The sequence below is a fragment of the Shewanella sp. SR44-4 genome (assembly GCF_014163715.1).
Taxonomy (GTDB): domain Bacteria; phylum Pseudomonadota; class Gammaproteobacteria; order Enterobacterales; family Shewanellaceae; genus Shewanella.
Map to the genome: position 1 here is coordinate 1 of NZ_JACJDU010000011.1, position 57,671 is coordinate 57,671.

Sequence of the window (57,671 nt, forward strand, 5' to 3'; positions counted from 1 at the left end):
TCTTCAACAGACTCATGAACTAATTCAAGCTCTTGCTCAAACATAAAAAATCCCCACCAGAATACTGGTAGGGATTATCTTTCATCTGCAAGATCGGTCAAGTGCCCTTAAACGATCGGCATTGGATATATTTATCGGCCTTTTTATTTATATTATTGATTTCGATAATTGATTTCGATAATTGATTTTTAACCATAAAACCAATAACACACACCGATGGCAGCACTAATACCTGCAAAATCTGCTGCTAAACCACACCCTAGTGCATGACGACCATTACGGATCCCCACTGAACCAAAGTACACAGCCAACACATAAAATGTTGTTTCGGTACTGCCTTGTAAAATAGCTGCTAGTCGGCCCGCAAAAGAATCAACTCCGTGATGACTCATGGTTTCTAACATCATCGCACGCGCACCAGAACCGCTAAAAGGTTTCATGAACGCGGTTGGCATCGCATCAATAAAGCGCGTATCGGCGCCTAATGCACTCACGCCACTTGCTAACAGCTGTAAGGCATAATCTAACGCCCCTGAAGCCCTAAGAAACCCAATGGCTAATAACATCGCCAGCAAATAAGGGATTAGCTGAATTGCTTGGCTAAAGCCCTGTTTAGCGCCATCAACAAACTCGTCATACACCGCAATTTTGCGATAACCTGCGACTAAAATAAAACTTAAAATCAGCAACAACAGTATACCGTTACCTAACACCATAGACACCTGGCCTATCGCATCGGCGGATAATGTCACCAAATAAGCAATCCCGGCCATGAATACACTCATAATGGTTGCAGCATAAGCCAAAATAACACTATTGATTAACGAGATACGCTGCACTAACGCGACAACCAATAGTCCCACAACGGTGGAAACACTTGTGGCCAATAAAATGGGTAAAAAGATATCAGCAGGATTAGCCGCACCTTGTTGGGCACGATAAAGAAAGACTGTTACAGGGACTAATGTTACTGATGAAGTATTTAATACTAAAAATAAAATTTGGGCGTTGGTTGCTACTGATTTTACAGGGTTAAGAGTTTGCAGATCATGCATCGCTTTTAAGCCTAAAGGCGTTGCTGCATTGTCCAGTCCCAGCATGTTAGCAGTAAGATTCATGCTAATGCTGCCATAGGCGACATGTCCACGAGGAACTTCTGGCATCAACTTAGACAGTAAAGGTTCAAATATGCGGGCAAACAAACCCACCACACCGGCCTTTTCACCGACTTGCATCAAGCCCATCCATAACGCTAACACACCAATTAAGCCAAGCGAGATGTCAGCGGCTAACTTAGCACTGGCAAACAATGCCGTCACCGACTCGCTTAATACATCGACATTGCCATTCACTAATTGAATCGAGATAGACAACGCAGCAATGATAAAAAATAATAACCACACTCTATTTAGCACACACCACTCCATTAGCCAGTCGGTTTTATTAACGTCAATATACAGTAATCATTGCCAAACAGGGTGTACAATTCCGTGATATGATCGCTTCAATTACTGCAACAATAATGTATCATTTCTTATTATGGCCCAATTAAATATAAACTTTATCAATCACATTGAGAAAGAGTTACCCGCTCACTTGGCTTTAGAAGAGTTTATCGCCTATTGTGATAAACCACTTCGTAAATCCATTCGAGTGAATACGCTTAAAATCAGTACTGCACAATTTGTCAGCATCATGACTAAAGCCGGCTGGCAACTGTCTCCAGTACCTTGGTGTGCTGACGGATTTTGGATTGATGGTAAAGATGATATCCAACTGGGTAATGCCATTGAACATATTCAAGGGCTATTTTATATCCAAGAAGCCAGCTCAATGCTGCCGCCGACCGCATTATTTTCCAATGAAACCGCCGCCGAAATAATCTTAGATGTCGCTTCTGCACCAGGTTCTAAGACAACGCAAATCGCAGCCTTAATGAATAACAGTGGCTTATTAGTCGCTAATGAATATTCTGCCAGTCGCGTTAAAGTATTACACGCTAATGTGTTACGTATGGGGGCCAGCCACACCGCCCTAACCCATTTTGATGGCCGAGTCTTTGGTGAATATTTATATGAATCGTTTGATGCAATTTTATTGGATGCTCCTTGTGGCGGCGAAGGCACCGTCCGTAAAGATCCCTTGGCATTAAAACACTGGGATATTGAAGATGTTACTGCGATTGCTGAAACCCAAAAAGATCTTATCGAATCAGCATTTTTAGCGTTAAAGCCAGGCGGAGTGTTAGTCTATTCGACTTGTACTCTAAGCCAGTTAGAAAACCAACATATCTGTTATCACTTACAGCAAACTTACCCTGATGCGGTTGAGTTTGTGTCACTGGCTGAGTTATTTGATGGTGCAAATAAAGCATGCACTAAAGAAGGTTTTTTACATGTTTGGCCACAAATTTACGACAGCGAAGGTTTTTTTGTCGCTAAAATTCGTAAAACCGCCTCAGTCGAGCGAGTAAAAAAACAGCCTAAATTACAAAAAAACTTTCCTTTTACTCCCGTAAACGAAAAGCAAAAAGTGGAATTAACACAATACTTTCAAAACAACTTCTGTCTCGAGTTACCCAGCGATGACGTGATCATGTTGCGTGACGATGAATATTGGTTGTTTCCAGCCCAATTTATTCCTTTTATAGGCAAGATGCGTTTTCAACGTATTGGCATTAAGCTCGCTGATGCGATGAAAAAAGGCTACAAAGCTAAACATGAAGCCGTTATTGCTTTATCGGCAGCAGCGCATAATCCAGCAAAAACCATGGAATTAAGTGCGGCGCAAGCACAAGGTTTTTTAATGGGTCGTGATATTGCTACAAGTACTTTTGATCAACCGACACAGCAGCAGTTAGCCATCATGCCACAAGGCGAAATGTTAGTGAGTTATCATAAAGTCGTGCTTGGGGTTGTAAAACATTTAGGCCATAGACTGAAAAACAATTTACCGCGTGATTTGGTCCGCGATAACGTTAACTTGAGCCTATAGCACGCTACACTATTTCGATGAGCAAGAATAAAGAATATAAAACATAATTATCAATGAATTACTATAAAACACAGTGATAAAACAGAGTGCTAAACCAACATTATTAATTAAATTTTATGCACAACACAATTTGAGTGCCTATAATTAATTCATGTTCGACTCAGTATTTGGCATTTTAAGCTATCTTAAGATGCCACAACAGTAGCGCAAGGCTCTTAATCGAGCCCTTTCCCTAGGCCCAAAACAATTGGATAGTTTTGGGCCTTTTTTTATTATTTCAACCAACGGTACGCCCTAAAATGTGCTTAACTCATAGGTTCATGGTGGTATTTGAGTAACGTTAGCGCAATTATTTAAGCAACTGCGCTAACGTTATTTTGTTTGCCTGCACAGCAGGCATATCAGAACTTTATTGCCGCGAAGTCTGAGGATTGAATTAGCTTCAATCTTGAACTAGCTGCAGATTTGAATTAGCGGCCAACTAACTTAGCGGCATCTTTAAATAAATTAAAAAAGTTATCCGTGGTGTATTGAGCTAACTCTTCGAATTTTTCACCGCGCAATTCTGCGACAAATTCGGCAACATCTCGAACATAAGCAGGCTGATTTTCTTGGCCACGATGCGGCACCGGAGCTAAATAAGGTGAATCGGTTTCGACCAGTAATCGGTCTTTTGGTACTTGGCGAATAACACTGCGCAATTCACCTGCATTTTTAAACGTTACAATTCCTGAAACAGAAATATAAAAGCCTAAATCAATAGCGGCTTTGGCCATTTCCCAGTTTTCAGTAAAGCAATGCAGCACACCACCCACTTTGTCGGCATGACCGGCTTTTAGCATATTAATGGTATCTTCACGGGCATCGCGAGTATGTACAATTAATGGTTTACTCACCTCAACAGCTAACGCAATTTGTTGTTCAAAGCACTGTTGTTGCAAGGTTTTTGTGTCATTTGAATAGAAATAATCTAAGCCTGTTTCGCCAATGGCAACCACTCTGGGATCTTGTGCAAAACGTTTAATGTCTTCAATATTCAACCCTTCTTGTACATCGAGAGGATGTACGCCAGAAGACAAAAACACATTATTAAAGGCAGACATTTTATCTCGCATGGCTTCAAAGCCTTGCTGACGAACGTTGACGCACAATAGATAGTCAACGCCTTGAGCTTTGGCATTGTCCATAATGAATTGTAAACTGGCTGAGTCTGGGGCCGCTTTTAAGCGGTCAAGGTGGCAATGTGAATCAATTAGCATGGGAATTCTTTCGCAACTACATTAACAAATAAAACAGATGCGCAAGAATACCTAGCTACATAGTGCAGGTCAAATCGCTAGAGGCAAGTTCGCTTGATAATAATTTTTCAATATGATGTTTATGACTTTCAACATCAGTTTTAATTTTAACCCCAATACCCGCTGGGCGCCCACCAGATGCACCTAATGGATTAATCCATACCACTGTGCCTTTAAACTCGTTTGTTTGGGTGGCATTAGGCAATCGATAAGAAATAGTAAGCTCTTGGCCTAAAAAATGACTTTCTGTAGTCGCAACGAATAAACCTGCAGGCTTAATAAAAGGCATATAAGCACGATAAAGTTTATGTAATGTATCGTAATTAACAACAAGATCGACCATAAATAATTATTTTCTTTCCATAAGCAGGTTAAAAATCAATATAAAAACGTTTTAATGGGTCAACTGTCTAAATGTGAGCACATATTGTTGACACAAGGCTGGCGCGTTCACACTCGGCATTGTTTCAAGTCTATGACACATGGTCATCACACGCCCAGCAAGTTCAATGACTTTTGATTGAACCAGTGGATTTAATGACTGACGACTTGTGTTTTCAGTTTTTAGCTTATTACTTTTTAACACATATTGGCGCAAGTACAAATACAAAACATTAAGTGCATCAACAATTTGTTGTTCAGACACCTTCAATAAACTGTTGCTTAAATGACCCGTTTGTAAACTTTGGGCCCAATCTTGGCGAAATGTCAGCAGTTGTTGATAATGCTGACTGGTTAAACTATTTGCTAACGCAAGAGGACCACCAACAACACTAAGACACCATGTAACATCATGGATTTTGCCATCGGCATTGGCTGGCGGTAACAACTGCTGCGCCGCTAACCACTGATGGATCTCGTTTTTAGTTGGCTCAACAAAATTAAGCGTTTGACAACGACTGGTAATGGTCGCTAGTAACTGGGCTGATGTATTGGTTTGCAAAATGAGTACAACATCATCGCCAGGTTCTTCAAGGGTTTTCAATAATGCATTAGCCGCTGCCAAATTTAAGCGTTCGGCATTAACGATTATAGCTACACGTGCGCCACCTTGCTGAGCCGTTTGGGTTAACGCTTGGCAGAGCTGACGAATTTGATCGACTTTAATTTGGTTGCCATCTGGTTCGATTATATATAAATCAGGATGATTACCTGCTGCCAATAACAAACAACTTTTACACTGGCCACAAGCACCAACCGGAGTGAGTTGCTGGCAAAGCACAGTTTGCGCTGCGGCCTTAGCAAGCTTATCGCCCCCTAATGCTTTATCGATGTTGAACAAATGCGCATGACTGCTTTTGCCTCGATAATGCTGGTCAACAAAACGCTGATGTGGATCGGCTAACCAAGGCAGCTGGTCAATCTGATAATCACTCATGTCGGCACATTATCCCTTTTAATATCAATCACTGTTCACTCATAAGAGTGGATAAATGGCGTTGTAATTGTATACCAATATCATTATGCACTTGTTCCATGGATTGACTGGCATCAATCACCACAATGCTGTCATCTTCATGGGCTAATTGTAAGTAGGTTCGTCTGGCTCGCTCAAAAAAATCAATCGCTTGTTGCTCTATTCTATCAAGCTCGCCACGACTGGCTGCACGGCTTAAGCCTAACGTAGGATCAATATCCAAATATAAAGTGAGATCGGGTTTAAAACCACGTAAGCAAGCATCACTGACCGCTTTCACTAATGGCATTAACCCTCGGCCACCACCTTGATAAGCTAATGATGACAGATTGTGTCTATCGCCAAGTACCCATTGACCCGCAGACAAAGCAGGCTTAATAACATTGGCAATTAATTGTGTTCGCGCTGCATAAATAAGTAAGCATTCTGCTTCATCGCATAATGGATCTGTCTCATCGGCAATTTTAACTAAATCGCGCATTTTTTCTGCCAAAGGAGTCCCGCCCGGCTCACGAGTACACACAGGAGCCTGACCGATATGCCGCTTAATAATATCGTTAACAAGGGCTATCGCGCTTGATTTACCCGCGCCTTCTAATCCTTCAATGACAATAAACTTGCCTTGCTGTTGAGTCATTTTCTTTTTCTCTGAAATTCGTTTACGGCATTATTATGGGCTTTCAACGTAGATGAAAACACATGACTGCCATCATTGCGTGAAACAAAGTACAAGTAATTTACTTTGGCTGGATTAGCGGCGGCAAATAATGATGCGCGACTTGGTGCAGCGATAGGCGTTGGCGGTAAACCATCAATCTTGTAGGTATTGAATGCCGTTGCTTCGCGTAAATCTTTACGAGTAATATTACCTTTATAACGTTCACCCATGCCATAAATTACCGTGGGGTCGGTCTGAAGACGCATACCTTTTTTAAGTCTATTATTAAACACTGCAGACACCCAATCACGCTCTTCAGGTTTGCCCGTTTCTTTTTCAATAATAGACGCAATAATTAATAATTCGTAAGGTGATGATAGGGCTAAATCAGGGTCGCGACCTTCCCATGCTTGCGCTAAGCTTAACTGCATCATGGTGTAGCTGCGGTTTAAAATCGTCTGTAAGTTATCATCTGCATGATAATGGAATGTTTCTGGATAGAACTTACCCTCAGGCAAACCAGAGGTATCGCCATTTTGTAATAGCACTTGGTTAAAGTCGTCGGTATTTTTTGCTAAATGCTCAGTCGTGGTCAGTGCTTGCTGCCACTCGGCAATGGTTTTACCTTCGATTAAGGTGATGCTGAAAACCACTTGTTGGCCTAAGTACAGCCGTTTTAATAACGCTTCTAATGTATCGCCTGGGATCAATTGATACAAACCGGTTTTAATATGGGCAAGCTTAGGTTCAAGTTTGACCAGATATTTAACTTTCCAGCTATCGGTAATCAATGATTGTTGCTCTAGTTGTTGCGCAAGCTTAATCAAACTAGTACCAGGTTCAACCGTTAATGTTTGAATTTCAGTTAACTGTAATGGCTGTTTTTGGTAAGCGATTAAGCCAGATACAAGCCAATATCCTCCAAGACAAAATACTGTAAATAGAGGAATAAGACTGGCTAAAAAAAAGGTTTTTATGGTTTTAATCATGATGATAAATTCACACTCAAAATGTGCCTGAATCGCGGTGTTTGCGTCCAATGGCTAAATTGAAAATCGTCAATGGCAGTTACATCAACAATGCCAAATAAACTGTTCGTTATAAATATATTGTCCGCGGCCTGAATATCACCAAGTGTTAATTGTGTAGCCATAACTGAGAAACCCTGACAGAGCAGAGTATCAATTAATGTCTCACGCATCACACCACTTACGCCCGCATGGGTTATTGCTGGGGTAAACACATGACCATTTTTGACTACAAAAATATTGGCCATGGATGACTCTATCACATTACCGTCACAGTCAAACACTAGCCAATCTTGATGAGTACTCGGTAGAGGTTGTGACTTTATGAGCACCTGTTCCAATCGGTTAAGGTGTTTCATTCCCGCTAGAAGTGGTTGCCTGCCAAGACATATCGGTGATGATGCTAGCGAGATACCAATTTGCTGCCAATCAAGGTAATGCTCAGGAATGGGATGCACTGACACAACTTCTGTAACGTCTGCGCTCAAAGGAGCCTGATAACCACGGCCACCGACTCCACGCGTCAGCAATAGCTTTATACAATGTTGTGGGTATTGTTGGGCGAGTAGGATTAATTGTTGTATTAATAAGTCGCTTGGATGCCACTGAATACTTAGGCGCTCGCAACTTTGCTGCAAACGAGAAATATGCCCGTCAAGGAATAGGATCCCTGCGGGCATATCAGCTGATGCTGTGCGCATGGTTGCGAACACACCATCACCATAAGCAACACCACGATCAAATGGATTTATGAGTCCGTTTTTAACGTGATTAACCCAAACTGGTGCCATTATTTATCCTGGCTGATCCGGCTTGCCACAGCCTCTTGTTGATCTTTGTACTTCGAGCTTTTACGCGTGTTATATGGACGAGCAACCGCAGAGCTTAAGCGCTCGAAATTAAGCGCACCAATCGTCATACCAGGGCGAAGAGCCAACGGCAATTTGCCACTGTTAAAAAACTCAAGTACGATTTTACCTTGCCAACCGGGATCAATACGATGTGCGGTCACATGTACCATCAACCCTAAACGGGCAAGTGATGAACGACCATCTAACCAACCTACAACATCTGCAGGTAAGGTCACACTTTCATAGGTTACCGCTAATGCTAATTCGCCAGGATGAAGGAAAAAAGCTTGATCATCAGCTATTTCAATTTTATCGCTCATGATCCGATCAAGTGCTATTTGCATTTCTGCACTAGGGCCACTTAAATCGATGTAAGGTGCAGTATGGTCTTTAAATACACGAAATTGGCTGCCTAAACGTACATCCACGCTCACTCCCGAAATGGCTTCAATACCAGGACGAGGATCGATAATAATGGTGCCATTATCTAAACATTGCTCAATCTCTATATCAGTTAAACGCATGCTGCACTCTCTTCTAGATAAGGCTACTTCGCCAATAAATGCTGAATTCTAGCTTTTAAAATATCAGTTGCGATACGGTTTTTACCGCCCCGTGGAACGATAATATCGGCATATTGTTTTGACGGCTCAATAAACTGTAAAAACATCGGGCGTACGGTTCGTTTATATTGTGAAATAACCGATTCCATTGTTCTGCCACGTTCAGCAACATCACGAGTTAACCGACGTAAAAAGCAAATATCTAATGGCGTATCCATAAACACACTGGCATCCATTAACTCACGTAATTTAGGATTGGTTAATAATAGAATGCCTTCTAAGATAATCACTTTTTTAGGCTGCATGGTCAACGTGTCGCTAATACGAGTATGCTCAGTATAGCTGTAACATGGAATGCTAACTGGCTCACCTTGTTTAAGCTGAGATAAATGAGACGCTAATAACTGATGGTCTAACGCTTTTGGATGGTCGTAATTAGTTTTGACACGATCTTCCATCGTCAAATGGCTTTGATCATGATAATAAGCATCCTCATTGATCACACCAATTTGATTTGTTCCTAAATCACGACACAATTCTTCAAAAATTGTTTTAGCAATTAAACTTTTACCTGAAGCCGACGCACCGGCAATCCCAATAATGACACACTGCTGAGAATTCATCTCTTAACCTTACTCGTCTTCTGATATGCTAATTTTTACGGTTGATTGTACTTGTTGAAGTGCTAATTCTGCCCCTAGTTTGCGGGCAATTTCGCGATATATCCCTGACACTTCACTTTCTGGTTCGCTCATCACGCTCGGCGTACCATTGTCCATTGATTCACGAATATTGATGTGTAATGGCAGTGAGCCTAATAATGGTACGTTATAACGTTCCGCTATTTGACTACCACCATGAGTACCAAATGGGTGTTCTTTATGGCCACATTCAGGACAAAGATGAAAACTCATGTTCTCGATAATCCCAAGTACTGGAATGTTGACCTTGTTGAACATGGTGATGCCTTTCTTGGCATCCGCTAAAGCAATATCTTGCGGCGTTGTCACTATCACCGCACCGCTAACCGGTACTTTTTGCGATAATGTCAGTTGAATATCACCAGTTCCTGGTGGCATATCGACGATTAAATAGTCTAATTCAGGCCACTGCGTTTCGTTAAGTAACTGTGCTAAAGCACCTGCGGCCATAGGACCACGCCAAACTGCAGCTTCATCACCACTTAGCATAAAGCCAATTGATTGCGCAGAAATGCCATGCACCAATGCAGGTGTCATGTGCTTTCCATCTGGCGATTGTGGACGAAAATTAGGAATGCCCAACATCAATGGAATAGACGGGCCATAAATGTCGGCATCTAAAATACCCACTTCGGCGCCTTCAGCTTTTAACGCTAATGCGAGGTTTACTGCGGTGGTTGATTTACCCACACCGCCTTTACCAGAAGCCACAGCAATAACTTGTTTTACATTAGGAATAGGTGCAATGGCTGGCAGCGCGGAATAAACCCGTGGTTGGAAATCAATTTCACATTCCACTTCATCAATGGCGTCAAGAACAGCCAATTTATTGGTTATTGCCATCACGGTGTCACGGTATTGTGTCATACACGGATAAGGATAAACTAAGCCTAATTGTAGGCGTTTTCCTTCTATCGACAATGCTGTAACACATCCTGCACTGACTAAGCCTTTATGCAAATAAGGATCTTCAAATGCTTCTAAAATATCTAACACTGGTGACAATAATTCATCACTTAATTGATAATTTGTATGCGTATTGACCAAAACGGCAACTCCGAACCAGAAATTTGCACAAGTGTATCAGAACTTGGTAAAAAAATAGCGACTAATAAGCCTTTTTAAGTCATGTTTTGGTGAAAAAAGTCTGCTAATCAGTTAGTATCAGGCAATATTTTTGGTGTAATTTGATATCGAGACAAAATGACAAAATCACAGCGTAAAATACTGGTCACAAGTGCCCTTCCTTATGCCAATGGCCCAATCCATCTAGGCCACATGCTTGAATATATCCAAACGGATATTTGGTCACGTTTTCAAAAGTTACGTGGACATGAATGCCACTACATTTGTGCCGACGATGCTCACGGCACGCCGATTATGCTTAAAGCACAGCAAATGGGCATTACGCCAGAAGAAATGATTGCCCAAGTGCAAAAAGAGCACCAGCAAGATTTCGCGGATTTCAATATCCAGTTTGATAACTTTCACAGTACTCACAGCGACGAAAACCGCATTTTGGCCAGTGATATTTATCTAAAGCTCCGTGATCGCGGTTACATCAAAACCAAAACCATTTCACAATTATATGACCCTGAAAAGTTAATGTTCTTGCCTGACCGTTTTGTTAAAGGCACCTGCCCAAAATGTAAATCTGAAGATCAATACGGTGATAACTGTGACAACTGTGGTGCAACTTATAGTACAACCGATCTGATAAATCCTAAATCGGCAGTCTCTGGTGCTACACCAATAATGAAAGATACCGAACACTTCTTTTTCGACCTGCCAGCATTTGAAGGCATGTTAAAAGAGTGGATTCAATCAGGTTCATTGCAACAAGAAATGGCCAACAAGCTTAACGAATGGTTTGAACAAGGCCTAAAGCAATGGGACATCTCTCGTGATGCACCCTACTTTGGTTTTGAAATCCCTGATGCTCCCGGCAAATTTTTCTATGTTTGGTTAGATGCACCTATCGGTTATATGGGCTCATTTAAAAACCTATGTGACAAGCGTGATGATTTAAACTTTGACGATTTTTGGAGTTTAGACTCTACCGCTGAGGTGTATCACTTCATCGGTAAAGACATTGTTTATTTCCACAGTTTATTCTGGCCAGCAATGCTTGAAGGCGCTGGTATTCGTAAACCGACCAGTGTTTATGCTCACGGCTATGTCACGGTAAACGGTTCAAAAATGTCTAAGTCTAAAGGCACGTTTATTAAAGCGCGTACTTATTTAGATAATTTAGATCCGGAATACCTACGTTATTATTACGCGGCTAAATTAAATAGTCGTATTGATGATTTGGATTTAAATTTAGAAGATTTCGCTCAACGAGTAAACTCAGATTTAGTCGGTAAATTAGTTAACCTTGCTTCACGAACGGCAGGTTTTATCGGCAAACGTTTTGACGGAAAGTTAGCCAAGGTAACCGACAGTAGCTTAACCGACATATTCTTAGCCAAAAGCGAAGTGATTGCCGAATTATATGAAACTCGCGAATTTGGCAAAGCGATGCGTGAAATCATGGCATTAGCTGATATTGCTAACGCCTATGTTGCAGACGCGGCACCTTGGCAATTAGTTAAGCAAGACGATAAACAAGATGAAGCACATCAAGTTTGCAGTAATGCATTAAACTTATTCAGAATCTTGGTCACTTACCTCAAGCCTGTATTACCAAAACTGGCCGGTGATGTTGAAGGTTTTTTACAGTTAACCTTAACGTGGGACAATTTGGGCCAAGATTTATCAGGTCATGAAATAGCGCCATTTAAAGCATTAATGCAGCGTATCGAACCCAAAAGCATTGAAGCTATCATCGATGCCTCTAAAGAGAACTTGCAAGCCAGTAATACGGACGCACCTAAAACCGATGCGCCGACACAAGCCGTTAATCAATTAGAGCAAGATCCTATCAGCCCAGAAATAAGCTTTGAAGATTTCGCAAAAATTGACTTACGGATTGCGCGTATCAGCAAAGCGGAACATATCGAGAAAGCCAATAAATTACTGCGTCTTGAATTAGATTTAGGCGGCGAAACCAAACAAGTATTTGCAGGTATTAAATCTGCTTATGCTCCTGAAGATTTGGTTGGCAAACTCACCGTGATGGTGGCAAACCTTGCCCCACGTACAATGAAGTTTGGTGATTCAGAAGGTATGGTATTAGCTGCAGGTCCTGGCGGTAAAGATCTGTTTATACTAGAACCCCATGAAGGTGCTCAACCTGGCATGCGCGTTAAGTAACTGTTAAATACATAGAAAAAAGACCGCCTCGGCGGTCTTTTCAACAGAAACACATCCAGAAAAACACTACCAGTGATTAAGTGATTAATCTACAAGTATAAAGTAGTGCATTAATGATTAGAATTAACATCAACATCTGATTTTGGCTTTGCATTAACTTCGTTCTGGATATCTACATCTTGTTGGTGAGTGGCATTATCTTCATCCATTGCCTGCTTTAATCGCTCTTCATATAACATAAACAGTTTAATAAAATCGTTACCAAAACGCTCACCCACTGATTCTTTCAACCACATATCGTATAAACGTTTAGAGGCTTCTTTTTCAACCCGCTTATAGGTTGCCTTTCGTCTCAACACATATTCTTCCGAATGACCTAATAACTGTAACGATGACAAGCTGAGTTCAAGAGCTGAATGATGCGTTTCCGACTCGACCGCGTCAGCGCCAGCCTCTTTTAATAAATGCCCATGACCACGGTCAAATGCTCTAGCAACAATCTTAAGTTTAGGGTAGGTATGATGTAAGTATTTAACTAACTCCACACTACTTTCTCTATTATCGATGGCCACCACAAAAAGCGAAGCTTGTTCAATGCCAGCAGTTTTTAATAAATCTGGACGAGTCGCATCACCGAAATAGGCCTTAGTATTAATACGCCTGATAGCGTCGACCTGTGAAACCTGATAATCGAGCACTACGGTTTTAATATTATTCGAAATTAAAAAGCGATTTACCACCTGGCCAAAACGGCCAATACCCGCAATAATCACCGTGCCCTCATCATCAATATTATCCTGTTCACGCTGATTTTTTTTCACTTGAAAGCGTGGATAAATCACTTTATCGAATAATATAAATAACCCTGGGGTTAAAAACATCGATAACGCGACTACGATAGATAAAGTCTGCGCCAGATCAGTTGGAATAACATGCTGTTGAACACTGAAACTCAGTAATACAAAACCAAACTCCCCCGCTTGAGCCAGACATAACGCAAACAACCAACGATCACTGCCCTTAATCCTAAAAATCAACGCTAATAAATACAGCACAAGTGCTTTAATCAGCATAACACTTAAGGTGATTGCAATTATTTCACCAAAATCAGCAAATAGAACCGTAAAGTCGATTCCAGCGCCAACAGTGATAAAAAACAATCCCAATAATAAGCCTTTAAACGGACCAATATTGGCTTCAAGCTCATGCTTAAATTCACTGTTTGCCAGTACAACGCCTGCTAAAAAGGTGCCTAATGCGGGTGATATACCCACTAAACTCATTAATGCCGCAATGCCGATGACCAACATAAGTGCTGCTGCGGTGGAGATTTCACGAGCACCTGATTCGGCGACCATTTTAAATAATGGTCTACTGAGATAGTGACCACCTAACACCACAGCCCCAATAGCTAATACCAGTACAATGGCATATGCCCAACCAGGTAATGAGGCCACTAGGCTTAACTGCTCGTGTTGTTCACTCATACTACTAACTGCAGCTTGGGCTTTCTCAACTAACTCAGGTAAGGCTAATAACGGAATAAAGGCCAACATGGGGATGACCGCGATGTCTTGAAACAACAATACCGAAAATGCGTTCTTTCCGGCGTGGGTTTTATTGAGGCGTTTTTCAGATAAGGTCTGCAACACAATTGCGGTAGAGGATAGTGAAAAAATTAATCCTATCGTTAATGCAATACTCAGTTGGTAGCCCGCATAAATTGCACAAGCCATTACCACCACAACCGAACCCACAACTTGTAAGCCACCAAGACCCAGTAAACGATTACGCATCGCCCACAACATTTTGGGTTCCAGTTCTAAGCCAACCAAAAATAGCATCATCACCACACCAAATTCGGCAAAGTGTTGAATGGTATTGGTTTCACTGCCCACTAAACCAACAATAGGACCAATGACCACACCCGCAATCAAATATCCCAACACGGAACCCAAGCCTAATTTATTCGCTAACGGAACAGCAATGACTGCAGCGGTGAGATAAATAAAAGCCTGTAAAAAGTACTCTGTCATTGGGGGTCCTTATCGGGTAAATAATTAATATCGACTTTTACACTGCAATTACAAGTGCAAGTGCAAGTACAAGTGCAAGTACAAGTGCGGGCCAATATTCAGCGATGTATTTTAATCCACTACACTGGGTTAACGATATCAATAAAATGATGGGTTAAATCAAACTTACTGGCTAAATGCTGCCCTAATGCCTGAATACCAAATTGTTCAGTAGCATGATGTCCTGCAGCAAAATAATGCAGCCCTTGCTCCATTGCTGCATGATAAGTACGTTCTGACACTTCACCGCTTATAAACGCATCTACCCCCATTTGGGCTGCATAATCAATATAGTCTTGAGCACCACCAGTACACCAAGCCAAGGTTGAAATAGGCTTGCTGTTATCACCAATATGTAATGGTGCACGTTTAAGTACCTTAGTCAGTAATTGACTCAATTCGCTGGCGCTTAAAGGATGCTCTAAATGACCATGCCAGAGTAAGTCTTGCCCTACTGGTTCATATACTCGAGGACTAATAATCCCTAACTGGTAAGCTAGTTGGGCATTATTTCCAATACCGTGATGGGCATCAAGCGGTAAATGGTAGCCGAATAAACTCATATCATGGTCCATTAATACCTTAATTCGGCGATACTTCATCCCAGTGATAATTTCTGGCTCGTTTTTCCAAAAAAAACCGTGATGAACAAGAATAGCATCAGCATTAACGGCCGCCGCTTGCTCAATTAATGCTTGGCATGCTGTTACGCCTGTCACAATAGTGCGGATATCAGACTTACCTTCAACTTGTAAGCCATTAGGAGCATAGTCTTTAAAGGCTGACACGTTTAAAAAACTGTCTAAATATGTCCCTAACGTTTGACGAGTAATGGTAGAGGAGCCTTGATGATGTGTTGACATAATATTTTCCTAACAAAATGAATAGAAGCCTCTGAAGCCAACTCAGAAGATAATGGGCCATTTATCACTTACTATCCGTTGTTAAATTGCAAGCGAATCAGCCACTGAGTTGTACGATTTTTTAGGGATTTAACTAATTAACCTCTGCTCAGAATAATAAACGGTATCGTGCTAATTTTAGCTTATTTATTCAATACCTTCACTAGAGATGAGTTTAATAATTCAATGTAACTCACTGTCGAATATTTCAACAACAGCAGTCATAAACGCTGATAAATCGGACTTTATGAGGGATAAACCGACAATTACAGCCACTAATTGGACTTTTGTAGCCTTCACACATTAAAATTAGTAACAACCTTCATTTAACATGATAACAAATAGGTTATTAACTATGACAACATTGACTAAAGAAGAGGTCATCGGCCAACTACAAATGGCTCTTGAAAAGCAGTCTGGACAAGCAGTTTCTATTGAACAAGCTGGCAGCTGGTACAAAATTGACGGCGGTAAATCAGTGCGCTTTAGCGAACTTGAATCCATGCATTCACAACTAACTGCATCGTCAGTAAAAAAAGCACCTACTGCGCGCCAAGCAGCTATTAAACCTGCTGCAAGGTTAACGACAAAAACTGCAGCGAAAAAACAACCGAGTAAAAAAGTGCAATCAAACTCAGGCGGATTAACGCCTAAGCAGTTGTGGCGTAAAAAACTCGAAAACACAACCGGTAATCAAACTTTGCCGCGTGGATTTTAATCTCTATTAGCAACAACAGATCAAACAGTATTGTTAGCAAATATTGACCACAGTGTGTAAACAAAAGGAGCCTAGGCTCCTTTTGTTTTAGTTGCATTTTCACATCGAGAATAATTACATCGAGAATAAATACATCGAGAATTACTACATCGAGAATATTTACATCGCTAGGTCGACCCTGACATAACCGGTTAAGTAAACCACCCTAACCTCATCTCCGGCAGTAAAACTCATACCCGGATCCGCATCTTGGATCACCATAACTTGGCTACCATCTTCTTGCTTTATCATTAGTTCAACTAACTTAGTTTCAAGATAATATTGTTGGTTACCGTGCTGACTGCCAATGCCACCGCCAATCAACGCCCCCAAAACAGTAGCAACATCTTTACCTGAACCGCCACCAAATTGATGACCGATGACACCACCGATTAATGCACCGCCAAAGGTTTTCCAACCGCTTCGACTATCTTCTACTAGCTGTTTCTCTGTCACATGCTTCACAGATTCAATGTGGCCGTATAACACTTTTTCAACTGGAACGGCTTGATTACGTTCGTAAGCAGCTTGGCTTTGACCACAAAACAAACAAATAGTCAGCAATACTGCAAAAATACTCTTCACACTTACAGTTATGATTTTAAACATGGCCATTTTCCGCTAAGTTAACGATAAGGTATTACAAATAATATACTCAATTGTGAACTCACTGTCTTATTTAAATCAATCCATCGGCTTCCCGCCGCCTGAGCAAGCTCTTACTGATCCGAATGGTCTATTAGCCATCGGAGGAGACTTGCGGCCAGACCGCCTAGCACAAGCCTATTACCAAGGTATTTTCCCTTGGTTTAACGCTAATGACCCCATTTTGTGGTGGTCTCCCGATCCTCGAGCGGTGTTCACACCAAGCCATCCTTTTGGCAGTAAAAGCTTAATTAAATTTCTTAAAAAGTCTTCATGGCGCTTTACCATCAATCATGCATTTTTAGATGTTGTTGCCGGTTGTGCTGGGCCCCGTAACACCCAAGATGGCACTTGGATTTCGGCCGAAATACAAATGGCCTACTATGAGCTGCATCTCCAAGGGCGTGCTCATTCTATTGAAGTATGGGATGGCGAACAGCTAGTGGGCGGATTGTATGGTATTCCGGTGGGCGGTATTTTTTGCGGTGAATCGATGTTTCATCGTCAAACAAATGCATCAAAAGCAGCCTTTGCTATACTGAATCAACACTTGGTGAAACACGATTTCCAATTGATTGATGCGCAAGTTATGAATCCTCACTTAGTTAGCCTTGGGGCTAAAGCCTTACCTAGAAGCGAGTTTTTAACGGTGCTTCATCAGTACAGAGATCGTACAACTTCAGCGTCAATGTGGAACAAACAAGAGGTGTTTATTGAATTCTAAATCTGTCAGCGTTGGAATAAGCCAGCCTTTTGATTGCAATTATATTGAAGGTAATAAAGAGCAATTGCTGGTGATCCAAGAACCGCAAATAGACGCAGCGCTGTTTGAACAACTGCTGACGATGGGCTTTCGTCGTAACGGCAATGCTATTTACAAACCTCGTTGTCCCTCCTGCCAAGCTTGTCAGTCTATTAGATTGAATGTTAATGATTTTATATTATCTAAACGCCAAAAAAGAACCTTAAAAAACAACCAAGATTTGCATTGGAAAGTCACTCATACCTCACGGCCAGAGCACTATGATTTGTATCAACGTTATATCAATGAACGTCACAACGATGGGCCAATGTTTCCTGCATCGCCAAGCCAATATGATGATTTTTTATTATCAGATTGGTTACCGCCGATGTTTATTGAGGTGTTTGATCAAGAGCGATTAATTGGGGTGGCCGTAACCGATGAAATGATGAGCAGCTTCTCAGCAATTTACAGTTATTTTGATCCTGATTATGCCGACCGTTCATTAGGTTCGCTGATGATTTTAATCCAATGCCAATTAGCAAAATCATTGGGTAAACGTTTTTTATATTTAGGCTATCAAATTGATCAAAATCGGAAAATGAGCTACAAACGTCAATACCGTCCGTATCAAATTTTAACAGCACTCGGTTGGCAAGTTGGTGAAAATCTTACGGCTCTTTCTCGTTAACGCCCTTTACAGTTCAGTGTTTTTGGGGCATGATACGCCCGATTTTTTCATATTTGAAGGCTAATGGGATAACTAATTAATGGCGAAAGAAGACAACATTGAAATGCAGGGCACTATCCTTGAGACCTTGCCAAATACAATGTTCCGCGTAGAGCTTGAAAATGGACATGTGGTGATAGCCCACATCTCTGGCAAAATGCGCAAAAACTACATCCGTATTTTAACGGGTGACAAAGTCACTGTACAGTTGACTCCTTATGACCTATCAAAAGGTCGTATCGTCTTCCGCGCACGTTAATCGCTAGCCTCAACAATGTAAAAACCGACTGCCTGTCGGTTTTTTTGTTGTTATACCAAACTGCATAAATAAAGTGTATTCAACGTAAAGCAACACGCATCAAACAAGACGAATGTTCAACGTAATGGGTATCCCTTTATCAGAGCATTCAACCAGGCATCGCGATGGTTGTAATCCGTTTTGCAGAAGCACCTCATACGATCCACTACTATGTTTATTGATTTAAAAAGGGAATACCCATTTTGCTATCAATACCCATTGAATTGAACAGTAAGAAATGCTTTGAGTTGAAGGCTTATTTATAAGTAACGGTATTGGGCGCAATTAACATACATAAAAAAAGATGACCCATGGGTCATCTTTTTTAATGGCATATTTTCAAGTATATGGATTGATTCCTACGAGACTTTTTCTAACGACTCGCAATCGATATTGATCTCACCTTCTTTAACGTCAATATGCGCAATACCACCTCTTTCAAGCACACCAAACAGAATCTCATCCGCTAACGGACGTTTAATCAATTCAGTGACGACACGTGACATTGGGCGTGCGCCCATCGACTTGTCATAACCTTTCTCTGCAAGCAAGGTTCGCGCTTCATCACTAACATCTAGCGTGACACGCTTATCATCTAGCTGTGCCTGAAGCTCAACTAAGAACTTATCAACCACTTTGGCGATAACGGTCATATCCAAATGATTAAACCATACAATTGAATCTAAGCGATTACGGAACTCAGGTGAAAAGACTTTATTGATTTCAGCTAAGGCATCTTGAGTGTGATCTTGCTGTCTAAAACCAATCGATTTACGAATAGTTTCTTGTACGCCAGCGTTGGTGGTCATCACTAAGGTGACATTTCTGAAATCTGCTTTGCGACCATTGTTGTCGGTCAAAGTACCGTGATCCATCACTTGCAGTAACAAGTTGAATACATCAGGATGCGCCTTTTCAATTTCATCAAGTAGCACCACACAATGCGGATTTTTAATCACAGCATCGGTTAACATACCACCTTGGTCATAACCCACATAACCTGGAGGCGCCCCGATTAAACGTGACACGGTATGACGTTCCATGTACTCAGACATATCAAAGCGAATCAGTTTAAGGTTAAGACAATTAGCTAATTGATTAGTGACTTCTGTTTTACCTACCCCAGTCGGGCCTGCAAACATAAAGCTGCCTACTGGCTTTTTCTCAGAACCTAAACCGCTGCGCGATAAGCGTATAGCAGCACTAAGGCTCTCAATCGCTTTGTCTTGACCAAATACTACCATCTTAAGGTTACGTTCAAGGTTACGTAACATATCCTTGTCAGTCGACGATACCGACTTCTCAGGAATACGCGCCAACTTAGCAATGATGGCCTCTATTTCCGCTTGACCAATGGTCTTCTTACGTTTGCTTTGCGGCATCATCACCATGCGCGCACCGGCTTCGTCAATCACATCAATCGCTTTATCAGGTAAATGACGATCGTTTATGTGTTTGGCCGATAAAATAGCCGCACTGCTGATGGCTGCTTGGGTATAACGCACCCCATGGTATTCTTCGTACTTAGATTTAAGTCCCATCAAAATTTTGGTGGTTTCGGCAACTGAAGGCTCATTAATATCAATCTTTTGGAAGCGACGCGCTAAAGCACGATCTTTCTCGAAAATGCTTTGATATTCTTGGAATGTGGTTGAGCCCATGCAACGTAACTTACCACTCGATAATAATGGTTTAAGTAAGTTAGATGCATCCATCACACCGCCAGAAGCGGCACCAGCACCAATAATGGTATGAATTTCATCAATAAACAAAATGGCATGCTCATCTGCAGCGAGTTCTTTTAATAAGCTTTTAAAACGCTTTTCAAAATCACCACGGTATTTAGTGCCCGCTAATAATGAGCCTAAATCTAACGAATACACCGTTGCATTGGCCATAACATCAGGCACTTGCTTATTGACAATACGATAAGCTAAACCTTCAGCAATAGCCGTTTTCCCCACCCCAGCTTCACCCACAAGTAATGGGTTATTCTTACGGCGACGACACAATGTTTGAATAGCACGTTCAATTTCAGCATCACGGCCAATTAATGGATCGATACTGCCGTCTTGGGCTAATTGATTTAAATTAGCAGCAAACTGCGCCAACATGCTGCGGTCTTCTGGATTTTCAGATTGTTCGTCAATGCGTTCTTGATCTTGTGGTTCGCCAGAATCATCTTCTTTTGACATGCCATGAGAAATAAAATTAACCACATCTAAACGGGTAATATCACAACGACGCAGTAAATACACTGCTTGCGATTCTTGTTCACTAAAAATAGCGACGAGTACATTGGCACCAGAAACTTCGTTACGACCAGACGATTGCACATGGAATACAGCTCGTTGCAAAACACGTTGAAATCCCAAAGTGGGTTGAGTTTCACGTTCTTCAGTTGATTCTGCAATAATGGGCGTGGTTTGTTGAATGAAATTAGCCACTTCTTCTCGTAAACGATTAACATCCGCCCCACAAGCAATTAATGCTTCGTAGGCAGAAGGATTATCAATCAGCGCTAATAATAAATGTTCTACCGTCATGTATTCATGACGTGAATCTCTAGCTTGCTGAAACGCTAGGTTCAAGGTGACTTCCAGGTCTTTGTTCAGCATAAGCACCCCCTAAATTTAACCACAGACTGTGAGATATCGATTTTATACTTTCTCTAACGTACACAGTAACGGATGTTGGTTTTCTCTTGCAAACTGATTTACTTGAAAAACTTTTGTTTCTGCAATCCCAAATGGAAATACACCACACAATCCTTTGCCTTGGTTATGGATCGCTAACATAATATCTACAGCTTGCTGTTCATTTTTCTCAAAAAAACGTTGTAATACTTCTACCACAAAGTCCATCGGGGTGTAATCATCATTGTTTAGCACCACTTTATACATATGGGGTGGTTGTAGTTCAGATTCAACCTTTCCTTCAATATGTTCTACATTGCCTAATTTAGCCATTGTTTAATTCTAGCCTCTCGTTTGGTTCCCGACCACTTGATATCGTTAAATTAATTAAATGTTGTTTTTTTGTTAATTACTACTTGACATATTTTCGTACAAATTTCATTCTGTTTGTTAGGCGGCGAATACTAGACCGCTGGATAATAAGTTTTACTATCTTACTGGTAAGTAGACAACAGAAGGAAGTGGAAGTATGGCAAACGGAACTGTTAAATGGTTCAACAACGCCAAAGGATTCGGGTTTATTTGCCCTGATCAGGGTGGCGAAGATGTATTTGCGCACTATTCAACTATCGAAATGGAAGGTTATCGTACCTTAAAAGCAGGTCAACCTGTGTGCTTCGAAGTTGAAGAAGGCCCCAAAGGAATGCATGCTTCAGCCATCTCGCCAACAATCTAATTGGTGAGACTATAAAACAAAAAGACAGGGATTTTAATCCCTGTCTTTTTTATTGCCTAAAAAAACATCAACTCAATCAATTTAATACACCTTCAATTGAAGATGTATTCATTAACAGAATAACTCACACCTAGTTAGGAGAGCTCTTGTGCAGATTAACCAATTACAAACTGGTTTAATGTTGCACTAGGGCGCATTGCTTGTTCGGCTTTAGCTGCATCTAAACGGTAATAACCACCTAAATCAACTGCTGGGCCTTGTGCACCGTTCAATTCAGCAAGAATAACCGTTTCATTTGCAGCCAATGACTTAGCTAGAGGTGCAAAGTGTGCAGCAAGCTCTGCATCAGCCGTTTGCTCAGTTAATGCTTGTGCCCAATACATCGCTAGGTAGAAGTGACTACCGCGGTTATCAAGTTCACCTACACGACGTGATGGTGATTTATTGGTATCAAGGAATACACCAATTGCCACATCTAAGGTGTCTGCTAATACTTGTGCCTTAGGATTATTGGTCGTTTGGCTTAAATGCTCTAAAGACGCAGCAAGTGCTAAAAACTCACCTAATGAATCCCAACGTAAGTGACCTTCTTTTTCGACTTGTTGCACGTGCTTAGGCGCTGAACCACCGGCACCTGTTTCAAATAAGCCACCGCCATTCATTAACGGCACGATAGACAACATTTTAGCACTGGTACCCAGTTCAAGAATTGGGAATAAATCGGTTAAGTAGTCACGTAACACGTTACCCGTTACCGAAATAGTGTCTTCACCTTTGATGATGCGCTCTAGCGTAAAGCGAGTTGCATCCTCTGGCGTCATTATTTGAATGTCTAAACCAGCAGTATCTTGCTCAGCTAGATATTGAGTCACTTTCTTAATTAACTCAGCATCGTGAGCACGGTTACTGTCTAACCAAAATACCGCTGGTGTATTACTTAAACGTGCACGCTTGACGGCTAGTTTTACCCAGTCGCGAATTGGCGCATCTTTCACTTGGCACATGCGATAAATGTCGCCAGCTTCAACGTCATGGCTCATTAACACATCACCGGCTTGGTTAATCACATTAACCGTACCAGCAGCTTTAATTTCAAAGGTTTTATCGTGGCTGCCGTATTCTTCTGCTTTTTGAGCCATTAAGCCCACGTTAGGTACGCTGCCCATAGTTGTTGGATCAAATGCACCGTGCTTTTTACAGAACGAAATCGTTTCTTGATAAACACCAGCGTAACAACGATCTGGGATCATTGCTTTGGTGTCTTGTAACTGGCCATCAGGACCCCACATTTTACCCGAAGAACGGATAGCTGCAGGCATTGATGCATCAATAATGATGTCACTAGGTACGTGTAAGTTAGTGATACCTTTATCAGAATCAACCATCGCAAGTGCTGGACGAGCAGCATAAACAGCAGCAATATCTGCTTCAATTTCGTTACGTTTAGCTTCTGGTAACGTGCTAATTTTGGCATAAACATCACCAAAACCATTGTTTACATCAACGCCTAGCTCAGCAAATAATTTACCGTGCTTATCGAACACATCTTTAAAGAACACTTTAACGGCAAGACCAAATAATATTGGGTCAGACACTTTCATCATGGTCGCTTTAAGGTGTAAAGATAGTAAAACATCTTCAGATTTTGCAGCTTCGATTTCACGAGCATAAAAATCCACTAACGCTTTTTTGCTCATCACTGATGAGTCAATAATTTCGTCCGCTAATAACGCTAAGCCGCTTTTCAATACAACGTCTTTGCCGTCTTGTTGAGTCAACACGATATTGACTTTATCAGCTGCCGCTAGAGTGACAGACTGCTCACTGCCATAGAAGTCGCCTTCGTTCATATGAGCAACGTGAGACTTAGAGTCGCTGGCCCATTTACCCATTGAATGTGGGTTTTTCTTGGCGTAGTTTTTCACTGACGTTGGTGCACGACGATCTGAGTTACCTTCACGTAATACTGGGTTTACCGCGCTACCTTTAATTTTATCATAACGCGATTGAGCTTCAACTTCTGCGTCATTTTTAGGCTCATCAGGATAGTTAGGAATGTCATAACCTTTTGCTTGAAGTTCAGCAATACAGGCTTTTAACTGCGGAATGGATGCACTAACGTTAGGTAATTTAATGATGTTAGCTTCTGGCTTATTAGCCAATTCGCCTAATTCGGTTAGCGCATCAGCAATTTTTTGCTCTGCGGTTAACTTTTCAGGGAAGTTAGCAATAACACGACCTGACAAAGAGATATCGCGCGTTTCAACTTTTACGCCAGCAGCGTTAGTGAAAGTGCGGATAATCGGTAATAAAGACAGCGTGGCAAGTGCCGGTGCTTCGTCGGTTTCTGTGTATATGATCGTTGGAGTGTTATCTTTCATTTTGTTTCCTACATTATTGTAAATTTATAATTTATTAGAATAAATTGCGTAAGCATTTGACGGGCTTTGGTGGATAACACTCGCACAAGTTAACCGTGGTCAGCGACCATGGCACACTTTTTTATAAGCCAAGTATGTGAAATCCCCTATCCCTTTATTATTATATTTTGTTCTCAAACCTCTGAGATTTAGCGGTTAAAGCCGATATCTCAGAATGATAAATTAGGTACAGATCACAATTTTTAGGCGGACATCATAGATCATTCTTAGTAATTTTCAAATTCCACTAAGGGCGAATACGCAGTAAACTACCATAAATAAATTTATATTCGTTCACTTTTCACTCACTTGTATTAGCAAAGGATGTTAACCATACCTTTATGTCAAAAATCGGTAAATTCAGTCAATTTAAAAAAACATCTACTTACAGAACTGGCGCGTCTACAAAACCAGTTAATTCAGAGGCAACAAGTGCGACAGCCAATCGTGGCAGGGCAAAATCGCGACCGCCACAAAAACCACGGCCTGAAAATCCCGTCATCGTATTATTTAACAAGCCATTTGACGTGTTGTGCCAATTTACCGATGAAGCAGGCCGACAAACATTAAAAGACTTTATTCCAGTAGCCGATGTTTACGCAGCAGGACGTTTAGACCGTGATAGTGAAGGTTTGCTATTGCTTACCAACGACGGACAATTGCAGGCAAAGCTTACCCAGCCATCGCAAAAAACCTTTAAAACCTATTGGGTTCAAGTGGAAGGAGAACCATCAGATGAGGCAATCAATGCCTTATGTAATGGGGTTGAATTAAAAGACGGCATGACATTACCGGCTAAAGTTTGCGTAATGACATCTCCTGATATTTGGCCAAGAACCCCGCCGGTGCGAGAGCGAAAAGCCATTCCAACAACCTGGTTGGAAGTGCAAATTTGTGAAGGCCGAAATCGCCAAGTCAGAAGAATGACCGCACATGTAGGTCACCCAACCTTAAGATTAATCCGTTATAAAATAGGTCAATGGTGTCTAGATGATTTACCAAATGGTGAATACAAAGTGATCAGCACGGCAATGTAATCGCTGGCAGACGCTTTATACAAGAGGGAAATATGACTGAACGCTATAAACCTAATACTACTGTAGCTTGCGTGATCCACTGCCAAGGTAAATTTTTATTGGTTGAAGAATGCATCAACGGTGAGGTTAAATTTAACCAACCAGCGGGGCATTTAGAGGCCAATGAATCGATTATTGCAGCATGCGCTCGTGAAATTGTTGAAGAAACGGGACTTGATCTGACACCACAAGCCTTAGTAGGGATCTATCAATTTCGGGCAGCTACAGATTTAGCCTTTGTTCGTTATACATTTTGTATTGAGCTGGCCGAGCAACAACACGCCACACCAGGTGATAATGCCATTACCGCTACCCATTGGCTTAATCTTGCAGACATCATTGCCCTTGGCAACCAGCTTCGTAGCCCATTAGTGCTAAAAAGTATTGAAGATTTTTTACAACAAACGGATAAAAACCATTCCGCACAGCACACGCCGTTATCGTTGCTCAATGTCGATTATTTTTAATGGCTTGTATTAGGCTATTTGTATGTGCCTCAAGATAGCCCATTAAGCGAATGCGTGATAGAATACGCGCCGCACAAATGTCGTATTAATTGACCGTTTACCAATTAATCTCTTCGATATGTGCAACTATAATCTCTGCGATATTCGCAACTAATAGTATTCAAGTTAACGACTAGCAAAAATCTAGCACAATCGCCTTGAAACATCGGCATTGCGGCACAATATATACATTATCTTTCTTCAAGGTTTTTAGGATTTATGACATCACTCAGCCCTACTTCAAACGGAAAAAAAGTCATTGTCGGCATGTCCGGCGGTGTGGACTCTTCAGTATCAGCTTACTTGTTAATGCAGCAAGGCTACGAAGTTGAAGGTCTGTTTATGAAGAACTGGGAAGAAGACGATACTGATGAATATTGCGCTGCAGCAGATGATTTAAAAGATGCTCAAGCGGTTTGCGACAAGCTAGGTATAAAAATGCACACCGTCAATTTTGCTGCCGAATACTGGGATAACGTATTCGAATACTTCTTAGCAGAATACAAAGCAGGCCGCACGCCTAATCCCGATATCATGTGTAATAAAGAAATCAAATTTAAAGCATTTCTTGAATTTGCCGACGACATTTTAGATGCTGATTATATCGCCATGGGCCATTATGTTCGTCGTCGTGATAATAGCGATGGCAGCGTTGAAATGCTCCGTGGGGTTGATGGCAATAAAGACCAAAGTTACTTCTTATACACCTTAAGCCACGAACAAGTTGCCCGCAGCTTGTTCCCTGTCGGTGAACTTGAAAAACATCAAGTACGCGAAATAGCCCAAAAACTGGGACTCATTACTCACGACAAAAAAGACAGCACTGGCATATGCTTTATTGGTGAACGTAAATTTACTGACTTCTTAGCAACGTATTTACCAGCACAACCTGGTGATATCGAAACATCGGAAGGTGAAGTGATTGGTACACATCAAGGGTTGATGTACCACACACTTGGACAACGCAAAGGCCTTGGCATTGGTGGACTGAAAAACAGCAATGAAGACCCATGGTATGTGGTCGAAAAAGATTTAGTCCGTAATGTGCTTATTGTGGCGCAAGGCGGCAATCACCCTCGTTTAATGTCAACAGGTATGACTGTCAATCAGCTCCATTGGGTTGATCGTAAAGGTCCAGCCAATAACAGCACGATTACGGTAAAGACCCGTTATCGTCAACGTGATGTTGGATGTACCCTCACCTATGATGACGCAGACAATATTACAGTGATGTTTGATGAGGCGGTTGCCGCAGTGACCCCTGGGCAATCAGCCGTGTTTTATGATGGTGACATCTGTTTAGGTGGCGGCATAATCGATACTTTAATTCGAGGATAATCCGTGAGCCAAACTCCAGACAACATCTTGTTTGAACGCACTATGGCCTTCGCGGGTATTTTACAAGCGATTGGCCAAGTGCAGTATTTAGCACGCCACGGCGAAAGTGACAAAGACGCCTTAGCTGCTACGCTTAATACTATTTTAGTCACAGAGCCTGAATCGACAGTTGAGGTCTATCAAGATAAAGCCATTTTAGATAATGGCTACCAACTGATTCAAAATCAGCTCGGCGATGGCAGTAACAAAGATGTCGAAACCACTCGTTACTTAGTTGGCGTATTAGCGCTTGAACGTAAGCTTGCCCGCTCGCCCAATGGTTTGGGTATGCTGGCAGAGCGCATCAATCAAGTGCATCGCCAACTGGCACATTTTGCGATTACCGATGAACAAGTACTTGCCAATTTTGCCAGTATTTACAGTGATATCATCAGTGAATTAGGCCCTAAATTACAAATATCAGGTAATCCCGATTGCTTAAAACAGCCTCAGGTGCAAAACAAAATTCGTGCGTTACTGCTTGCTGCAATGCGCAGTGCAGTATTATGGCGCCAATTAGGTGGCAAACGCCGCCATTTAGTGTTTGCCCGTAAGGCCATATTTGATACAGCAAAACAAAGCCAAAATAACAATTAATCGAATCACCCTACAACAAAGTTCATCAAGGAGCTTCAAATGGATCTTTCCGCACTAACTGCTATCTCTCCGGTAGACGGTCGTTATGGTAGTAAAACCGCCTCATTACGAGGGATTTTCAGCGAGTTCGGTCTTACTAAGTACCGTGTTCAAGTTGAAATCAACTGGTTAAAGCTATTATCTAGCTGCCCAGAGATTGAAGAAGTTCCCCCTTTTAGCGAAACCGCCCTTGCCGTGCTAGACAGCATCAAGGACAACTTTAGCGAACAAGACGCCCTGCGCGTTAAAGCGATTGAAAGCACCACCAATCACGACGTTAAAGCGGTTGAGTACTTTATTAAAGAACAAATTGCCAATAATGCCGAGTTAGTCGCCATTGATGAATTTGTCCATTTTGCCTGTACCTCTGAAGACATTAACAACTTATCTCATGGCTTAATGTTAAAAGAAGCGCGTGAACAAGTGCTAGTGCCGCATTGTCAGCAGATTATTGATGCGATCAAAAAATTAGCGCATGACAATAAAAGCGTGCCGTTAATGTCACGCACCCACGGCCAACCAGCATCACCATCTACACTTGGTAAAGAGATGGCTAACGTTGCAGTACGTTTAGATCGTCAATTAAACCAAATCAACGCTGTTGAAATTATGGGTAAAATTAACGGTGCAGTCGGTAACTACAACGCACACATCTCTGCATACCCAGAAGTAAACTGGCATGAGTTGTCACAGCGTTTTGTCACCAGCCTTGGCATTAATTGGAACGCGTATACCACTCAGATTGAGCCACATGATTACATTGCTGAATTGTTCGATGCCATTGCTCGTTTCAACACCATCCTAATCGATTTTGATCGTGATATTTGGGGTTATGTTGCACTAGGCCACTTTAAGCAGCGCACTATCGCAGGCGAAATTGGTTCATCAACGATGCCGCACAAAGTCAATCCAATTGATTTTGAAAACTCGGAAGGTAACTTAGGTATCGCTAACGCGCTAATGCAGCACTTAGCTGCTAAATTACCCGTTTCAAGATGGCAACGTGACCTAACTGACTCAACCGTGTTGCGTAACTTAGGCGTTGGTATGGCTCACTCGTTAATTGCATATCAAGCAACCTTGAAAGGCATTAGCAAGTTAGAAGTGAATGAAGCACAACTTTTAGCTGAATTAGACAAAAACTGGGAAGTATTGGCAGAGCCAGTACAAACCGTAATGCGTCGTTACGGTATTGAAAAACCGTATGAGAAGTTAAAAGAACTGACGCGTGGCAAACGTATTGATGCTGCACAACTTGCAGTATTCATCGATGGTCTTGAATTACCAGAACACGTAAAAATTGAATTGAAAAAGATGACCCCAGCAAACTACATTGGCCGCGCAGAAGCCTTTGTTGATGAGCTAAAATAGTCTTATAAGCTTATACATAACATTAGCGGTCGCATATGTGGCCGCTTTTTTATTGTATTACCACTCGTTAATTATCTCGACCTGAGGTCAATGATGTACACATTAAATATTGATACCCAAGCCTTTATTAAACAGCATTGGCAGCAAAAACCACTTGTTATCAAACAGGCTTTTATCGACTTTGAAGATCCTATCGCAGCAGATGAACTTGCCGGCCTAGCCTGTGAAGAAGAAATATCATCACGCGTTGTGGTCACAAAAGGTGATGACTGGGACGTAGTCCAAGGTCCATTTGAAGACTATGACCAATTTGGTGAAGACAACTGGCAGCTATTAGTTCAAGCCGTCAACCATTGGTACCCTGACTCACAGGCTTTAGTCGAAGCATTTCGATTTTTACCAGACTGGCGCTTTGATGACCTAATGGCATCATTTGCCACGCCAGGTGGTGGTGTTGGGCCGCATATCGATAACTACGATGTGTTTATCATTCAAGGCGATGGCGAACGTCGTTGGAAAGTGGGCGACAAAGGTCAACATAAGCGTCGCGGCGATAACCCTAACTCACCGCTAGTTGACGACTTTGAACCGATTATCGATGTGGTATTGCAAAAAGGCGACGTGCTCTACATTCCACCAGGATACCCACATTGCGGCGAAACACTATCGCTCGCCTTGTCATATTCGATTGGTTTTAGAGCGCCTAGCCAACAAGAATTATTAACTGAACTCGCGGATAGTTTAATCGACAGCAACCAAGGCCAAAAACGTTTTAATTCTGTGGATGAGCCAGCAACACCAGGGATGATTAGCCAATCACACCAGCAGGGTATTATGGATTTATTGACCCAATTGGCTCAAGATCCAGCCAGCTATCAAACCATGCTAGGTAAGCTACTGAGTCAAAATCGTTTCGAACTTGATATCTGTGAAGGCGAAGAGCCATTAACGGCCGATGAGTTATTGGAAGCGATTGAGCAAGGCGCGATAATTCAACGCATTGGTGGTTTGAAAGTATTGCAGTTAGAAAATGATAATGAGCAGCGTTTGTTTATTAATGGTGAAGTGTACACCTTTACTAATGTTACAAATGACATGTTACAACTATTGGCTAACCAGGTAAGGATCACGCCTGAAGAGGCTGGTTTATTCACAGCCAACCCAGCGGCAATGGATGTTCTAACCGAATTACTCAATCAAGGGTTATTCTATTTAGCCGAAGACGATTGCGAGTAATCATTAGCATATAAGTCACTGAGCTTGATGGCGGCTATCAACAAGAGCTCATCGATATGATCCATCAAGCTCAAGATAATAAAAAAAGGCACTGTGAGTGCCTTTTTTATGTTTATTACGTCAAGTTACTAGTGGCTTAGGGCATTACCCCCACAGTTTCTCATCTTGATTCATTTTATATAAGCTTTCTGCTCGCGACACCAATAATTGTGCAAACTTAAGTTGAGTAGGATCTTTGGTTACACCCGACTTGTGCAAGTTCTCTGCTTTAAGTTGCCACATCATTGAAAAATGTCTAATCGCATCACGAGCTGTTGCCGCGACTTTCACATCAACATAATCCGAAGGTAAATCACCAGACATTACCCAAAATGTTTGTTTTTTAGGTTGCTTCGATTCCATCTTCCAAATGGCTAAATAAGGAGCAAGATAACGGCTTTCGTCAGCAAGTACTTTACTTGGGATCACCCCTTTCTCAGCCAAAAAACGGTTCGCCTTTTGAAATTGAGTACGAACCCACTCTTGTCTTAATGCCTCAGGCTCTGGTGTTGGCTGTGCAACCGGCTCTGCTACTTCTTCAGTCATAATACTTCCTATCTTATTGTTATATTACAGGTTAGAACAAAAATGCAACCTGATATTCAATCTCAAAAACACTGATGCAACATAAGTTACTTTACGTTTACGTAAGGTGGCAAGCTAAATTTCCACATCAATGACAAAAATAACTAAATCATGCTTTGTTGAGAGTATCGCTAAATGCTATCGTGCTGCAATAAATATAACAAGCAGTCGTTTGCGCCTTTTGTACTCAATTAACAGAAGGTGTGAGAACTTTACTTTAACAAGCTAGCAAGCGGAGATGTCACGTGGCAGTTTTTAATCATGTTTCGTTCGATGAACACGAACAAGTGGTCTTTTGTCATGATAAACAAAGTGGTTTAAAAGCCATAATTGCAGTCCATAACACTAACCTAGGCCCTGCCGTAGGTGGTTGTCGTATGTGGAACTATCAATCGGATGATGAAGCCTTAACAGACGTATTACGTCTTTCTCGTGGAATGACTTATAAAAATGCGTTAGCCGGTCTCACCATGGGTGGCGGTAAAGCAGTGATCATCGCCGATCCTAAAACAACCGACCGCGAAGCGTTATTTCTTGCATTCGGGCGCTTTGTGAACAGTTTAGGTGGCAAATATTATTCTGCAGAAGACGTTGGCGTATCGACATCAGACATAATGATAGCCAGTCGTGAAACTGAATTTGTTGCTGGACTTGAAGGTAAATCAGGCGATCCATCGCCACTTACCGCGTTAGGCACGTACCTTGGCATTAAAGCCGCCGTAAAACATCAACGCGGCATTGATAGCCTAAAGGGGATTAAAGTCTCTGTGCAAGGCGTGGGACACGTTGGTTATTACTTGTGTAAGCATTTACATGATGCAGGCGCTGAACTGATTGTTACCGACATTCATCAAGCCTCGCTTGACCGTGTTGCAACCGAATTTGGTGCAACAGTTGTTGCTCCACAAGATATCTATACCCAGGATGTTGATGTCTATGCGCCTTGTGCATTAGGTGCAACACTTAACGACACAACCTTGCCATTACTAAAAGCGACCATTGTTGCCGGTTGTGCCAATAACCAGTTAGCTGAAGTTCGCCACGGTGAAAAACTCAAGCAAATGGGTATTCTATACGCGCCAGATTACGTGATTAATGCTGGCGGAATTATCAATGTGTCATTTGAGAAAAACTATGACGCTGCAGCCTCTACCGCCAAGGTTGAGCAGATTTACAATACCCTGCTGACTATTTTTGAACGTGCTGATAGCGAGAACCGCACTACCGGTTCTGTAGCCGATGAAATGGCTAAAGCGATTATTGATGCCGCAAGATAGTTAATCAGCTTTATATTAAGGCTTTTGAATCCCTTAATATAACTTTATAAACATGCATTTATAAAAATCAATTTATAAACATGAATTATAAAAAAAGCTAAAAGGAAATGCCTGTGCATTTCCTTTTTTATTACTCTTCCCTCCAAATATTGCTGGTGACGGGTTCATCAAGTTGCAACAAATCGTTCACCTTAGCGTCAAATAACTGCCCTACTCTACATCAACACTGACGCAATCTGTGTATTAGGGTGAATGACGGATGATCTCACACAGCAAAAAAAGCAATCAACAACGGCAACCTTTATCTCACTTAACGCATAGTGACAAAATTCAGCATTTTCATGCGTTGTGGATATCGGATGTTCATCTAGGCAGCATTGATTGTAAAGCAGACTTTTTATTACATTTCCTCAATCATAGCCAATGCCAATACTTGTATTTAGTCGGTGACATTGTCGATATCTGGGCACTGAAAAAACGTGTTTATTGGCCCGACAGCCACAATAAAGTGATACAAAAAATCCTCGAACTGGCCAGTAGTGGCACCCAAGTTATTTACATACCAGGTAATCATGATGAGGCTTTCAAAGATTATGCCGACAGTCATTTCAGAGGTATTACCCTCGTTAAACAGCATATTCATCAGTCTCTGAGTGGTAAACGTTTTTTAATGCTTCATGGCGATCAATTTGACTCACAAGTATGTGTTAGTCGTACCTACGCAAAATTAGGCGACCATTTATATGATGTGTTGTTGTGGCTAAATCGTCAGTTACACAGAGTAAGAAGCCGCCTAGGATATCCATATTGGTCACTAGCCAGCTACATAAAACTCCGCGTCAACAAAGCTCAGCAAGCCATTAACCAATACCGAGATGCCGTACTGCGCTATGCCATTAAAAAACAAGTCGACATGGTGATATGTGGCCATATTCATCAGCCAGAATTATCACAGCATACGATTAATAACCACATCATCACTTACGCAAATGATGGTGATTGGGTTGAAAATTGTACTCTCATAGCAGAGACAGAATCTGGAGATGTGCAGTTGCTTAAGTGGGATGAACAAACGTTGCAAGCTACAGCAGTAAACACGATTGATTTTGGCAGTTCAGAGGCTGCATCAATCATCACGCCCCAAAAACAGCACGTTGCATAAATAAGGCTAAAATATGATATTTACTGTTGATAATATGGTCGAAAAAAACCTGCCAAATGTGCATAACAAACCTTGGTTAGCCGTGCCGACTAAAGCCATGTTGCGTTACTTGCTTCATGAAAAGCAATGTAATGACATTGCCAACGAACATGCGCATTTATCCGGGGTCGATTTTGTTGAACAAATTCTTGCCTGTTTGAATTTCAGTTACAGCGTCCCCAATAACGAAATTGAAAATATTCCCATTGAAGGTCGAGTGGTGATCTACGCCAATCACCCTATCGGTTCACTTGATGCGCTGGCATTAATCAAACTGATTAGTCAGGTGAGACCAGACATCAAGGTCGTTGCCAATGAATTACTAATGGCCATTAAACCGCTTCATTCCATTTTATTGCCAGTACGTAACATGACTGGTGGAACACCGAAACAGCACTTAAATGAAATTCATCATCACCTCAAAAATGAAGGTGCGGTATTGATTTTCCCCTCAGGTGAAGTATCGCGTTTACGCCCTACGGGTGTCACTGACTTACATTGGCACAGCGGATTTTTAAAAATGGCTCGCGCCTGTAATGCGCCGCTTTTACCTATGTATGTTGATGCAAAGAACTCCGCTACATTTTATGGTGCTTCAATGATTTACAAACCATTAGCGACGTTATTGCTGGTCAAAGAAATGTTTAAACAAATGGATCATGTTATGCCAGTGCGGATTGGCCAATTAATAGCAAAAGAAGTTGTCAGCACTCAAGACTTTCCGCTTAAAACTAAAGTGAATCTGCTTAAAAATCATTTATATCGCATTGGTAAAAATCGCAGTCCGTTATTCATTACCCAAAATGCCATTGCTCATCCGGAAAAACGCAGTGAGCTACAACAAGCATTACAACAATGCGAATTGCTCGGTAAAACCCAAGACAATAAACAAATCTATTTATACAAACATACTCACAGCAGTCCGATTATGCGTGAGATTGGCCGGCTTCGTGAAATCGCCTTCAGAGCCGTGGGCGAAGGTACCGGTAAACGTCGCGATACCGATAAATATGATAATCACTATTTTCATTTAGTGTTATGGGATAAAGACGAATTAGAGATTGTGGGTGCCTATCGTTTTGCCAGTGCCAAAATGCTCCACGAATCCATTGGTGAAAATGCGCTGTATAGCCAATCACTATTTGAATACCACGATGCGTTTGCTCCCTATTTTGACCAAGGACTCGAACTTGGCCGCAGCTTTGTGCAACCTAAATATTGGGGCCGCCGTAGTTTAGAATATTTGTGGCAAGGTATTGGTGCGTTTTTAATTAAAAACCCACAGTATCGTTACCTCTTTGGGCCTGTGTCGCTAAGCGATAGTCTACCTGTTCCCGCCAAAGAGATGCTGGTGTTTTTTTACCAACATCATTTTGCCACCAAACACGTTTTAGCGACTTCATTTAATTCATATCAATTCACCGACGAACGTCAGCATCAATTGCATCAGTTATTTAATGGCGATGACTATGCTGAGAACTTTAAAATACTCAAACGGACGCTATCGAATATGGGTGTATCAGTACCGACGTTATTTAAGCAATATGGCGAATTGTGTGACAACAATGGCGTACAGTTTCTCGACTTTGGTATTGATGCAGAGTTTGGTGACTGTATCGATGGTTTAGTGTTAGTCGATATTCATCAGTTAAAGCCGATAAAATATCAAAAATACTTGGCTGGTCATTTACCTGAAAACAAAATTGCATCTTGACCAGATACAAGCTTATAACGTGAGTAAGTCGTTGTCATTGGCCGTTAAATGATTGTTACACTGATATTTATCTGATATAAAAGAATAAATACGTGGAGAATCGCTTATGACAACTGCTACTGAATTGTTGACAGAGACATTACCTGATAACCCGACTAAACATCTCTGTGTCGCGGACATCATGACTACGCGAGTGGTTACCATAGAGATGGATGATCGGCTGACACTGGCCAAAGAAATTTTTGACAATGTCAGCTTTCATCATCTACTCGTGGTTGATAACGAGCAATTGAGTGGCATATTGTCTCATCGGGACTTTCTACGGGCGCTCAGTCCTAATATCGGTACCGCTGCTGAATTAATTCGAGACACTGAAACCCTGCATAAAAGGGTTCATCAAGTCATGACTCACAATCCATTCACTATCGCTCCTCATTGCGATATCAACCAAGCAACCAGACTTATTTTAGACCACGATATAGGGTGTTTACCGGTATTAGACAACAACACCATCGTGGGCATTATTACTTGGAAAGATCTATTGAAGGCCTATTACGTGAAGTAAATGGTCTGCTTTTCATCTATTTAATCATTAACAACAAAACAACCTGCCTGTTACTACTGTATTTTTGAACTGTTCTTTTGAACTGTCCTTTTGATCGAATACTCATGTATAAGTTCCGTATATTATCCGTATATTCCGACATACAACCCTACTTCATTTATCATCAACCGCTAATATTTAAATGCCGAAAAATCATATTTTGGCAATAGCTCTTCCAAAAAATAAATATTACTAAGCTTGCCAACTAGATAGCTTCATTTCGTAAATTGTTCATATTTATATGCTGGAAAATGTCACATTACTCTGCTTTTATTAGACACAGGGCTCGTGGCTATCATGTGATAAGGACAGCATTATGATTAAGTTTACATACCACCTCAATCAAGACAACATTGAGTTGCAAGCGAGTAATTGGTGCGGACTAGAACGAGTATTTATTAATGGCAAAGTGGTGTCACGCAAGTTCAACTTTGGTTTACAAAGCATGCATGATGTACTGCTTAATAATGGCAAAAAGTGTCGTTTTCAATTAATAGTCGATCCACAAACAGAATTAGTCTCTTGCCGTATTTACAAACAAAACCAATTGGTGACTATTTTAAATCAAGGTAAAAAACAGCTACAAAAAAGCCAGTTCCTAATCGAAACTAGCTTCGTTGTCGTGTGTGTTGGCATGCTCAGCTTGTATTGGTTAACTTAAGTTAAACATAACCAATGAGATTGGTATAACACAAGCTGACTTAGGTATTAACCTATGGTGAAATCAAGCTGAACGGTAGATTTTGCTTCTGTTGGCTTACCATCAACAAATTTAGGCGCATAACGCCATTGACTAAGCGCTTCTATCGATTCTTTTTCAAACTGGGTGCCACCTTTAGAGTCAATAATCTCAGGTGATTTAACAAAACCATTTTCATCAACTGTAAACTCAACTTGCACCCAACCAGATTTTCTTCTTTGGGCATATGATTGCGGGTATTTTGGTGGTTTTCTAAATAACGGGGTTTGTTCTTGTTGGTCATTCCATGGCGTCATTTTACCAATCGCAATACAATGCTCAGTGGCTTTATCTCCTAGGCCTTTTTGCTCATACAGTTTCACTAACAAGGCATGCGCACGAAGTTCATAGGGATGGCTATAAGGTAATGCCTGATATTGTTTGATAACTTCAACTAAATTCGTAATAGCTTGACTTGGCTTACCCATGGAATCATATAACGCAGCAACGAGGTAAGTAGCATCAACTCGTTTAATGGCATCCTCTGGTAACTTACTGGTATAAATATCGTAAGCGTCAAACGCCAAAGTTCTCACTGTGCGGGTATAATACTCGGTATGCGATAAGCGATGAAACGTAATGAGTTTTACTTCGGCAACCGTTAACTCATTGTCAGCTTTTTCTGCAATCTCTATTGCTTCAAATAATAACGTTTTCGCGTATTTATCATCTGTTGTCGATTCAGCTAACCCAATCAAAGGATCGATTAACTCGATACCATTATCGGTCACGTTTTCACGGTATACAGCTAATGCAGAAGTAAATAATTGATGCGCCTTAAGCGTCGCTTCATCTTCAATAACACGGCCTTGATTCTTTTTCTTAGGTTCAACCATTACCGCATTTGCATAATTAATGGCTAACTTAGCGCTATCAAAGCTGTCTTGACCGAATTTAATTTGACCTAACTCATAGGCTTGCTGCGCATATTTCAGCGTATCTTGGTTGTTGTGGTTTTCAACAGAAACATTGTATTGCTGGTAAGCGTGTGAAAAAGCTTCTGTATTTGCTGGTTCAGCATAAGCAAATTGGCTCATAAAAGCCGCTGCTATCGATAAGCGTAAAAGTGTCTTCATAACGTTCTAAATCCTTTTTGATTTTATCCTTAACCTTTTCTCGCACTTCGCAAAATACTGGTCGAGTAATATTTTAATAAACAGCCCTCCACTTTTACCCATTTTTATGACCTACGTCAACTTACTGCAAATAATTGTAAACAATATGTTGTGAAATATTGTTCCATAGGCACACTAATTTAGTTGCTGGCTATTTATGTCAGCGAAACCATTACAGGAGCTAAGATGTCAGCCATCATCAAATTGCTCCAAGCGATGTTAAGCAGCTTCAAAGACCTTATACCCATTATCTTAGTGGTCAGTTTTTTTGAAATATTTGTGCTTCATCAAGCGCCTGCACAACTTGGATCTATTCTTGTGGGTGTGGTGTTTATTGTATTGGGACTGACCTTTTTTGTATTTGGTTTGGAAATGGGTTTATTTCCGATTGGCGAATCACTGGCTGAAGCATTAGCACGAAAAGGCAGTGTATTTTGGTTAGTTATTTTCTCATTCTCGTTAGGTTTTGGCACCACATTAGCGGAACCTGCTCTTACGGCTGTTGCAAACGAAGCAGCGCAGGTTGCCGCGAATGCTGGTGCGATAGAGTCAAACCAACAAGCCATGAGTTCCTATGCAATGGGCTTACGATTAACCGTCGCTATCTCGGTTGGTCTGGCCATTTTACTTGGGGTCATTCGTATTCTTAAGGGATGGCCAATCCATTACCTCATTATTGGCGGTTACGTGTTGGTGATGATCCTCACCAGCTTTGCACCAGCCAACATTATTGGTATCGCTTATGATTCTGGTGGCGTCACCACATCGACCATTACGGTGCCTTTAGTCACTGCACTAGGGGTTGGCCTGGCAAGCGTCATTAAAGGCCGTAATCCGATGGTAGATGGCTTTGGATTAATTGCTTTTGCAAGCCTTAGTCCAATGATTTTTGTATTGCTATACGGCATGGTGTTTTTGCAGTGATCGCTATCGCCAATAAAATGAGGAGTGGTTTTGCTCAATGAACTGATTAGCACTTTATTACTGACTGCTCGTGATGTCATACCTATTGCGATAATTCTATTTGGCTTTCAGCTGGGCGTGCTTAAACGCCCAATAAACCAATGGCGTAAAGTATTGCTCGGATTTGTTTATGTCATTATTGGCCTCACCTTCTTTCTCGTGGGTTTACAATTGGCGCTATTCCCTATCGGTGAGAGCATGGCCAATCAATTGACCACCAGCGAGTTTTTACACCCTGATGGTGGCAATGAGCCGTATATTTGGCAAGACTACTTTTGGGTTTATGTGTTTGCCGCCGCAATCGGTTTTAGCACCACCATCGCAGAACCGTCATTAATTGCAGTGGCCATCAAAGCCAACCAAGTCTCTGGTGGCACCATTGGCATTCAAGGTCTGCGAATGTCAGTGGCATTTGGCGTGGCGATTGGGATTACGTTAGGCTGTTTTCGTATTGTGGTTGGTGATCCCATTCACTATTACATTATGGCCGGCTATGTTGTGGTGGTCATTCAAACCTTTTATGCCCCCAAAATGATTGTCCCTTTAGCTTATGACTCTGGTGGCGTAACCACCTCAACGGTAACGGTACCGTTAGTCGCGGCATTAGGACTTGGGCTTGCCACCAATGTTGAAGGCCGTAATCCATTAATTGATGGCTTTGGCTTGATTGCCTTTGCCAGTTTATTTCCGATGATCACTGTAATGGGTTACGCCCAAGCGGTTGACTATTTATCCAAACGAAAAGCCACTAAGGAGTAACCTATGCGCTTTAAATTAATTGTCGCCTTTGTCGACGATGACTGTACCGATAAGGTACTTGATGCAGCGCGTGTTGCAGGTGCAACGGGTGCCACGGTAATTAATCATGCTCGCGGTGAAGGCTTAGAAAAAAAGAAAACCTTTATGGGGCTTACCTTAGATGTTCAGCGTGATGTGATTTTATGGTTGGTAGAAGAACACATGAGCCGCAACATTCTCGAAACCATTTCAAATGTAGGTGAATTTGACACTAATTCAGGCAAAGGTATTGCGATACAAATTGATGTTGAGGATGCCGTTGGTGTGGCCCATCAGGTTCAAAAGTTGAGTAAAGACATTGAGGATCAAATATGAGTAGCACAACCCCTATACGTAACCGCGACGTCATGAATAACCAGTACGTCATGGTTGATGGTATGCACACAGTGGCCGAAGCGATCCAAGAAGCCATTAGCAATAACGTGAATATATTAGTGGTAAATAAACGCAATGAGCATGACGAATTCGGCATGGTACTCATGAGCGATATCGCCCGCAAAGTGTTAGCCAAAGACAAGTCACCAGAGCGTACCAACATTTACGAAATCATGATAAAGCCAGTGCTTTCATTGTCTGCTGATATGGACGTACGCTACACGGCTCGACTTTTTGAACGTTTTAATATCAATAAAGCGCCGGTGATTGAAGCGGGTGAGATTTTAGGTTTTGTCACTTATGACAATATTGTACTTAAGGGCATGATTAAAAAATAATATCAATATACTACAGCGGGGCATTTTAGCATGATGAAGCGAAACAGACTTCATGATCAGTGAGCCTAACCGCAACCTAACTGATTGGCTGACTTTGCCCTACAACTCGATCTATGCTTGTTAAATTTTCCGGTATTTCACAGACAATATTACGTCCACTATTTTTAGCTCTGTATAATGCTATATCGGCAATTTTGGTGAGGTCTTCTAATTTTGTCATTTGATTATTACACTCTGCAACACCAAAGCTTGCGGTTATTGATAACGAACATCCATCATGTAACACAACCATTTTTTCAATTTTTTTACGAATAAAATTAGCCAGTTGAATAGCCGCTAATTTGTCGGTATTAGGTAAAAAAATAATAAATTCTTCTCCACCCCAACGCGCTAACACGTCACTATTTCTAATATGTTGCTTTAGTGTATCGGCAATACTTTTAAGGGTGGCATCACCTACAGCATGACCATAATCATCGTTTATTGTTTTAAACCAATCGATATCTAACAGGATCATCGAAAATGTTTTTTGTTCTCTCATGCCAAGATCCCACAGAGGACTGGCATTGACGATAAAAGCACGACGATTATATAACCCGGTTAAATGATCTACTTGCGCGATGACTTCGGCTGTAATCCGCGCTTTATCAACTTGTTTTAAATTAAACGCTAACGCCAAGGCTAAAATAAACATTTCAATCAGCATGCCTACTTCAATACTGTGAAATAACATCGTGTTATACGGAATAGCACCCCAAGTTGTTGCGGCAGAAAGGGCTGCACCACCCGCACCTAAAAATACCGCAGGGATAAAAAATTTGACCATTGCATGGCCATTTCTTAAGGCTAAAAAACCTAAGCTAATAAAAATAACGACTAATAATGAAGTCAATGCCACACCAACATTAACGGCGAGTAATTGATCTGCGTATATAAACAGCGACACAACTAACAACACCAGACAGGCGTATATCGTTTTATTAAAACGATATACGTTAGGTAAATAGACTTTTAATTTAAGGAACTCAAAGCAAAACGCGATACCGAAAATGATGTAACAATATAAAAAAAGTATCATTGCCCAGCGCTGCACAAACAAATTTTCTGGCCAGATAACTTTAAAACCATGGCCCGTGTAAGCGATATTTAAACTTAAAAATGACAATAAATACAAAGAATAATATATATAGCTACTGTCTTTTAAGCTTACAGAAAGCACAATGTTATAAACGAATAAGATAAAAAAAGCGCCGTATAAAAAACCATAAAAATAATTCGTCACTTCTAAATTACTTTGAATGATTTCTTCGGTCGTTAAATACAGTGGGATCAACAAAGGGTCTTTTGACTCAAACCGCATTAACACCTGAGTTATACCGGGTTTAAATACATGCGGTTGAGCGACCATTCGAGTTTGATTTGTTCGCAGGCTAAAGGGGATGGCGTCACCCGTAAATGCTTTTTCTATTACCTGACTCTGTCGAATAAAATAGAAATCTGCGTGATCTAACCAAGCAGAGTCGAGATAAAAAAACTTTTTTAGTGGTTTTTTTGTTGAATTATTAATCAACGCAGACACCCAAAGTACATCATGAGTAAAACCAAAACTGACTTTTCCGTCAATATTTGGCGCAAACTGTCCTTGCTGGTATTGGATAAACGCATTCTCAAACGAAACATCATCACTCGCAACCTGCAGAATACTGACGTGTTCGTTAATGAATAACTCTTCAACAACATCTGATAATTCAATAGGTTTACTTGTAACGTGAAAACTATAAAAGAATAAAAAGATCATTAAGAAGCGAATAGTAAATACTCAATCGAATTGTTTGATATTAGATTAGCCTCTGATGTACTTTTTGTCTAACAAACAGGCAACATCAAACATATTTTTGTTCGATCTTATAAACAATATTAATACGATTAATAATGCCATTAAAGGAGCCATTAGATACCAACCGTTAGGCTAATTGCTCCACAATAAAATCAATTAATGCTCTGGTTTTAAGCGGCAGGTTTTTGTCTTTATACAGTAAGTGAATTGGCATGGCTTCTGGCGGGATTAAACAATCAATATTCACCAGTAAGCCCGCAGCTATCGCCTCACTCACGACAATAGTCGGTTGTAAAATAACCCCTAAGCCATCAATGGCTGCCCGGGTGAGTACCACACCGCTGTTTGATAATAATCTGAAATGACGTTTACCAAAAATTTGTTGATGTGCAATAGACAATGACCCATTGGTAGAATAGCTGAAGCCCAGACACTGATGGTGGCGTAAATCGTCACGCGATTGTATTACTGGATGTTGTGCTAAGTACTGCGATGACGCACAAAATTGCATTTCATAATTCATAATATGGCGTCCAATTAACGCCGAATCATCCAACGCACCTATTCTCACAACTAAATCCACATTATTGTGAATAGGATCGATGAGATGATTATCAAGGCGTAATTCCACATCAATTTGAGGATATTGCAGTAAAAATTGATTCACTATCGGTGCTAACACGGTATTACCAAAGCTGACAGGCGCATTAATTCTAATACTACCTCGCGGCGTGCCTGTCATCGTCTGTAAGGTATTTTCAGCTTCTGTAATAGACGCTAAAATCGTTTTACATTCTTGATAATACACTAACCCAGACTCAGTGAGTTCTTGCTGGCGGGTGGTACGGTTAATCAGCTTAATTCCAAGGTAGGCCTCTAACTGATTAATGTGTTTACTGACCATAGTCCGGCTGATATTAAATTTATGCGCAGCTGTGCCATAGTTGCCCTGCTCAGCCACATGACTAAACACCTGCATCGCGGTTAATTTATCCACTGAATATCCCTAATCCTGCATCAAACCAGTGTTAATTATAAACCTATGGTGTTTTCTGTAAACACCATCAAACCATTTTGCCTTGCGCCGAACTGGTTTACGATGACCCATTATTATTAAGGGGTCGATATGGATAACAAACTGGATCAACAAGGCGTGTTCATCACCGCCGAAATTCACATTAAAGACCAAGTGCCATTAGCACAGGGAATCGCAGCTGTCCGTCAATTTTGTGTGGATATGAATAGCGAACCAGGCTGTTCGCTTGCAATGGCGCTGCAAAATAAAACCAACCCTAAACAGTTTGTTTTTTGGGAACGTTATGATGACCAAGCTGCGTTTGATGCCCACTTTGCAGCCGATCATACCCAAGCATTTATCAAATCGGCATTAACCGATCTACAGCAAGCGTTTGACTATCAACTATTAACCACTGAGGGATAATGAATGTCTGGATCAATTAAGTGGGCAATATTAGGCACCAGTTTTATCTCTGGTGTAATGGCCGATGCGATTAAAGCACAAGGTCAAAGTACAATTTATGGCGTTGCAGGGCGCAACACCACAACATTGGCAGAGTTTGCGACCCAGTATCAAATTCCACATCAATTTACTGATTTTGATGCGTTAATCAACAACCCTGAAGTCGATGTTATATACATTGCCCTGCCAAATCACTTACATCATGAATACGTGGTAAAAGCTGCTGATGCTGGCAAAGCGATTTTATGTGAAAAATCACTGTCCGTAGATATGCCAAAAACCATCGAAAGTCTTGCGGCAGTAGCTCAAAACAAGGTGTTTTTCCTTGAAGGCTTAATGTATTTAGCTCACCCATTTATGCAACAGCTAAGCAAAACGCTAGCAAGTGGTGTAATAGGTGAAGTTAAAAGTATCCGCGGCCAATATTGCGCTGCCATTAGCCAGTTTGTTAACCCTGCCAGCCTTGGGGCATTATTTAACCTAGGTTGTTACCCTGCATCATTAATGCAGCTAGTGATGCAGCAACAATTTGGCACCGAGCTGAGCCAGCAATACCACATAGAAGCGACCGGAAGACGTGGTCAAGACGGTAATATTTGCGAATCGACTGCCATCGTCAGTTACAGCAATGGCGTGCAATGTCATCTTCACACCGCTGAAGACTATGGTCTGCACGCAGGCTTTACTATCTTGGGCAGCTTAGGATGTATTGAGTTCACCTCAAACCCTTGGTTACCAGAATCTCAGGGTAATCATTTTACCGTTAGGTTATATGAACAAGATGTTGAAGTAGTAGACGTTGAAGCCAAAGGCAATGGTTTTTACTATCAAGTAGAAGCAGTGCTTAACGCATTAGACACTAAGCAATACACAGTACCAAGACCCTTAGTACAGCTCAGTGACTCTGTGGATGTCATGCAAATGCTAACAACATGGCATAACGCCGCGTTAGAAAGCTGCGCTGCGAACCACACCACTGAACGATAAACACTCGTTCACCCGCTGTTGCTGAATCGTCGATAATTCAGCAACAGCAACGTAAGCATATTCGCTGTGTTCATCACTAAGCTGTATTTGCGCGCATTGCGGTAACTGACAACGAAAGATAAAAGCTTGTGATTGATACGCACCGTGAAAATACACTCCAGACAGATATTGCACATCAACCTCACAACCCAACTCCTCTAAACATTCTCGCTGTAATGCCTGATGAATCGTTTCATTAGGGTCAAGTCCACCACCCGGCAAGCCCCAATGTTTGTCAGCATAATTGGCTTTTAACAACAGCACTTGCCCATCGTCATTGGTGATAACAGCGTGGGAACTGAGTCTAAATAAATCATTAAATGCCATGATGATTTTCCATTTTAAATTAGTTGTGATTGCTATGATGATTACTACACTCAAACAATCGCATTAGACTTTTATCTATCGTTCAGAATACGACATCAAATCAACTCTACTCTACTCAATAAGTAATTGAGAACATAGTAATATAGATAAAAACAACTAACATTTATGAAAGAAATTCTATTCTAAACATACACATATTCGATACTCATGGTATGTTGATTAGGACAAGTCAACCTGATTAATCTTAAGTTCAGTATTTTGCGTAATCATATGGCATTAATTTTAATTAAAAAGGTAAAGATGCTTAAAAAGTCGCTACCTTACTAACGCTTGTTTGTTACAAGGTTTGCTTTAAATTAGAGGCGGTATAAGTCTTAAATGAAAATTACTTTTAGGAAACAACAATATGTACATGATAGTTAAGCACACTCATCTAACAATAATTGCGATTACGTTTATATTTTTTATGATTAACTTTGTGTTAACGATGAAAGGGTCTGACAAGGTCAATCATAAATTACTAAAAATCGGGCCGCATGTTTTATATACTCTCTTTATCTGCACCTTTATTTATCTGGTTGTAGCAAATCCACTTAACCTGTACCCCTTTGTGAATGGTTGGGCTTCATCTAAATTAGGTGGTTTCGTACTGTATGTGCTCTCTATTACTTTTGCACTTAAGTGGGCCAAGTCAACACCGTGGCGTATTGTCGGCTTACTGAGCACAATCTTTTGGTTAGCAATGACTGCACGACTTGGTTTTGCCGACCATCTTAAATCAAAAGGAATTGAAGAAGGTGCTAATGTTTTTTATGACTTAGGCCAGTCTATGCTAACTGCTATTTGCTAAGCTGTTTTGATTAAAGTGGTTAATTAATTTTAGCCACTATTAATAAGACAAATGCTTATGCACTCGGTGTTTATTCATTAGGCCGATTTAAGATGTTTATAATAATTAGTCACTTGTTTTAGGCATGAGTGTGTCACGTCTACGCAAGTATTTAGGACAACTGTGGGCTTCCTCTTGGTCTGGTGTGGGTGAAGCGCCACGGCGATAGTGATAGCAGGGCCATAGTCAAAACACGTTTAGGGACATAAATGTGTCAGCCATCAAACTCAGAATTGCACATAAACGAGTTAGTTTGCTTGACTTAGAAATGGACAAATTCAACTGTGAATTTAAGGACGTTGAAGACTCTTTACAATAGAATGCATGAGCCGGACAGGCCTTTCTCGCGCATCTGACCTATATGGATATTGGAAATGTCGTTATGATATCGGGAACATCATTGACCCTGTGCTTCAAGGCATCCTGCGTATCAGAGTCAGGCTAGCTTTCGTTGGCCATGTTAGTTTTCGGTTTATATGCGATGAGAAGCTAAGCATTACCTTAATTAAGCTTTACCACTTGTTTGATGGGTTAATGTGAACGGAGTTTCTAATCCTGAAATACTCCAATGTAGCCTAGAAAATTTACCGCCAGACATAAAAAAGCTACCTTTTGGTAACTTTTTCATGTTGCGCAGAGAAGCTTAAAAAATTACTCGTAATCAGTAGAATAAGTTTCTTCATAGGTGTGCGAGTAAAGTTCAAACAAGTTACCAAACGGATCTTCTAAGTACACCATTTGGGTTAGATTGTTGTCGTCTTCTGGGTGGTAGCGCATGATATCCATACGAGCTTTACCGCCATATTGCACAGTACGTGCAATTGCCCCCTCAAAATCATCTGTTTGCAAACAAAAGTGGAAGATACCAAGACGGGTGAAATCAACTTCATGACGTTCTTGACGATCTTTCATTTCAAACATCTCAACACCAATACCGTCAGTCGTGACTAAATGTGCAATGTTAAAGCCTTTGAAGCCTTCACCAAATACTGCCACACACATTCTGCCAATAGCAGTTTCACGTTCTTCTTGAACCTTAGTGTTACCCATTACCACTCTTAGACCCAGCGCTTTAGTATAAAACTCAACCGCTTTATCCATGTCGCCAACCATCAAACCTACGTGATTCATTTTCATAACTTACCCCTAAAAACTATTGATTGATTCGTCATTTGTTTCGATGGAGTAATCTTACAGTGAACTAATAATAAATAAAAATTATCAAATATTATCAAATTAATAACTAAAATTTATGACAATTGATTGGTCAAAAAAGTAAGTTTTATCAAGTAATGGCTTAGCCAGAGTTAATATGACAGATTCAGCACAGCAAAGAAGCTTGAAAGCAATCAAGTAGAAATCAAATAGCAGGTTTTATAAATGAGTAGGTAAGCGCAGAGCCAAAGCGGACAGTTTATAAGCACCTAACTCATCGCGATCAGCTATATTCACTTGGCCAAATAACTGTATATTGTCTATTGATTGGTGAGAGACTCACATGCTTTAGGGAGATTAATGGCTCTGTCTTTCTATTTCTAGTTCAATTTCTAGTTCTATTAATAGTGCGGTATGTGCATCATTTGCTGCGTATTTTTTTTGATGATCGTGTAGAGGAAATATTGACCAATTTGATTGTTGTGCGCTCTTTGAGAGCCGTTGATTAAAAAATATCGCAACCGCAACTCTAGCGCCAACGCGTTGTTTAATTCGCGTAAAACGCATCACTTTTGAAGATAGTTCTTCTGTATTGACTAATTTAATTCCAAATTTTCTAAAAAGAATTTTTTTATCTTCTTTCAACCCAAAACCTACCTTCCTAATTGTTGGGTCAGATAATATTTCTGCGATTGCAGTAAAGTTTTCATAAAATTTAGTAGGAAATAAGAATACTTTAGATTTTGTGGCTAGCTGAATTAGATGAGGTCCATCACTGACCTCACCTTTTATAAAACAAGGTTTACTCTCTGTGTCAAACCCTAAACAAGAGTGTGTTCTTAACTCCGCTATTGCACTTATCGAGTCTGCTTTGTTTGTGACAACGATTATATTATCTAGACTAATACCATTATAAATGGGTAAATCACGAATTTGTTCCTTTGTTGGCCTTTCCATTGGATCCTTATTTTCCAGAGAGTCAGTATTCATCCATTGTGCTATTTACAAGGCATAAATCGCTTCTTGGATTTGCCCGATGCCACATCCAAATTATTAGGTAACGGTTTACTTAACCTGCTAACTTTACACGACAAATTGCATGATCTTAGGCCATAAAGAGCGCTAGTCACCGTTAAAAATTATTAACTAAACTGATTCACTTTATTCAACAGCCGCATAAACTCATCTTGCTCGTCATCAGCTAATGCCGCTAAAAAACGTTGATTGACCCACTCAGCTTCATGAATTAAATCTTGTTGAAGCGCTTTACCGTTGTCGGTTAAAAATATTTGGAATGCGCGGCGGTTATCCGCTTCTTGATGACGGGTGATAAATCCCTGGACTTGCAGATGGTCCAGCAGACGAGTCATGGTGTAATTAGCCACATCACAACGTTTAGATAACTCAGTTTGGCTTAAACCTTCCTCTTGCCATAAGGTAAATAATACCGGCCAAAGTTTACTGTCTAAGTCGTAGCGCTTTAAGCGCGTATCAATTTCTTGCTGCAAGGCAATATTAAGATGAGAAATCAGGTAACTTAAACTTTCAAAGCGTTTCAAATGATACCTCCTACATCGTCAGTGAGATAAATTGACTGTGTTAAGACAAATACTAATGCCTACACTGCAGTTCAACCACACTTGAACAGATTTTAGATTACCATCTCTATACGTTAAGAAAAGCTCTTTTAGTCAAAAGATAAGTATTCATTGATATAACGATAATAACAGGCTCGATTTAATTGCCCCACCAAGCCTCTGATTAATGGCGCGTATATGCCATCATCTGTGACGATAATATCTGCGATATTAATGGCTGAGAGCTGCGTACCTATGCTGCTGGTAAATATCAACTGACTATCATTTACCTGAACTTCCGTTAATGCGGCTTGATGATAGTCCACCAGCAGGAATGGATAGGCTTCAACGGTGACTTTGACTTTTTCGACCGGGGTGATTAATAAATACTCATTGTCGATACAGTGCAAAATACTACTGAACAAAGCCGCAAACTTTGCAGGCAACGGACTATTGAGGTAAAGCCAATCGCCATTAGCTTGAATATGAAACAGCGCTTCATCACTGCAAAGTGCCACACCTTGAGGGTGAGTATACGAACCTAATGCTGCTGTTTCATCTGTCATTATGCTTACCTATCCGAGTAATTTAAGTAACGCTTCAATAGGGTGTTGCGGTTTAAAACCAGCAAAGCGTTTAACTTGGCTACGACATGAATAACCAGATACTAATACTTGGCTATGCTCAGCAATTTTCTCAATGCTTGGTTGCCAAGACATTTCAAATAACTGCTCTGAGCGTTCAAGGTTTTCCAGTTCATGGCCATAGGTGCCCGCCATACCACAACAACCTAAATTAACGCTGCTTAGTTTGGCACCAAAGTGGCTAAATATCGCTTTCCATTCATTAGCCGTATTAGGTTTGGCTGTCGATTCAGTACAATGACTAAACCAGGTGAATTGCGGTGCATCTGTTGCTAAAGCAGATGCTTCACTTCGGTTTGCTACTACATCGGTTAACCACTCATTGGCCAATAGCACCTCAAATGGCCCACGACGCTGACCTAAGACCTCTTTGTATTCGTCGCGATAACATAACACTAATGCAGGATCTAACCCCACCATCGGCATGCCAAGGGCATGTACGCGGTTTAAGAAATCGGCACTGTTTTGCGCTGTTTTAGCAAATTTGTCTAAAAAGCCTTTAATATGAGTCGGTTTGCCATTGGGCTTGAATGGCAGTAATACGGGTTTAAAGCCTAACTTTTCGATTAATTGAATAAACCGATAAACCAAACCTGCATCGTAAAAACTGTTAAATGGATCTTGCACTACTAATACATGTTTACTGCGCTGCGCTTGTGGGATCGCGCATAGCGCATCTAAGTCATAACCACGGCTAGCATGACCATCTAAACGCTGTTTTAGCGTAGGTACAGATAATTTAGGCGCATCGACATAACCAATGGCTTTTTTAATCACCCACTTGCTCAGCGGATTTTGCGAGGCCAAATTAGTCAATTTAGGCATCGCGGCCATCAGTGGTAAAGAATCTTCGATACCTGCAACTAAATAATCTTTGGCTGGACGTAAATAGCGTTTGTAGTAAATATTAAAGAACTGGGCTCTAAACTTAGGCACATCAACTTTAACCGGGCATTGGCCCGAACAGGCTTTACAGGCTAAACAACCTTTAAGCGACTCCATAACTTCGTGCGAGTAATCATAGTCGCGCTGGTTATTGAGGGTATTTTGAGTACGCTGCATCCACCCTAGTGGTTTAGATTTTGCTAACGCGTCAACATCAACACCTTCTGCTTCAAGTAATCGCAACCATTCGCGCATTAATCCAGCACGGCCTTTAGGTGATTGTACTCTATCGCCAGTGACTTTAAATGACGGACACATAGGTGAATAACTACTGTAATTAAAACATAAGCCATTACCGTTACAGTTCATCACATCTGGAAAAGCATCACGTACTTGAACGGGGATTTGTCGGTCGAAACTGCCACGTTTTGCGCTGTCGACATTAAACATTAATGGGCCAGATTTAGGAGGCGCCACTAATTTACCCGGATTTAAGCGATTATCAGGATCAAACAAGCCTTTGATTTGCTCAAGCACAGCATAAAGCTCATCACCAAATACCGCAGGGCCATATTCACCACGGACACCTTTACCGTGTTCGCCCCACATTAAACCGCCATACTTAAGCGTTAAGGCGGCAACTTGATCAGATATCACTTTCAGCAATTGCTCGTCGGCAACATCACACATATCTAATGCTGGTCGCACGTGCAGTACACCTGCATCCACATGACCAAACATACCGTATTGTAAATTATGGCTATCGAGCAGTGCACGAAACTCCATAATATAGTCGGCTAAGTTTTCAGGTGGTACGGCGGTATCTTCGGCAAACGCTAATGGTTTACGACTGCCTTTTGTTGCGCCCAATAAGCCAACGGCCTTTTTACGCATGGCATAGATACTGTCAATATCCGTTCTGTCGGTAATAACTTGAAAACCCACTAAACCAAATTGTTGTTGGCTGAGCTGCCCACTGAGCATCTCTTCTAGCAAAGCGACTTTCTGTTTCACACCATCATCTTCGCCAGCAAACTCGACCATATTAAGCCCTTCAATGGTCTTATTAGGTACCGCTTTAATTTGCTCGGCAACTGAATGCCAAATAATGTCTTCGCGGGCAAGGTTAAGTACTTTTGAGTCAACCGTTTCGACTACCGTTGCTTTAGCTTGTACCAATGATGGGGCATGACGCAACGCAGATTCAAATGAATCATATTTGATGTTGACCATCATGCGGGTTTTCGGCAATGGGGTCAGGTTTAGCTTGGTTTCGGTGATCACCGCAAGCGTACCTTCTGAGCCCGTTAAAATACGCGATAAATCAAACTGGCTTAAATCATCGTTCCACACATGCTTTAAATCATAGCCCGTTAGAAAACGATTCAATTTTGGAAAACGTTCAATGATGGTGTCACGCTTTACGCGACAAACTTCTGCGACTTGACTGGCAATGCGATTTCCTAGTTGGTTGTCACCAAAAGGTTGCTCAGCCAGTTTATCTTGGTCGATTGGTGTGGTGGTTAATACGCTGCCATCAATCAGTACACTGGTTATGCCTAACACGTGATCGGAGGTTTTACCGTAAACTAATGAACCTGCACCTGATGCATCGGTATTGACCATGCCACCAACAGTTGCACGGTTTGACGTTGATAAGTCGGGACTGAAAAAGAATCCATGTGGACGTAAGGCGTCATTTAACGCATCTTTCACTACACCGGCTTGTACCCTCGCCCAACCTTCCTCGGCATTAATTTCTAGCACTTGGTTTAAGTGGCGTGACACATCTAAAATTAATCCGTGGGTAAGCGATTGGCCATTTGTTCCCGTTCCGCCGCCACGCGCACTAAAGGTCACTTGTTTATATTGTGGTTGTGCCGCTAACGATAACACCAGCTCGACATCTTGTTGATGTAGAGGATATATCACCGCTTGGGGCAAAAATTGATACACCGAATTATCGGTTGCCTGAATAAGCCGCGCACTGTAACGCTTGTCTATTTCACCTTCAAACTCGCTTTGTTCAAGCGCGTCAAGATACTCAAGATAGATAGGTTCTAATGTTTGTTTATGTGATAGCAAAGGTAACATAGAGGACTTATTATTTATTGGCATATTGTAACCATTATAAACAAAAAAAAGCCGCTAAAAAGCGGCTTTTATTACAACTTGATAAAAATACAGGTTGGAGAATAAATAAACCTGTAATTTTTACTCTTATTTAGCCATGTGCTTCGGCTAAATATAACCAAGTGTCAATGACCGTATCAGGATTAAGTGATACAGAATCAATACCTTGTTCAACTAACCATGCAGCAAAGTCGGAATGATCTGATGGGCCTTGGCCACAAATCCCCACATAAGCACCTTTTGCTTTAGCCGCTTTAATGGCCATTGAAAGCAATGCTTTTACTGCATCATTACGCTCGTCAAACAAGTGACTGATGATTCCTGAGTCACGATCAAGCCCTAATGTTAACTGAGTTAAGTCATTTGAGCCGATAGAGAAACCATCAAAATGCTCAAGGAACTGGTCAGCTAGCAAGGCATTTGAAGGTAGTTCACACATCATGATAACGCGTAAGCCATCTTTACCGCGCTCTAAGCCTTGCTCTTTCAGTAACTCAATGACTTGAGATGCTTCATTGACGGTACGAACAAATGGAATCATCACTTCAACGTTGGTTAAGCCCATTTGGTTACGAACACGTTTAATCGCTTCACATTCAAGCGCGAAACAATCGCGGAATGATTCAGAAATATAACGGCTAGCACCACGGAAGCCCAACATTGGGTTTTCTTCATCTGGCTCGTAACGGTCACCACCCACTAAGTTTGCGTACTCGTTCGACTTAAAGTCAGACATACGTACGATAACTTTCTTCGGATAGAAAGCCGATGCAATAGTGGCAATACCTTCAACTAAACGCGCAACATAAAACTCTACAGGGGAGTCATAGCCGGCGATCATTTCGTTGATTTCATTTTGCAGTTCAGCAGTCTGACCGTTGAAATCTAGCAAAGCTTTAGGGTGAATACCAATCATGCGGTTAATGATGAACTCTAAACGCGCTAAACCGACACCTTCGTTAGGCAAACGTGCAAAATCAAATGCACGATCTGGGTTACCCACGTTCATCATAATTTTCATTGGCAAAGGAGGTAATGTATCAACACGGTTAGTGATGATTTCAAAATCTTGCTTACCTGAATAAATTAAACCGGTGTCGCCTTCTGCACAAGATACTGTGACGATGTCGCCCGTTTTGATACGGTCGGTAACATCACCACAACCTACTACAGCGGGTACACCTAATTCACGTGCAATGATTGCTGCATGGCAAGTACGACCACCACGGTTGGTCACAATCGCACTAGCACGTTTCATGATAGGTTCCCAATCTGGGTCTGTCATGTCGGTCACTAACACGTCACCTGGTTCAATTTGGTCCATTTGATCAATCGAGGTTAATACCTTCGCGATACCGGTACCAATTTTATGACCAATTGCACGACCTTCACAGATCACGTCACCCTTCGTTTTTAAGTGATAACGTTCAATTAGCTGGACATCTTCACGACTACGAACCGTTTCTGGACGAGCTTGAACAATATACAACTTACCGTCGTTACCGTCTTTTGCCCATTCAATGTCCATCGCTCGGCCATAATGCTTTTCAATAACCATTGCTTGCTTAGCAAGCTCCATGACTTCGTCATCGTTAATCGAGAAAATACGACGCTGTTCAGCAGAAACATCTTCAATTTTAACTTGCTTGCCATGGCCAGCATCATCAGAGTAAACCATCTGAATCAACTTACTGCCGATATTTCGGCGCACAACAGCTTTATGCCCTTGCGCTAAAATCGGTTTGTGCACATAGAATTCGTCTGGGTTAACCGCGCCTTGTACAACCATTTCACCTAAACCAAAAGATGAAGTGATAAAGACAACGTCATTGTTTCCTGACTCAGTGTCCATGGTAAACATCACACCAGAAGCTGCTTTGTCTGAACGTACCATACGTTGTACGCCAGCAGATAAAGCCACACCTTGATGTTCGTAACCTTGATGAACACGATAAGAAATTGCACGGTCGTTAAAGAGTGAGGCATAAACATGCTTAATTGCTAGCATGACCGCATCAAAACCTTTAACGTTTAGGAATGTTTCTTGTTGGCCTGCAAAAGAGGCATCTGGCATGTCTTCAGCGGTAGCTGATGAACGCACTGCAAATGACGCTTCTTGAGTTTCGCTTGACAACTGCTCGTAAGCTTCACGAATAGCGTCTTCTAATGCCGGCTGGAATGGGGTTTCAATAACCCACTGTCTGATCTGCGCACCTACTTTTGCCAGTTTATTGACATCATCAACATCCAATGTCGCCAGAATGTCAAAAATCTTCTGGTTAACTCCACTTTGTTCAAGGAACTCATTGAACGCATGCGAGGTCGTTGCAAAACCGCCAGGAACTTGAACCCCTGCATTAGCCAGATTGCTGATCATCTCTCCAAGGGATGCATTTTTACCGCCAACCTTGTTTACATCGCCCATGCCTAATTCTTGATACCAGAGTACGTATTGCTGCACAGTTTTATCTCCGCAAGTTTTTATTTCAGTGGCCACTTCACACGAGGGCAAGAGCATCTTACACTCCCATACAACAAGCGTAAATCTATAATTTTATTTGTAATTTTATTACTACAAGAGGTCAGAATGACACCAAAAGTATTCTATATTTCAGATGGGACCGCGATCACAGCAGAGGTTTTTGGACATGCCGTACTTTCGCAATTTCCTATAGAATTTGAAGCACTTACGATTCCATTCGTTGAAACAATTCAGCGAGCTCAAAAAGTTAAGCAACAAATAAATGATTGTTTTATTACAACAGGCGAAAGGCCGCTTGTGTTCCACTCAATCATTAATCCTGAGATCCGCAATGTGATTTTTTCGAGTGAATGTGTCGATTATGACTTTTTGAACACCTTTGTTGCGCCACTAGAACAACACTTAGGGGTACAAGCTAAGCCTTTATTACACCGAACTCATGGTAAAAGTAACCATGGTTATGAAACCCGTATCGATGCGATTAATTACACCATGGAGAATGATGACGGCCAAACCATGAAACACATGGATAAAGCTGACATTATTTTATTAGGCGTGTCTCGTTGTGGTAAAACGCCATCAAGCTTATATCTGTCAATGCAGTTTGGTATAAAGGCTGCAAACTACCCGTTTACTGAAGATGACATGGATAACCTCAAGTTACCTGAAGCATTGAAACGCAACAAATCAAAGCTCTTTGGCTTAACCATCGATCCTCATCGTTTGCATGAGATACGTCAAAGCCGCATGGAAAATAGCCGCTACTCTTCATTAAGACAATGTCGACTAGAAGTGAAAGAAGTCGAAATGCTGTATAAAAAAGAACGTATTCCCTTTGTAAATACCACCAACCATTCGGTTGAAGAAATTGCCACCAAAATTCTTGATATCACCGGTTTAGAACGTCATATGTTCTAATTTATAAACAATCATTTTTTGCATGAAATAGAATGAAAAACCACCAAAAGACGAACTTAACCCAGGTTGATTCGTCTTTGCCTTTTACGGCAATCTGTTTTTTAACCGTTAGAATCCGAGGCTAAGCCTCGCATCTTGAACTTCTTTGGGTATATAATCCCGTTCAATATGATGCAGATGCATCTCACGATTTCTCGGTAATATGCATGACAATTAAAACAGATGAACTCAGAACAACCTTATTAAGCAAAGTTATTTCTCCTGCTCAGTTGGCTTCAGAATATCCATTAACGCAAAATGCTGCAGACTACTTGGTTGCGCAACGTCGTGAAGTAGAAGCAATTATTGCCGGAGAAGATCAGCGCTTACTGGTCATCATTGGCCCTTGCTCAATCCATGACACTAAAGCAGCACTCGAATATGCAGAGCGTTTGTCGGCCTTACATCACGAACTAAAAGATGACTTGTGCATTTTAATGCGGGTGTACTTTGAAAAACCTCGTACCATTGTTGGTTGGAAAGGCTTAATTTCAGATCCAGATTTGGACGGCAGCTTTAGCCCGAATAAAGGCTTGCGTATGGCACGTCAGTTATTACAACAAATCACTGAACTCAAGTTACCTATCGCCACTGAGTTTTTAGACATGGTGAACGGCCAGTACATCGCAGACCTTATTACCTGGGGTGCTATTGGTGCACGTACTACTGAAAGCCAAATTCACCGCGAAATGGCTTCTGCATTGTCTTGCCCTGTTGGCTTTAAAAATGGTACTGACGGTAACATCAATATCGCTGTTGATGCAGTACGTGCCGCACAGGCGCCGCATATTTTTTACTCTCCAGATAAAGACGGCGCTATGGCGGTTTACCGTACCCACGGCAACCCATTTGGACATATTATTTTGCGTGGTGGTAAAACCCCAAATTATTCAGCTGAAGATATTGAAGTTGCACGCGCACAGCTTGAACAAGTGGGCGTAACTCAACGTATGGTGGTTGATTTTAGCCATGGTAACAGTGAGAAACAGCATAAAAATCAGTTAAATGTTGCCGATAGCATTATGGCGCAGCTGCGCAGTGGTAGTACCGCAATTGCTGGTATTATGGCAGAAAGCTTTATGATTGAAGGCAACCAGAAAGTGGTTAAAGACGAACCATTAGTCTATGGCCAAAGTATTACCGATGCGTGTTTGCATTGGGCTGATTCTGAAAAACTTTTACGTGATTTAGCTCAAGCTTCGAAAGAACGCAAAGCCTTACTAGCACAGTAATCGCCCTACTACCGGTTAATGGGCTAGCACACCAAAGCTAACTCAATCCTGTTTATATATCGGCTGATATCGACACTGTATAATATTGTTTAACAATGCCAGTCCCCAGGACTGGCATTGTTGTTTATACATCTCTATCAATAACGTTAATCCTCTTCGAGTAAAGATGCTTTTGACAACACAGAAAATTGTTCACTAATGACCATAAAGCTATCGACCAATTTAGGGTCAAAGTGTTTGCCTTTTCCTTCAAGAATCAACGCCATCGCTTCTTCATGACTAAAAGGCCTTTTGTAACATCGTGGTGAGGTTAATGCATCGTACACATCGACTAAGGCTACAATTCTGGCTGACAACGGGATAGATTCGCCTGCTAACCCATTAGGATAAC

At 41.3% G+C, this 57,671-nt stretch carries 55 protein-coding genes (1 of these 55 running past the window's edge); 27 read left to right on the forward strand and 28 right to left on the reverse strand.

The window, feature by feature from the left end; all coding sequences use genetic code 11:
• Positions 1–188: 188 nt before the first annotated feature.
• Complete coding sequence (locus tag H5125_RS07175) at positions 189–1,415, reverse strand: nucleoside recognition domain-containing protein (protein WP_182743895.1); 1,227 nt, start codon at positions 1,413–1,415, stop codon at positions 189–191.
• 124 nt (positions 1,416–1,539) lie between these two features.
• Between H5125_RS07175 and rsmF the strand changes: the two genes are divergently transcribed.
• The gene (gene rsmF / locus H5125_RS07180) at positions 1,540–2,994 is read left to right on the forward strand and encodes a 16S rRNA (cytosine(1407)-C(5))-methyltransferase RsmF (protein ID WP_182743896.1); all 1,455 of its coding nucleotides are present in this window, start codon (positions 1,540–1,542) and stop codon (positions 2,992–2,994) included.
• Between the two features lie 470 nt (positions 2,995–3,464).
• Here the strand turns inward: rsmF and H5125_RS07185 are convergent, their stop codons facing one another.
• Genes H5125_RS07185 through apbC form a run of 9 tightly spaced genes read right to left on the reverse strand, consistent with a single transcriptional unit; the run spans position 3,465 to position 10,557 of the window.
• Positions 3,465–4,253, reverse strand: coding sequence for a TatD family hydrolase (locus tag H5125_RS07185; RefSeq protein WP_182743897.1), 789 nt, complete (start codon positions 4,251–4,253; stop codon positions 3,465–3,467).
• A gap of 55 nt (positions 4,254–4,308) precedes the next feature.
• Positions 4,309–4,635, reverse strand: a complete 327-nt coding sequence (locus H5125_RS07190; protein WP_182743898.1) for a PilZ domain-containing protein — start codon at positions 4,633–4,635, stop codon at positions 4,309–4,311.
• Between the two features lie 51 nt (positions 4,636–4,686).
• A complete protein-coding gene (holB, locus tag H5125_RS07195) occupies positions 4,687–5,670 on the reverse strand; it encodes a DNA polymerase III subunit delta' (RefSeq protein WP_059743857.1) in 984 nt (327 codons plus the stop codon).
• Positions 5,671–5,698: 28 nt separating this feature from the next.
• Entirely contained in the window at positions 5,699–6,346 is a 648-nt protein-coding gene (gene tmk / locus H5125_RS07200) for a dTMP kinase (RefSeq protein WP_182743899.1), read from the reverse strand.
• Positions 6,343–7,353: an endolytic transglycosylase MltG gene (gene mltG, locus H5125_RS07205; RefSeq protein WP_392343636.1), complete on the reverse strand. Its 1,011-nt coding sequence runs from the start codon at positions 7,351–7,353 to the stop codon at positions 6,343–6,345. Before mltG ends, tmk begins: the two co-directional genes overlap by 4 nt.
• The gene (gene pabC, locus H5125_RS07210; protein WP_182743900.1) at positions 7,353–8,186 is read right to left on the reverse strand and encodes an aminodeoxychorismate lyase; all 834 of its coding nucleotides are present in this window, start codon (positions 8,184–8,186) and stop codon (positions 7,353–7,355) included. Before pabC ends, mltG begins: the two co-directional genes overlap by 1 nt.
• Positions 8,186–8,770: a dCTP deaminase gene (gene dcd, locus H5125_RS07215; protein WP_101086970.1), complete on the reverse strand. Its 585-nt coding sequence runs from the start codon at positions 8,768–8,770 to the stop codon at positions 8,186–8,188. Before dcd ends, pabC begins: the two co-directional genes overlap by 1 nt.
• Positions 8,771–8,793: 23 nt before the next feature.
• Positions 8,794–9,432 carry a uridine kinase gene (udk, locus tag H5125_RS07220; protein WP_182743901.1) on the reverse strand — a complete coding sequence of 213 codons (639 nt, stop codon included), beginning with the start codon at positions 9,430–9,432 and terminating at the stop codon, positions 8,794–8,796.
• A gap of 9 nt (positions 9,433–9,441) precedes the next feature.
• Positions 9,442–10,557, reverse strand: a complete 1,116-nt coding sequence (gene apbC / locus H5125_RS07225) for an iron-sulfur cluster carrier protein ApbC (protein WP_101086968.1) — start codon at positions 10,555–10,557, stop codon at positions 9,442–9,444.
• Positions 10,558–10,713: 156 nt separating this feature from the next.
• Here apbC and metG point away from each other — a divergent pair, with 156 nt between their 5' ends.
• The gene (metG, locus tag H5125_RS07230; protein WP_101086967.1) at positions 10,714–12,765 is read left to right on the forward strand and encodes a methionine--tRNA ligase; all 2,052 of its coding nucleotides are present in this window, start codon (positions 10,714–10,716) and stop codon (positions 12,763–12,765) included.
• A gap of 110 nt (positions 12,766–12,875) precedes the next feature.
• Here metG and H5125_RS07235 read toward each other — a convergent pair whose 3' ends face one another.
• Together H5125_RS07235 and H5125_RS07240 are read right to left on the reverse strand one after the other, a co-directional pair.
• Positions 12,876–14,801 carry a monovalent cation:proton antiporter-2 (CPA2) family protein gene (locus H5125_RS07235; protein ID WP_162023294.1) on the reverse strand — a complete coding sequence of 642 codons (1,926 nt, stop codon included), beginning with the start codon at positions 14,799–14,801 and terminating at the stop codon, positions 12,876–12,878.
• 119 nt (positions 14,802–14,920) lie between these two features.
• Positions 14,921–15,673: a Nif3-like dinuclear metal center hexameric protein gene (locus tag H5125_RS07240; RefSeq protein ID WP_310734189.1), complete on the reverse strand. Its 753-nt coding sequence runs from the start codon at positions 15,671–15,673 to the stop codon at positions 14,921–14,923.
• A 424-nt stretch (positions 15,674–16,097) separates the two neighbouring features.
• On the opposite strand from H5125_RS07240, the gene H5125_RS07245 reads away from it, so the two are divergent.
• Positions 16,098–16,460, forward strand: a complete 363-nt coding sequence (locus H5125_RS07245) for a hypothetical protein (RefSeq protein ID WP_182743903.1) — start codon at positions 16,098–16,100, stop codon at positions 16,458–16,460.
• Positions 16,461–16,619: 159 nt separating this feature from the next.
• On the opposite strand, the gene H5125_RS07250 is transcribed toward H5125_RS07245, so the two are convergent.
• Complete coding sequence (locus tag H5125_RS07250) at positions 16,620–17,108, reverse strand: glycine zipper 2TM domain-containing protein (RefSeq protein ID WP_392343548.1); 489 nt, start codon at positions 17,106–17,108, stop codon at positions 16,620–16,622.
• A 52-nt stretch (positions 17,109–17,160) separates the two neighbouring features.
• Between H5125_RS07250 and aat the strand changes: the two genes are divergently transcribed.
• The 3 genes from aat to infA all read left to right on the forward strand — a co-directional run bounded on the left by aat (position 17,161) and on the right by infA (position 18,875).
• Complete coding sequence (gene aat / locus H5125_RS07255) at positions 17,161–17,868, forward strand: leucyl/phenylalanyl-tRNA--protein transferase (RefSeq protein WP_101086962.1); 708 nt, start codon at positions 17,161–17,163, stop codon at positions 17,866–17,868.
• Positions 17,858–18,577: an arginyltransferase gene (locus H5125_RS07260; RefSeq protein ID WP_182743904.1), complete on the forward strand. Its 720-nt coding sequence runs from the start codon at positions 17,858–17,860 to the stop codon at positions 18,575–18,577. Before aat ends, H5125_RS07260 begins: the two co-directional genes overlap by 11 nt.
• Positions 18,578–18,656: 79 nt before the next feature.
• Positions 18,657–18,875 carry a translation initiation factor IF-1 gene (gene infA, locus H5125_RS07265; RefSeq protein ID WP_011496276.1) on the forward strand — a complete coding sequence of 73 codons (219 nt, stop codon included), beginning with the start codon at positions 18,657–18,659 and terminating at the stop codon, positions 18,873–18,875.
• 398 nt (positions 18,876–19,273) lie between these two features.
• Here infA and clpA read toward each other — a convergent pair whose 3' ends face one another.
• Both clpA and clpS read right to left on the reverse strand, forming a co-directional pair.
• Positions 19,274–21,532, reverse strand: a complete 2,259-nt coding sequence (clpA, locus tag H5125_RS07270) for an ATP-dependent Clp protease ATP-binding subunit ClpA (RefSeq protein WP_101086960.1) — start codon at positions 21,530–21,532, stop codon at positions 19,274–19,276.
• 42 nt (positions 21,533–21,574) lie between these two features.
• The gene (gene clpS / locus H5125_RS07275; RefSeq protein WP_101086959.1) at positions 21,575–21,883 is read right to left on the reverse strand and encodes an ATP-dependent Clp protease adapter ClpS; all 309 of its coding nucleotides are present in this window, start codon (positions 21,881–21,883) and stop codon (positions 21,575–21,577) included.
• A 196-nt stretch (positions 21,884–22,079) separates the two neighbouring features.
• On the opposite strand from clpS, the gene cspD reads away from it, so the two are divergent.
• Positions 22,080–22,286 carry a cold shock domain-containing protein CspD gene (cspD, locus tag H5125_RS07280; protein WP_011637711.1) on the forward strand — a complete coding sequence of 69 codons (207 nt, stop codon included), beginning with the start codon at positions 22,080–22,082 and terminating at the stop codon, positions 22,284–22,286.
• A 155-nt stretch (positions 22,287–22,441) separates the two neighbouring features.
• Here cspD and H5125_RS07285 read toward each other — a convergent pair whose 3' ends face one another.
• On the reverse strand, positions 22,442–24,667 hold the full coding sequence (locus tag H5125_RS07285) for an NADP-dependent isocitrate dehydrogenase (RefSeq protein WP_101086958.1): 2,226 nt from the start codon (positions 24,665–24,667) through the stop codon (positions 22,442–22,444).
• Positions 24,668–25,047: 380 nt separating this feature from the next.
• On the opposite strand from H5125_RS07285, the gene H5125_RS07290 reads away from it, so the two are divergent.
• The 6 genes from H5125_RS07290 to H5125_RS07315 all read left to right on the forward strand — a co-directional run bounded on the left by H5125_RS07290 (position 25,048) and on the right by H5125_RS07315 (position 30,908).
• Entirely contained in the window at positions 25,048–25,743 is a 696-nt protein-coding gene (locus tag H5125_RS07290) for a pseudouridine synthase (protein ID WP_101086957.1), read from the forward strand.
• Between the two features lie 32 nt (positions 25,744–25,775).
• Positions 25,776–26,249: an NUDIX hydrolase gene (locus tag H5125_RS07295; RefSeq protein ID WP_182743905.1), complete on the forward strand. Its 474-nt coding sequence runs from the start codon at positions 25,776–25,778 to the stop codon at positions 26,247–26,249.
• A gap of 258 nt (positions 26,250–26,507) precedes the next feature.
• Positions 26,508–27,626: a tRNA 2-thiouridine(34) synthase MnmA gene (gene mnmA, locus H5125_RS07300; protein WP_101086955.1), complete on the forward strand. Its 1,119-nt coding sequence runs from the start codon at positions 26,508–26,510 to the stop codon at positions 27,624–27,626.
• Positions 27,627–27,629: 3 nt separating this feature from the next.
• On the forward strand, positions 27,630–28,262 hold the full coding sequence (gene hflD, locus H5125_RS07305; RefSeq protein WP_281047853.1) for a high frequency lysogenization protein HflD: 633 nt from the start codon (positions 27,630–27,632) through the stop codon (positions 28,260–28,262).
• A gap of 39 nt (positions 28,263–28,301) precedes the next feature.
• Positions 28,302–29,672 carry an adenylosuccinate lyase gene (purB, locus tag H5125_RS07310; protein WP_101086954.1) on the forward strand — a complete coding sequence of 457 codons (1,371 nt, stop codon included), beginning with the start codon at positions 28,302–28,304 and terminating at the stop codon, positions 29,670–29,672.
• Between the two features lie 93 nt (positions 29,673–29,765).
• Positions 29,766–30,908 (forward strand): cupin domain-containing protein, encoded by a 1,143-nt coding sequence (locus tag H5125_RS07315; RefSeq protein ID WP_162024353.1) that lies wholly within the window; start codon positions 29,766–29,768, stop codon positions 30,906–30,908.
• A gap of 144 nt (positions 30,909–31,052) precedes the next feature.
• Here H5125_RS07315 and H5125_RS07320 read toward each other — a convergent pair whose 3' ends face one another.
• Positions 31,053–31,493 carry a DUF4826 family protein gene (locus tag H5125_RS07320; RefSeq protein WP_101086952.1) on the reverse strand — a complete coding sequence of 147 codons (441 nt, stop codon included), beginning with the start codon at positions 31,491–31,493 and terminating at the stop codon, positions 31,053–31,055.
• Between the two features lie 284 nt (positions 31,494–31,777).
• On the opposite strand from H5125_RS07320, the gene H5125_RS07325 reads away from it, so the two are divergent.
• From H5125_RS07325 to H5125_RS07345, 5 genes are all read left to right on the forward strand, one after another.
• A complete protein-coding gene (locus H5125_RS07325; protein WP_101086951.1) occupies positions 31,778–32,809 on the forward strand; it encodes a Glu/Leu/Phe/Val dehydrogenase dimerization domain-containing protein in 1,032 nt (343 codons plus the stop codon).
• A 259-nt stretch (positions 32,810–33,068) separates the two neighbouring features.
• The gene (locus tag H5125_RS07330; protein ID WP_182743906.1) at positions 33,069–33,971 is read left to right on the forward strand and encodes a UDP-2,3-diacylglucosamine diphosphatase; all 903 of its coding nucleotides are present in this window, start codon (positions 33,069–33,071) and stop codon (positions 33,969–33,971) included.
• Positions 33,972–33,984: 13 nt separating this feature from the next.
• A complete protein-coding gene (locus H5125_RS07335; RefSeq protein ID WP_182743907.1) occupies positions 33,985–35,724 on the forward strand; it encodes a lysophospholipid acyltransferase family protein in 1,740 nt (579 codons plus the stop codon).
• Positions 35,725–35,830: 106 nt separating this feature from the next.
• Complete coding sequence (locus tag H5125_RS07340; protein WP_101086948.1) at positions 35,831–36,289, forward strand: CBS domain-containing protein; 459 nt, start codon at positions 35,831–35,833, stop codon at positions 36,287–36,289.
• Between the two features lie 355 nt (positions 36,290–36,644).
• On the forward strand, positions 36,645–36,989 hold the full coding sequence (locus H5125_RS07345) for a hypothetical protein (protein ID WP_101086947.1): 345 nt from the start codon (positions 36,645–36,647) through the stop codon (positions 36,987–36,989).
• Between the two features lie 47 nt (positions 36,990–37,036).
• Here the strand turns inward: H5125_RS07345 and H5125_RS07350 are convergent, their stop codons facing one another.
• Entirely contained in the window at positions 37,037–38,143 is a 1,107-nt protein-coding gene (locus tag H5125_RS07350; RefSeq protein WP_162023300.1) for an energy transducer TonB, read from the reverse strand.
• Positions 38,144–38,368: 225 nt separating this feature from the next.
• On the opposite strand from H5125_RS07350, the gene H5125_RS07355 reads away from it, so the two are divergent.
• From H5125_RS07355 to H5125_RS07370, 4 genes are read left to right on the forward strand one after another with little or no spacing between them, the layout of a single operon-like run.
• The gene (locus H5125_RS07355; RefSeq protein WP_101086945.1) at positions 38,369–39,106 is read left to right on the forward strand and encodes a DUF1538 domain-containing protein; all 738 of its coding nucleotides are present in this window, start codon (positions 38,369–38,371) and stop codon (positions 39,104–39,106) included.
• Between the two features lie 24 nt (positions 39,107–39,130).
• Positions 39,131–39,904, forward strand: coding sequence for a DUF1538 domain-containing protein (locus H5125_RS07360; RefSeq protein ID WP_101086944.1), 774 nt, complete (start codon positions 39,131–39,133; stop codon positions 39,902–39,904).
• A 3-nt stretch (positions 39,905–39,907) separates the two neighbouring features.
• Positions 39,908–40,258 (forward strand): P-II family nitrogen regulator, encoded by a 351-nt coding sequence (locus H5125_RS07365; RefSeq protein WP_011637728.1) that lies wholly within the window; start codon positions 39,908–39,910, stop codon positions 40,256–40,258.
• Complete coding sequence (locus H5125_RS07370; RefSeq protein WP_101086943.1) at positions 40,255–40,656, forward strand: CBS domain-containing protein; 402 nt, start codon at positions 40,255–40,257, stop codon at positions 40,654–40,656. The genes H5125_RS07365 and H5125_RS07370 overlap by 4 nt, the downstream gene beginning before the upstream one ends.
• A 76-nt stretch (positions 40,657–40,732) precedes the next feature.
• On the opposite strand, the gene H5125_RS07375 is transcribed toward H5125_RS07370, so the two are convergent.
• On the reverse strand, positions 40,733–42,454 hold the full coding sequence (locus H5125_RS07375) for a diguanylate cyclase (protein WP_182743908.1): 1,722 nt from the start codon (positions 42,452–42,454) through the stop codon (positions 40,733–40,735).
• A 166-nt stretch (positions 42,455–42,620) separates the two neighbouring features.
• The gene (locus tag H5125_RS07380; RefSeq protein WP_101086941.1) at positions 42,621–43,490 is read right to left on the reverse strand and encodes a LysR family transcriptional regulator; all 870 of its coding nucleotides are present in this window, start codon (positions 43,488–43,490) and stop codon (positions 42,621–42,623) included.
• A 129-nt stretch (positions 43,491–43,619) separates the two neighbouring features.
• Between H5125_RS07380 and H5125_RS07385 the strand changes: the two genes are divergently transcribed.
• Positions 43,620–43,934 carry a putative quinol monooxygenase gene (locus H5125_RS07385; RefSeq protein WP_242445139.1) on the forward strand — a complete coding sequence of 105 codons (315 nt, stop codon included), beginning with the start codon at positions 43,620–43,622 and terminating at the stop codon, positions 43,932–43,934.
• Between the two features lie 3 nt (positions 43,935–43,937).
• Positions 43,938–44,960 carry a Gfo/Idh/MocA family protein gene (locus H5125_RS07390; protein ID WP_220487264.1) on the forward strand — a complete coding sequence of 341 codons (1,023 nt, stop codon included), beginning with the start codon at positions 43,938–43,940 and terminating at the stop codon, positions 44,958–44,960.
• On the opposite strand, the gene H5125_RS07395 is transcribed toward H5125_RS07390, so the two are convergent.
• Positions 44,922–45,326 carry an NUDIX hydrolase gene (locus H5125_RS07395; RefSeq protein ID WP_182743909.1) on the reverse strand — a complete coding sequence of 135 codons (405 nt, stop codon included), beginning with the start codon at positions 45,324–45,326 and terminating at the stop codon, positions 44,922–44,924. The two genes, H5125_RS07390 and H5125_RS07395, sit on opposite strands and share 39 nt — an antisense overlap.
• A gap of 412 nt (positions 45,327–45,738) precedes the next feature.
• Here H5125_RS07395 and H5125_RS07400 point away from each other — a divergent pair, with 412 nt between their 5' ends.
• The gene (locus H5125_RS07400) at positions 45,739–46,176 is read left to right on the forward strand and encodes a SirB2 family protein (RefSeq protein ID WP_243756170.1); all 438 of its coding nucleotides are present in this window, start codon (positions 45,739–45,741) and stop codon (positions 46,174–46,176) included.
• A 690-nt stretch (positions 46,177–46,866) separates the two neighbouring features.
• On the opposite strand, the gene H5125_RS07405 is transcribed toward H5125_RS07400, so the two are convergent.
• The 6 genes from H5125_RS07405 to ppsA all read right to left on the reverse strand — a co-directional run bounded on the left by H5125_RS07405 (position 46,867) and on the right by ppsA (position 55,070).
• Positions 46,867–47,352, reverse strand: a complete 486-nt coding sequence (locus H5125_RS07405) for a VOC family protein (RefSeq protein WP_101086938.1) — start codon at positions 47,350–47,352, stop codon at positions 46,867–46,869.
• Positions 47,353–47,727: 375 nt separating this feature from the next.
• Complete coding sequence (locus H5125_RS07410) at positions 47,728–48,360, reverse strand: 3'-5' exonuclease (protein ID WP_242445138.1); 633 nt, start codon at positions 48,358–48,360, stop codon at positions 47,728–47,730.
• 152 nt (positions 48,361–48,512) lie between these two features.
• Complete coding sequence (locus H5125_RS07415) at positions 48,513–48,929, reverse strand: MarR family winged helix-turn-helix transcriptional regulator (RefSeq protein ID WP_101086936.1); 417 nt, start codon at positions 48,927–48,929, stop codon at positions 48,513–48,515.
• 128 nt (positions 48,930–49,057) lie between these two features.
• Positions 49,058–49,513 carry a DUF1285 domain-containing protein gene (locus tag H5125_RS07420; protein ID WP_101086935.1) on the reverse strand — a complete coding sequence of 152 codons (456 nt, stop codon included), beginning with the start codon at positions 49,511–49,513 and terminating at the stop codon, positions 49,058–49,060.
• A 9-nt stretch (positions 49,514–49,522) separates the two neighbouring features.
• Positions 49,523–52,570 carry an FAD-binding and (Fe-S)-binding domain-containing protein gene (locus tag H5125_RS07425; protein WP_182743931.1) on the reverse strand — a complete coding sequence of 1,016 codons (3,048 nt, stop codon included), beginning with the start codon at positions 52,568–52,570 and terminating at the stop codon, positions 49,523–49,525.
• Between the two features lie 130 nt (positions 52,571–52,700).
• Positions 52,701–55,070, reverse strand: coding sequence for a phosphoenolpyruvate synthase (ppsA, locus tag H5125_RS07430; RefSeq protein ID WP_101087220.1), 2,370 nt, complete (start codon positions 55,068–55,070; stop codon positions 52,701–52,703).
• A gap of 126 nt (positions 55,071–55,196) precedes the next feature.
• Here ppsA and H5125_RS07435 point away from each other — a divergent pair, with 126 nt between their 5' ends.
• The gene (locus H5125_RS07435; RefSeq protein ID WP_101086934.1) at positions 55,197–56,009 is read left to right on the forward strand and encodes a pyruvate, water dikinase regulatory protein; all 813 of its coding nucleotides are present in this window, start codon (positions 55,197–55,199) and stop codon (positions 56,007–56,009) included.
• A 206-nt stretch (positions 56,010–56,215) separates the two neighbouring features.
• Positions 56,216–57,280, forward strand: a complete 1,065-nt coding sequence (locus H5125_RS07440; RefSeq protein ID WP_101086933.1) for a 3-deoxy-7-phosphoheptulonate synthase — start codon at positions 56,216–56,218, stop codon at positions 57,278–57,280.
• Between the two features lie 146 nt (positions 57,281–57,426).
• Here H5125_RS07440 and H5125_RS07445 read toward each other — a convergent pair whose 3' ends face one another.
• On the reverse strand, positions 57,427–57,671 hold the 3' end of the coding sequence (locus H5125_RS07445; protein ID WP_101086932.1) for an HD-GYP domain-containing protein. It continues 979 nt past the right edge of the window; the window shows 245 of its 1,224 coding nt (coding positions 980–1,224); its start codon lies beyond the right edge, outside the window — the gene reads right to left on this strand; its stop codon occupies positions 57,427–57,429.

Coding starts and splice junctions, on each gene's coding strand:
- H5125_RS07370 (WP_101086943.1), top strand. CDS start 40,255: ATGAGTAGCACAACCCCTATACGTAACCGCGACGTCATGAATAACCAG.
- H5125_RS07400 (WP_243756170.1), top strand. CDS start 45,739: ATGATAGTTAAGCACACTCATCTAACAATAATTGCGATTACGTTTATA.
- H5125_RS07250 (WP_392343548.1), bottom strand. CDS start 17,108: ATGTTTAAAATCATAACTGTAAGTGTGAAGAGTATTTTTGCAGTATTG.
- H5125_RS07395 (WP_182743909.1), bottom strand. CDS start 45,326: ATGGCATTTAATGATTTATTTAGACTCAGTTCCCACGCTGTTATCACC.
- metG (WP_101086967.1), top strand. CDS start 10,714: ATGACAAAATCACAGCGTAAAATACTGGTCACAAGTGCCCTTCCTTAT.
- H5125_RS07290 (WP_101086957.1), top strand. CDS start 25,048: ATGTCAAAAATCGGTAAATTCAGTCAATTTAAAAAAACATCTACTTAC.
- H5125_RS07190 (WP_182743898.1), bottom strand. CDS start 4,635: ATGGTCGATCTTGTTGTTAATTACGATACATTACATAAACTTTATCGT.
- H5125_RS07320 (WP_101086952.1), bottom strand. CDS start 31,493: ATGACTGAAGAAGTAGCAGAGCCGGTTGCACAGCCAACACCAGAGCCT.
- H5125_RS07390 (WP_220487264.1), top strand. CDS start 43,938: ATGTCTGGATCAATTAAGTGGGCAATATTAGGCACCAGTTTTATCTCT.
- mnmA (WP_101086955.1), top strand. CDS start 26,508: ATGACATCACTCAGCCCTACTTCAAACGGAAAAAAAGTCATTGTCGGC.
- H5125_RS07345 (WP_101086947.1), top strand. CDS start 36,645: ATGATTAAGTTTACATACCACCTCAATCAAGACAACATTGAGTTGCAA.
- H5125_RS07365 (WP_011637728.1), top strand. CDS start 39,908: ATGCGCTTTAAATTAATTGTCGCCTTTGTCGACGATGACTGTACCGAT.
- H5125_RS07435 (WP_101086934.1), top strand. CDS start 55,197: ATGACACCAAAAGTATTCTATATTTCAGATGGGACCGCGATCACAGCA.
- H5125_RS07350 (WP_162023300.1), bottom strand. CDS start 38,143: ATGAAGACACTTTTACGCTTATCGATAGCAGCGGCTTTTATGAGCCAA.
- rsmF (WP_182743896.1), top strand. CDS start 1,540: ATGGCCCAATTAAATATAAACTTTATCAATCACATTGAGAAAGAGTTA.
- purB (WP_101086954.1), top strand. CDS start 28,302: ATGGATCTTTCCGCACTAACTGCTATCTCTCCGGTAGACGGTCGTTAT.
- H5125_RS07245 (WP_182743903.1), top strand. CDS start 16,098: ATGACAACATTGACTAAAGAAGAGGTCATCGGCCAACTACAAATGGCT.
- H5125_RS07420 (WP_101086935.1), bottom strand. CDS start 49,513: ATGACAGATGAAACAGCAGCATTAGGTTCGTATACTCACCCTCAAGGT.
- H5125_RS07385 (WP_242445139.1), top strand. CDS start 43,620: ATGGATAACAAACTGGATCAACAAGGCGTGTTCATCACCGCCGAAATT.
- cspD (WP_011637711.1), top strand. CDS start 22,080: ATGGCAAACGGAACTGTTAAATGGTTCAACAACGCCAAAGGATTCGGG.
- H5125_RS07440 (WP_101086933.1), top strand. CDS start 56,216: ATGACAATTAAAACAGATGAACTCAGAACAACCTTATTAAGCAAAGTT.
- H5125_RS07375 (WP_182743908.1), bottom strand. CDS start 42,454: ATGATCTTTTTATTCTTTTATAGTTTTCACGTTACAAGTAAACCTATT.
- H5125_RS07410 (WP_242445138.1), bottom strand. CDS start 48,360: ATGAATACTGACTCTCTGGAAAATAAGGATCCAATGGAAAGGCCAACA.
- pabC (WP_182743900.1), bottom strand. CDS start 8,186: ATGGCACCAGTTTGGGTTAATCACGTTAAAAACGGACTCATAAATCCA.
- clpA (WP_101086960.1), bottom strand. CDS start 21,532: ATGCTGAACAAAGACCTGGAAGTCACCTTGAACCTAGCGTTTCAGCAA.
- tmk (WP_182743899.1), bottom strand. CDS start 6,346: ATGACTCAACAGCAAGGCAAGTTTATTGTCATTGAAGGATTAGAAGGC.
- H5125_RS07425 (WP_182743931.1), bottom strand. CDS start 52,570: ATGTTACCTTTGCTATCACATAAACAAACATTAGAACCTATCTATCTT.
- H5125_RS07285 (WP_101086958.1), bottom strand. CDS start 24,667: ATGAAAGATAACACTCCAACGATCATATACACAGAAACCGACGAAGCA.
- dcd (WP_101086970.1), bottom strand. CDS start 8,770: ATGCGTTTAACTGATATAGAGATTGAGCAATGTTTAGATAATGGCACC.
- clpS (WP_101086959.1), bottom strand. CDS start 21,883: ATGGCTAAATTAGGCAATGTAGAACATATTGAAGGAAAGGTTGAATCT.
- H5125_RS07340 (WP_101086948.1), top strand. CDS start 35,831: ATGACAACTGCTACTGAATTGTTGACAGAGACATTACCTGATAACCCG.
- udk (WP_182743901.1), bottom strand. CDS start 9,432: ATGAATTCTCAGCAGTGTGTCATTATTGGGATTGCCGGTGCGTCGGCT.
- H5125_RS07185 (WP_182743897.1), bottom strand. CDS start 4,253: ATGCTAATTGATTCACATTGCCACCTTGACCGCTTAAAAGCGGCCCCA.
- H5125_RS07315 (WP_162024353.1), top strand. CDS start 29,766: ATGTACACATTAAATATTGATACCCAAGCCTTTATTAAACAGCATTGG.
- H5125_RS07330 (WP_182743906.1), top strand. CDS start 33,069: ATGATCTCACACAGCAAAAAAAGCAATCAACAACGGCAACCTTTATCT.
- H5125_RS07405 (WP_101086938.1), bottom strand. CDS start 47,352: ATGAAAATGAATCACGTAGGTTTGATGGTTGGCGACATGGATAAAGCG.
- H5125_RS07335 (WP_182743907.1), top strand. CDS start 33,985: ATGATATTTACTGTTGATAATATGGTCGAAAAAAACCTGCCAAATGTG.
- holB (WP_059743857.1), bottom strand. CDS start 5,670: ATGAGTGATTATCAGATTGACCAGCTGCCTTGGTTAGCCGATCCACAT.
- infA (WP_011496276.1), top strand. CDS start 18,657: ATGGCGAAAGAAGACAACATTGAAATGCAGGGCACTATCCTTGAGACC.
- H5125_RS07355 (WP_101086945.1), top strand. CDS start 38,369: ATGTCAGCCATCATCAAATTGCTCCAAGCGATGTTAAGCAGCTTCAAA.
- H5125_RS07295 (WP_182743905.1), top strand. CDS start 25,776: ATGACTGAACGCTATAAACCTAATACTACTGTAGCTTGCGTGATCCAC.
- H5125_RS07235 (WP_162023294.1), bottom strand. CDS start 14,801: ATGACAGAGTACTTTTTACAGGCTTTTATTTATCTCACCGCTGCAGTC.